Origin of the sequence: Paraconexibacter antarcticus (assembly GCF_024220175.1) — a bacterium.
Taxonomy (GTDB): Bacteria; Actinomycetota; Thermoleophilia; order Solirubrobacterales; family Solirubrobacteraceae; genus Paraconexibacter; species Paraconexibacter antarcticus.
This window is the reverse complement of the sequence record NZ_CP098502.1, coordinates 1,053,386-1,107,485: the sequence shown is the minus strand read 5'-3', so window position 1 is coordinate 1,107,485 and position 54,100 is coordinate 1,053,386. Positions and strand designations below refer to the sequence as shown.

Annotated in this window: 59 protein-coding genes and 2 pseudogenes (2 of these 61 cut by a window edge); 33 read left to right on the top strand and 28 right to left on the bottom strand. The window is 73.3% G+C overall.

Going from position 1 to position 54,100, the window contains the following annotated elements:
* On the top strand, nt 1-869 hold the 3' end of the coding sequence (fusA, locus tag NBH00_RS05580; RefSeq protein ID WP_254572360.1) for an elongation factor G. Its footprint begins 1,162 nt before the window's first position; 869 of the gene's 2,031 nt are visible here — the last part of the coding sequence; the start codon falls outside the window, past its left edge; it ends in the stop codon at nt 867-869.
* A 414-nt stretch (nt 870-1,283) separates the two neighbouring features.
* Here the strand turns inward: fusA and NBH00_RS05575 are convergent, their stop codons facing one another.
* Nucleotides 1,284-1,973 carry a glycosyltransferase gene (locus NBH00_RS05575; RefSeq protein WP_254572359.1) on the bottom strand — a complete coding sequence of 230 codons (690 nt, stop codon included), beginning with the start codon at nt 1,971-1,973 and terminating at the stop codon, nt 1,284-1,286.
* 72 nt (nt 1,974-2,045) lie between these two features.
* Here NBH00_RS05575 and NBH00_RS05570 point away from each other — a divergent pair, with 72 nt between their 5' ends.
* On the top strand, nt 2,046-2,258 hold the full coding sequence (locus NBH00_RS05570; protein ID WP_254572358.1) for an acetyl-CoA carboxylase biotin carboxyl carrier protein subunit: 213 nt from the start codon (nt 2,046-2,048) through the stop codon (nt 2,256-2,258).
* Nucleotides 2,259-2,262: 4 nt separating this feature from the next.
* Here the strand turns inward: NBH00_RS05570 and NBH00_RS05565 are convergent, their stop codons facing one another.
* Nucleotides 2,263-3,054: an enoyl-CoA hydratase/isomerase family protein gene (locus tag NBH00_RS05565; RefSeq protein ID WP_254572357.1), complete on the bottom strand. Its 792-nt coding sequence runs from the start codon at nt 3,052-3,054 to the stop codon at nt 2,263-2,265.
* 54 nt (nt 3,055-3,108) lie between these two features.
* The gene (gene pdxR / locus NBH00_RS05560) at nt 3,109-4,584 is read right to left on the bottom strand and encodes a MocR-like pyridoxine biosynthesis transcription factor PdxR (RefSeq protein ID WP_254572356.1); all 1,476 of its coding nucleotides are present in this window, start codon (nt 4,582-4,584) and stop codon (nt 3,109-3,111) included.
* 47 nt (nt 4,585-4,631) lie between these two features.
* Here pdxR and NBH00_RS05555 point away from each other — a divergent pair, with 47 nt between their 5' ends.
* Complete coding sequence (locus NBH00_RS05555) at nt 4,632-5,033, top strand: hypothetical protein (RefSeq protein ID WP_254572355.1); 402 nt, start codon at nt 4,632-4,634, stop codon at nt 5,031-5,033.
* Nucleotides 5,030-5,971 carry an NAD-dependent epimerase/dehydratase family protein gene (locus NBH00_RS05550; RefSeq protein WP_254572354.1) on the top strand — a complete coding sequence of 314 codons (942 nt, stop codon included), beginning with the start codon at nt 5,030-5,032 and terminating at the stop codon, nt 5,969-5,971. Before NBH00_RS05555 ends, NBH00_RS05550 begins: the two co-directional genes overlap by 4 nt.
* 39 nt (nt 5,972-6,010) lie before the next feature.
* Here the strand turns inward: NBH00_RS05550 and NBH00_RS05545 are convergent, their stop codons facing one another.
* Nucleotides 6,011-6,895: a S49 family peptidase gene (locus NBH00_RS05545; protein WP_254572353.1), complete on the bottom strand. Its 885-nt coding sequence runs from the start codon at nt 6,893-6,895 to the stop codon at nt 6,011-6,013.
* Between the two features lie 39 nt (nt 6,896-6,934).
* Between NBH00_RS05545 and NBH00_RS05540 the strand changes: the two genes are divergently transcribed.
* Complete coding sequence (locus NBH00_RS05540; RefSeq protein ID WP_254572352.1) at nt 6,935-7,711, top strand: exodeoxyribonuclease III; 777 nt, start codon at nt 6,935-6,937, stop codon at nt 7,709-7,711.
* Nucleotides 7,712-7,720: 9 nt separating this feature from the next.
* Here NBH00_RS05540 and NBH00_RS05535 read toward each other — a convergent pair whose 3' ends face one another.
* On the bottom strand, nt 7,721-8,134 hold the full coding sequence (locus NBH00_RS05535) for a response regulator (RefSeq protein WP_254572351.1): 414 nt from the start codon (nt 8,132-8,134) through the stop codon (nt 7,721-7,723).
* A gap of 158 nt (nt 8,135-8,292) precedes the next feature.
* On the opposite strand from NBH00_RS05535, the gene bioB reads away from it, so the two are divergent.
* The 3 genes from bioB to bioD are packed head-to-tail and all read left to right on the top strand — an operon-like array spanning nt 8,293 to nt 11,450.
* Nucleotides 8,293-9,510 carry a biotin synthase BioB gene (gene bioB / locus NBH00_RS05530; RefSeq protein WP_254572350.1) on the top strand — a complete coding sequence of 406 codons (1,218 nt, stop codon included), beginning with the start codon at nt 8,293-8,295 and terminating at the stop codon, nt 9,508-9,510.
* A 13-nt stretch (nt 9,511-9,523) separates the two neighbouring features.
* Nucleotides 9,524-10,762 carry an 8-amino-7-oxononanoate synthase gene (gene bioF, locus NBH00_RS05525; protein ID WP_254572349.1) on the top strand — a complete coding sequence of 413 codons (1,239 nt, stop codon included), beginning with the start codon at nt 9,524-9,526 and terminating at the stop codon, nt 10,760-10,762.
* 7 nt (nt 10,763-10,769) lie between these two features.
* Complete coding sequence (gene bioD, locus NBH00_RS05520) at nt 10,770-11,450, top strand: dethiobiotin synthase (RefSeq protein WP_254572348.1); 681 nt, start codon at nt 10,770-10,772, stop codon at nt 11,448-11,450.
* Here bioD and NBH00_RS05515 read toward each other — a convergent pair.
* Nucleotides 11,389-12,954: a sensor histidine kinase gene (locus tag NBH00_RS05515; RefSeq protein ID WP_254572347.1), complete on the bottom strand. Its 1,566-nt coding sequence runs from the start codon at nt 12,952-12,954 to the stop codon at nt 11,389-11,391. The genes bioD and NBH00_RS05515 overlap by 62 nt on opposite strands.
* 190 nt (nt 12,955-13,144) lie before the next feature.
* Between NBH00_RS05515 and NBH00_RS05510 the strand changes: the two genes are divergently transcribed.
* Entirely contained in the window at nt 13,145-13,765 is a 621-nt protein-coding gene (locus NBH00_RS05510) for a hypothetical protein (protein ID WP_254572346.1), read from the top strand.
* The gene (locus NBH00_RS05505; RefSeq protein WP_254572345.1) at nt 13,765-14,127 is read left to right on the top strand and encodes a response regulator; all 363 of its coding nucleotides are present in this window, start codon (nt 13,765-13,767) and stop codon (nt 14,125-14,127) included. The genes NBH00_RS05510 and NBH00_RS05505 overlap by 1 nt, the downstream gene beginning before the upstream one ends.
* Before the next feature lie 21 nt (nt 14,128-14,148).
* On the opposite strand, the gene NBH00_RS05500 is transcribed toward NBH00_RS05505, so the two are convergent.
* The 3 genes from NBH00_RS05500 to NBH00_RS05490 all read right to left on the bottom strand — a co-directional run bounded on the left by NBH00_RS05500 (nt 14,149) and on the right by NBH00_RS05490 (nt 15,803).
* On the bottom strand, nt 14,149-15,096 hold the full coding sequence (locus NBH00_RS05500) for a glutathione S-transferase family protein (RefSeq protein ID WP_254572344.1): 948 nt from the start codon (nt 15,094-15,096) through the stop codon (nt 14,149-14,151).
* Between the two features lie 106 nt (nt 15,097-15,202).
* Nucleotides 15,203-15,613, bottom strand: coding sequence for a spore germination protein GerW family protein (locus NBH00_RS05495; protein ID WP_254572343.1), 411 nt, complete (start codon nt 15,611-15,613; stop codon nt 15,203-15,205).
* Between the two features lie 10 nt (nt 15,614-15,623).
* Nucleotides 15,624-15,803, bottom strand: coding sequence for a rubredoxin (locus NBH00_RS05490; protein ID WP_254572342.1), 180 nt, complete (start codon nt 15,801-15,803; stop codon nt 15,624-15,626).
* Nucleotides 15,804-15,905: 102 nt separating this feature from the next.
* On the opposite strand from NBH00_RS05490, the gene NBH00_RS05485 reads away from it, so the two are divergent.
* Nucleotides 15,906-16,568, top strand: a complete 663-nt coding sequence (locus tag NBH00_RS05485) for an NUDIX hydrolase (RefSeq protein WP_254572341.1) — start codon at nt 15,906-15,908, stop codon at nt 16,566-16,568.
* A gap of 78 nt (nt 16,569-16,646) precedes the next feature.
* A complete protein-coding gene (locus tag NBH00_RS05480; RefSeq protein WP_254572340.1) occupies nt 16,647-17,201 on the top strand; it encodes an HhH-GPD-type base excision DNA repair protein in 555 nt (184 codons plus the stop codon).
* A gap of 56 nt (nt 17,202-17,257) precedes the next feature.
* Here NBH00_RS05480 and NBH00_RS05475 read toward each other — a convergent pair whose 3' ends face one another.
* Together NBH00_RS05475 and bktB are read right to left on the bottom strand one after the other, a co-directional pair.
* Nucleotides 17,258-18,247: a hypothetical protein gene (locus tag NBH00_RS05475; protein ID WP_254572339.1), complete on the bottom strand. Its 990-nt coding sequence runs from the start codon at nt 18,245-18,247 to the stop codon at nt 17,258-17,260.
* Between the two features lie 4 nt (nt 18,248-18,251).
* On the bottom strand, nt 18,252-19,442 hold the full coding sequence (gene bktB, locus NBH00_RS05470) for a beta-ketothiolase BktB (protein ID WP_254572338.1): 1,191 nt from the start codon (nt 19,440-19,442) through the stop codon (nt 18,252-18,254).
* A gap of 144 nt (nt 19,443-19,586) precedes the next feature.
* Here bktB and NBH00_RS05465 point away from each other — a divergent pair, with 144 nt between their 5' ends.
* A complete protein-coding gene (locus NBH00_RS05465) occupies nt 19,587-21,008 on the top strand; it encodes a gamma-aminobutyraldehyde dehydrogenase (protein WP_254572337.1) in 1,422 nt (473 codons plus the stop codon).
* Nucleotides 21,009-21,035: 27 nt separating this feature from the next.
* On the opposite strand, the gene NBH00_RS05460 is transcribed toward NBH00_RS05465, so the two are convergent.
* On the bottom strand, nt 21,036-21,851 hold the full coding sequence (locus tag NBH00_RS05460) for a hypothetical protein (protein ID WP_254572336.1): 816 nt from the start codon (nt 21,849-21,851) through the stop codon (nt 21,036-21,038).
* Between the two features lie 328 nt (nt 21,852-22,179).
* Here NBH00_RS05460 and NBH00_RS05455 point away from each other — a divergent pair, with 328 nt between their 5' ends.
* From NBH00_RS05455 to NBH00_RS05445, 3 genes are all read left to right on the top strand, one after another.
* Nucleotides 22,180-26,331 carry a choice-of-anchor D domain-containing protein gene (locus NBH00_RS05455; RefSeq protein WP_254572335.1) on the top strand — a complete coding sequence of 1,384 codons (4,152 nt, stop codon included), beginning with the start codon at nt 22,180-22,182 and terminating at the stop codon, nt 26,329-26,331.
* Nucleotides 26,332-26,437: 106 nt separating this feature from the next.
* Nucleotides 26,438-28,078, top strand: coding sequence for an RNA polymerase sigma factor (locus NBH00_RS05450; RefSeq protein ID WP_254572334.1), 1,641 nt, complete (start codon nt 26,438-26,440; stop codon nt 28,076-28,078).
* Nucleotides 28,079-28,134: 56 nt separating this feature from the next.
* Complete coding sequence (locus NBH00_RS05445; protein ID WP_254572333.1) at nt 28,135-29,190, top strand: Glu/Leu/Phe/Val family dehydrogenase; 1,056 nt, start codon at nt 28,135-28,137, stop codon at nt 29,188-29,190.
* A 6-nt stretch (nt 29,191-29,196) separates the two neighbouring features.
* On the opposite strand, the gene NBH00_RS05440 is transcribed toward NBH00_RS05445, so the two are convergent.
* The gene (locus tag NBH00_RS05440) at nt 29,197-29,988 is read right to left on the bottom strand and encodes an MBL fold metallo-hydrolase (RefSeq protein ID WP_254572332.1); all 792 of its coding nucleotides are present in this window, start codon (nt 29,986-29,988) and stop codon (nt 29,197-29,199) included.
* 57 nt (nt 29,989-30,045) lie between these two features.
* On the opposite strand from NBH00_RS05440, the gene NBH00_RS05435 reads away from it, so the two are divergent.
* Nucleotides 30,046-31,506, top strand: coding sequence for a wax ester/triacylglycerol synthase family O-acyltransferase (locus NBH00_RS05435; RefSeq protein WP_254572331.1), 1,461 nt, complete (start codon nt 30,046-30,048; stop codon nt 31,504-31,506).
* Between the two features lie 12 nt (nt 31,507-31,518).
* On the opposite strand, the gene NBH00_RS05430 is transcribed toward NBH00_RS05435, so the two are convergent.
* The 5 genes from NBH00_RS05430 to NBH00_RS05410 form a co-directional block, all read right to left on the bottom strand.
* Complete coding sequence (locus tag NBH00_RS05430) at nt 31,519-32,718, bottom strand: PQQ-dependent sugar dehydrogenase (protein WP_254572330.1); 1,200 nt, start codon at nt 32,716-32,718, stop codon at nt 31,519-31,521.
* On the bottom strand, nt 32,718-33,011 hold the full coding sequence (locus NBH00_RS05425; protein ID WP_254572329.1) for an NIPSNAP family protein: 294 nt from the start codon (nt 33,009-33,011) through the stop codon (nt 32,718-32,720). Before NBH00_RS05425 ends, NBH00_RS05430 begins: the two co-directional genes overlap by 1 nt.
* A 22-nt stretch (nt 33,012-33,033) precedes the next feature.
* Nucleotides 33,034-36,603, bottom strand: a complete 3,570-nt coding sequence (locus tag NBH00_RS05420) for an indolepyruvate ferredoxin oxidoreductase family protein (RefSeq protein ID WP_254572328.1) — start codon at nt 36,601-36,603, stop codon at nt 33,034-33,036.
* 70 nt (nt 36,604-36,673) lie between these two features.
* On the bottom strand, nt 36,674-37,462 hold the full coding sequence (locus tag NBH00_RS05415; protein WP_254572327.1) for a FadR/GntR family transcriptional regulator: 789 nt from the start codon (nt 37,460-37,462) through the stop codon (nt 36,674-36,676).
* 51 nt (nt 37,463-37,513) lie between these two features.
* Complete coding sequence (locus NBH00_RS05410; protein ID WP_254572326.1) at nt 37,514-39,031, bottom strand: phytoene desaturase family protein; 1,518 nt, start codon at nt 39,029-39,031, stop codon at nt 37,514-37,516.
* 62 nt (nt 39,032-39,093) lie between these two features.
* Here NBH00_RS05410 and NBH00_RS05405 point away from each other — a divergent pair, with 62 nt between their 5' ends.
* The 5 genes and pseudogenes from NBH00_RS05405 (at nt 39,094) to NBH00_RS25420 (ending at nt 43,196) form a co-directional block, all read left to right on the top strand.
* Complete coding sequence (locus NBH00_RS05405; protein ID WP_254572325.1) at nt 39,094-39,792, top strand: hypothetical protein; 699 nt, start codon at nt 39,094-39,096, stop codon at nt 39,790-39,792.
* 117 nt (nt 39,793-39,909) lie between these two features.
* Nucleotides 39,910-41,175 carry a DUF445 domain-containing protein gene (locus NBH00_RS05400; RefSeq protein WP_254572324.1) on the top strand — a complete coding sequence of 422 codons (1,266 nt, stop codon included), beginning with the start codon at nt 39,910-39,912 and terminating at the stop codon, nt 41,173-41,175.
* A gap of 2 nt (nt 41,176-41,177) precedes the next feature.
* Complete coding sequence (locus NBH00_RS05395) at nt 41,178-42,086, top strand: Abi-alpha family protein (protein ID WP_254572323.1); 909 nt, start codon at nt 41,178-41,180, stop codon at nt 42,084-42,086.
* Between the two features lie 5 nt (nt 42,087-42,091).
* Nucleotides 42,092-42,751: pseudogene (locus tag NBH00_RS25425) on the top strand (PAS domain S-box protein); the annotation flags it as partial.
* A gap of 178 nt (nt 42,752-42,929) precedes the next feature.
* Nucleotides 42,930-43,196: a sensor histidine kinase gene (locus NBH00_RS25420; protein ID WP_367401302.1), complete on the top strand. Its 267-nt coding sequence runs from the start codon at nt 42,930-42,932 to the stop codon at nt 43,194-43,196.
* Nucleotides 43,197-43,208: 12 nt separating this feature from the next.
* Here NBH00_RS25420 and NBH00_RS05390 read toward each other — a convergent pair whose 3' ends face one another.
* The 5 genes and pseudogenes from NBH00_RS05390 to NBH00_RS05370 form a co-directional block, all read right to left on the bottom strand.
* Nucleotides 43,209-43,928, bottom strand: a complete 720-nt coding sequence (locus tag NBH00_RS05390; RefSeq protein WP_254572322.1) for a lysophospholipid acyltransferase family protein — start codon at nt 43,926-43,928, stop codon at nt 43,209-43,211.
* A 20-nt stretch (nt 43,929-43,948) separates the two neighbouring features.
* A pseudogene (locus NBH00_RS05385) lies at nt 43,949-44,589 on the bottom strand (response regulator transcription factor).
* A gap of 84 nt (nt 44,590-44,673) precedes the next feature.
* Nucleotides 44,674-45,033, bottom strand: a complete 360-nt coding sequence (locus tag NBH00_RS05380) for a hypothetical protein (protein WP_254572321.1) — start codon at nt 45,031-45,033, stop codon at nt 44,674-44,676.
* Nucleotides 45,034-45,086: 53 nt separating this feature from the next.
* Nucleotides 45,087-45,512: a nitroreductase family deazaflavin-dependent oxidoreductase gene (locus tag NBH00_RS05375; protein WP_254572320.1), complete on the bottom strand. Its 426-nt coding sequence runs from the start codon at nt 45,510-45,512 to the stop codon at nt 45,087-45,089.
* A gap of 52 nt (nt 45,513-45,564) precedes the next feature.
* The gene (locus tag NBH00_RS05370) at nt 45,565-46,680 is read right to left on the bottom strand and encodes a putative bifunctional diguanylate cyclase/phosphodiesterase (protein ID WP_302182740.1); all 1,116 of its coding nucleotides are present in this window, start codon (nt 46,678-46,680) and stop codon (nt 45,565-45,567) included.
* Nucleotides 46,681-46,808: 128 nt separating this feature from the next.
* Between NBH00_RS05370 and NBH00_RS05365 the strand changes: the two genes are divergently transcribed.
* The 6 genes from NBH00_RS05365 to NBH00_RS05340 all read left to right on the top strand — a co-directional run bounded on the left by NBH00_RS05365 (nt 46,809) and on the right by NBH00_RS05340 (nt 49,270).
* Nucleotides 46,809-47,432 (top strand): hypothetical protein, encoded by a 624-nt coding sequence (locus NBH00_RS05365; protein ID WP_254572319.1) that lies wholly within the window; start codon nt 46,809-46,811, stop codon nt 47,430-47,432.
* Nucleotides 47,429-47,776, top strand: a complete 348-nt coding sequence (locus NBH00_RS05360) for a hypothetical protein (RefSeq protein ID WP_254572318.1) — start codon at nt 47,429-47,431, stop codon at nt 47,774-47,776. The genes NBH00_RS05365 and NBH00_RS05360 overlap by 4 nt, the downstream gene beginning before the upstream one ends.
* Before the next feature lie 249 nt (nt 47,777-48,025).
* The gene (locus NBH00_RS05355; RefSeq protein WP_254572317.1) at nt 48,026-48,391 is read left to right on the top strand and encodes a hypothetical protein; all 366 of its coding nucleotides are present in this window, start codon (nt 48,026-48,028) and stop codon (nt 48,389-48,391) included.
* A complete protein-coding gene (locus tag NBH00_RS05350) occupies nt 48,388-48,864 on the top strand; it encodes a RusA family crossover junction endodeoxyribonuclease (protein ID WP_254572316.1) in 477 nt (158 codons plus the stop codon). The genes NBH00_RS05355 and NBH00_RS05350 overlap by 4 nt, the downstream gene beginning before the upstream one ends.
* The gene (locus NBH00_RS05345; protein ID WP_254572315.1) at nt 48,848-49,036 is read left to right on the top strand and encodes a hypothetical protein; all 189 of its coding nucleotides are present in this window, start codon (nt 48,848-48,850) and stop codon (nt 49,034-49,036) included. The genes NBH00_RS05350 and NBH00_RS05345 overlap by 17 nt, the downstream gene beginning before the upstream one ends.
* Before the next feature lie 9 nt (nt 49,037-49,045).
* On the top strand, nt 49,046-49,270 hold the full coding sequence (locus NBH00_RS05340; protein ID WP_254572314.1) for a hypothetical protein: 225 nt from the start codon (nt 49,046-49,048) through the stop codon (nt 49,268-49,270).
* On the opposite strand, the gene NBH00_RS05335 is transcribed toward NBH00_RS05340, so the two are convergent.
* From NBH00_RS05335 to NBH00_RS05315, 5 genes are all read right to left on the bottom strand, one after another.
* Nucleotides 49,260-49,928, bottom strand: coding sequence for a recombinase family protein (locus NBH00_RS05335; RefSeq protein ID WP_254572313.1), 669 nt, complete (start codon nt 49,926-49,928; stop codon nt 49,260-49,262). The genes NBH00_RS05340 and NBH00_RS05335 overlap by 11 nt on opposite strands.
* Before the next feature lie 205 nt (nt 49,929-50,133).
* On the bottom strand, nt 50,134-50,460 hold the full coding sequence (locus tag NBH00_RS05330) for a hypothetical protein (protein ID WP_254572312.1): 327 nt from the start codon (nt 50,458-50,460) through the stop codon (nt 50,134-50,136).
* A 173-nt stretch (nt 50,461-50,633) separates the two neighbouring features.
* Entirely contained in the window at nt 50,634-50,861 is a 228-nt protein-coding gene (locus NBH00_RS05325) for a hypothetical protein (protein WP_254572311.1), read from the bottom strand.
* Between the two features lie 167 nt (nt 50,862-51,028).
* Nucleotides 51,029-51,661, bottom strand: a complete 633-nt coding sequence (locus tag NBH00_RS05320; RefSeq protein WP_437126604.1) for a GP88 family protein — start codon at nt 51,659-51,661, stop codon at nt 51,029-51,031.
* 140 nt (nt 51,662-51,801) lie between these two features.
* A complete protein-coding gene (locus NBH00_RS05315) occupies nt 51,802-52,191 on the bottom strand; it encodes a hypothetical protein (RefSeq protein ID WP_254572309.1) in 390 nt (129 codons plus the stop codon).
* Nucleotides 52,192-52,788: 597 nt separating this feature from the next.
* Here NBH00_RS05315 and NBH00_RS05310 point away from each other — a divergent pair.
* The 5 genes from NBH00_RS05310 to NBH00_RS05290 form a co-directional block, all read left to right on the top strand.
* Entirely contained in the window at nt 52,789-53,016 is a 228-nt protein-coding gene (locus NBH00_RS05310; RefSeq protein WP_254572308.1) for a BrnA antitoxin family protein, read from the top strand.
* Nucleotides 53,017-53,218: 202 nt separating this feature from the next.
* Complete coding sequence (locus tag NBH00_RS05305; RefSeq protein WP_254572307.1) at nt 53,219-53,380, top strand: hypothetical protein; 162 nt, start codon at nt 53,219-53,221, stop codon at nt 53,378-53,380.
* The gene (locus NBH00_RS05300) at nt 53,377-53,637 is read left to right on the top strand and encodes a hypothetical protein (protein WP_254572306.1); all 261 of its coding nucleotides are present in this window, start codon (nt 53,377-53,379) and stop codon (nt 53,635-53,637) included. The genes NBH00_RS05305 and NBH00_RS05300 overlap by 4 nt, the downstream gene beginning before the upstream one ends.
* 59 nt (nt 53,638-53,696) lie before the next feature.
* Nucleotides 53,697-53,930, top strand: coding sequence for a hypothetical protein (locus tag NBH00_RS05295; RefSeq protein ID WP_254572305.1), 234 nt, complete (start codon nt 53,697-53,699; stop codon nt 53,928-53,930).
* Nucleotides 53,927-54,100, top strand: the 5' portion of a protein-coding gene (locus NBH00_RS05290) for a hypothetical protein (protein ID WP_254572304.1). 48 nt of this gene lie beyond the right edge of the window; the window shows 174 of its 222 coding nt (coding positions 1-174); its start codon is at nt 53,927-53,929; its stop codon lies beyond the right edge, outside the window. The genes NBH00_RS05295 and NBH00_RS05290 overlap by 4 nt, the downstream gene beginning before the upstream one ends.

Genomic DNA, 54,100 nt, shown 5'->3' with positions numbered 1-54,100 from the left:
CGGTCATGGCCTTCGCGGTCACGCCGCACAACGCGGGCGACGAGGACAAGCTCTTCACGGCCCTGCGGCGCGTGCAGGAGGAGGACCCGACGATCGAGCTGCGGCGCGACCCGCAGACCGGCGAGGAGATCGTCGCCGGGCTCTCGCAGCTCCACGTCGAGCAGATCGTCGACCGGCTGAAGACGCGCTTCGCCGTCGAGGTCGACCTCAAGCCGCCGCGCGTCCCCTACCAGGAGACGATCCGGCGCCCCGCCGAGGGCCACGGCCGCCACAAGAAGCAGTCCGGCGGACGCGGGCAGTTCGGTGACTGCCAGATCACGGTCGAGCCGTGCGCGGACGCCCCGTTCGCGTTCGTCGACGCCATCCGCGGCGGCGCGATCCCCGGCAGCTTCATCCCCGCGGTCGAGAAGGGCTGCCTGGAGGCGCTCGAGCACGGGACGGTCGCGGGCTTCCCGGTCGTCGGGGTGAAGGTGACGCTGCACGACGGCGGCTACCACCGCGTCGACTCCTCCGAGCTCGCCTTCAAGGCCGCCGCCCACCTCGCGATGCGCGAGGCGCTCGCCGCCGCGGACCCCGTGCTGCTCGAGCCCGTGATGCTCCTGACGCTCACCGTGCCCGACGACGCGGTCGGTGACGTCATGGGCGACCTCGCGTCGCGTCGCGGACGCCCGCTCGGCGTCGCCCCGGCCGGCGGCAGCACCGTCGTCAAGGCCGAGGCGCCGATGGCCGAGCTGCTCACCTACGCCCCCGACCTGCGCGCGATGACCGCCGGCGAGGGCGACTTCTCGATGGAGTTCGTCCGCTACGAGGAGGTCCCCCCGAACCTCACGGCCGGCGTCGTGACGGCGGAGGCGGCGGGCGTCGCCTGAGCGTCGAAGGAGCGTCGGACGACCGAAGGCCCTGGGGTCAGCGGGGCCTTCGGCAGATGGTGGGGTCAGCCGGAGCCGGTCTGCCGACGGGGCTGTCCCGTCCCCGCCGGCAGATCCCCTCGGCTCCGGCCGACCTCACCGCATGGCGGTGTCACACGCGGGAGAAACACGCCCGGCCGGAGGCCGGACCGCCATGTCACCGGGGCACTGGGTCAGGGCACCCAGGTGACGGATCCGCACGAACCGAGGAGCCGCGGTGTCGCAGGAGGAGACGGTGCGAGCCCCTCGTCTTGCTGTCGTGCCGGACATGGCCCCAAGGTACGGTCGCGACGCCTGCGGCCCCATCGACACCCGGTCGGAAGTCGGGCCACGGTTTTCGCCCCGCGGTCGAGCCGCAGGTCGGAGGTCCGTCGTTCAGCGCCGGCTGAGCTCGACGAGCACGAAGTCCTTCAGCTGGCGGCCGCGGTGGAGGAACCCCCGCACCGTGCGGCCGGTCGCGCGATGCGTGAGGTCGAGCGCGACCTCACCGACGGTGAAGCCCGCCCGGGCGGCGTCGACGGTCATCCCGATCTCCATCCCGAAGCGGGGCGCGAACGGCACGACGACGGGCAGCACGGCGCCGCGCATCGCCCGCTGACCGCTGATCGGCGCCTGCAGCTCCAGGCCGCAGAGGCGCTTGATGGCGCCGTGCGCGTACCCGACGGCGAGCCCGAAGCCGCCCCCGACCTTGCGCGCGAACGAGGCGACGGCGAGGTCGCAGTCGCCGCGGCGCACCGCCTCGACGAGCGCCGGCAGCTGGTGCGCGGTCGCGGCGAGATCGCCGTCGCAGAGGACGACGACCGGCGGGTCGTCGACGAGCACCGCGGGCAGGACCTGCCGGGCGGCGAGGGTCGCGACGCCACCCTTACCGATGTTCTTCGGCGCCCGGACGAGCTCGACGCCGGCCGCGGCGGCCACGCGCGGCGTGTCGTCCGTCGAGTGGTCGTCGGCGACGAGGATGCGGGCCCCTGCGAACGCGTCGCGGAGGGCGGCGACCGTCGCGGTCAGCCGGTCGCCCTCGTTGTAGGCGGTGACGATGATGATGACGTCGGGGCTCGCGTCCATGAGGGCGGATATGGTCGCAGCCGCGAGCCCCCGGGGTCCGCGTCATGTCAGCCCGAGAAGGAGAACGCGCAGATGTCCGACGTCGAGGCCCACATCACCGGGACCGTCTGGAAGGTCGAGGTGAAGGTCGGCGACACCGTCAGCGAGGGCGACACCGTCGTCATCCTCGAGTCGATGAAGATGGAGATGCCGGTCGAGGCCGAGGAGCCCGGCACGGTGAAGGAGATCCTCTGCGCCGAGGGTCAGGCCGTGAACGAGGGCGACGCCCTCGTCATCCTCGAATAGCGCCTCAGCGGCCCTGCCACCGTGGGGTGCGCTTCTCGGCGAAGGCGGCGACGCCCTCGCGGAAGTCGTCGCTCACGAAGCACGCCTTGCGCAGCGCGATGAGCTCGGCGGCGACGTCCGGAGCGACGTCGCCCTCCGCGGCGAGGAGCGCGCGGATCACCTGCTTGTTGCCGCGCAGGCTGAGCGGGGCGGCCGCGGCGAGCTGGCCCGCCCAGTCGAGTCCGGCGGCTTCGAGGTCGCCCGCGGGGACGACGCGGTTCACGAGCCCCCACGCCTCGGCCTGCGCCGTGTCGATGTAGCGACCGAGGAGGAAGAGCTCACGCGTGTGGGGGACGCCGATCGCGTCGATGAAGCGCCGCAGGCCGGTGTGCGAGTACACGAGGCCGAGCTTCGCCGGCGGCATGCCGAGCTTGATCGTGTCGGCCGCGATCCGCAGGTCGCAGCTCAGCGCGAGCTCGAGCCCGCCGCCGATCGTGTGACCAGGCAGAACCGCGAGCACCGGGATGTCGCAGGCGTCGAGGGCGTCGAGGGCGCTCGTGAACGGGTGCGCGACGAGCTTCTCGGCCTCCTGGGGGAAGACGTCCGCCGGGATGTCCCCGATGTCGTAGCCCGAGGAGAACATGCCGTCCTCGCCGGTGAGGACGAGTGCGCGGACCCCGTCCCCGGGCGCCGCGTTCACCGCGGCGGCGATCGCGTCGAGGATGGGGTGGTCGAGCGCGTTGCGCTTGGACGGGTTCGAGATGGTGAGGCGGCGGACCCCGTCCGCCGGCTCGTCGACCTTCAGCTCGCCGGGCATCGCCCGGGACGGTAGTGATCCGAGACCGACCGGCGACGTGCGGTGCCGCGCCCGTCACCCGAGCGCGTCGACGGCCTCGGCGAGCCGGCGGACGCCCTCGCGGATGGCGGGCGGCGCAAGCGCGCCGTAGCCCATGACCACGGCCGAGGCCTGCGGCGGCGGGTCGGCGCGCCAGCCGGACAGCGGATAGACGCGGACGTCCCGGGCGAGCGCCTCGCGGTCGAGCGCCGCGGCCTCGACCGGCGCGGGCAGCCGCACGACGACGTGCAGCCCGGCGGCGATGCCCTCCGCGCGAGCCCCGGGGAGGAACTCGGCGAGGGCGTCGATGAGCGCCCCGCGGCGGCCGTGCTGGCGGCGGCGGGCGGCGCGGACGTGCCGGTCGTACCCGCCGGAGGCCATGAAGCGGGCGAGCGCGGCCTGCTCGAGCACCGGGGAGCCGCCGTCGAGCAGGCGCCGCGCGTGCACGGCCACCGCGAGGCGGTCCTCGGGGACGACGATCCACGCGAGCCGCAGCGCCGGCGCGAGCGTCTTGCTCACCGACCCGAGATACGCGACGTGGCCGGGCGCGAGCGCCTGCATCGCCCCCACCGGCGCCCGGTCGTAGCGGTACTCGGCGTCGTAGTCGTCCTCGATGAGCAGCCGGCCGTGCTCCTGCGCCCAGCGCGTGAGCGCGGTGCGGCGGCCGGCGGCGAGCGTCACGCCGGTGGGGCTCTGGTGCGCCGGTGTCAGCAGGGCGGCCGCGACGTCGGCATGGGCGACCGCCTCGTCGCGGACGCCGAGCGCGTCGACCGGCACCGGGACGAGCTCGGCCCCCGCCGCGTCGAGGACGAGACGGTGCTCCGGGAGGTACGGGTCCTCGACCGCGACGCGCACGGGCCCGCCCCCCGCCTCGGCGCGCAGGGCGGCGACGAGGACGTGGAGCGCCTGCATGACGCCCTGGCAGACGACGAGCTGCCCGGGGCGGCAGACGACGCCGCGCGTGCGGGGGAGCAGCTCGGCGAGGACGCTGCGCAGCTCCGGCAGACCGCGGGGGTCGGTGTACCCGAAGGCTGCGTCCGGCAGCTCGCGGAGTGCCTCGCGCGTGGCCCGGCCCCACGCCGCGCGCGGGAAGGCCGAGAGATCCGGATGGCCCGGGAAGAAGTCGTAGCGGACGACGGCGCGCGCGGGCGGGCCGGAGCCCCGCACGCCGGGTCGCCCGCCCGCCGGCGGGCGGAGGCGGGTCCGGCGCGCCGGCGCGGCCGGGGGCTCCGGCAGGGCCCGGCGGACCGTCGTCCCCACGCCGACGTGCGCCTGGAGCCAGCCCTCCGCGACGAGCTGCTCGTAGGCGCCGACGACGAGGCGCCGGGAGACCCCGAGGTCCCGCGCGAGCGTGCGCGTGGGCGGGACACGGGCCCCCGGCGCGAGGCGTCCCGTCCGGATCGCGTCGCGCAGCGCCCCCTCGACCTGCGGGCCGAGCGGCCCGCGCCCGCGCTGGGGTGGCCGCAGCAGGAGCTCGGGCCCGGCGTCGGGATTGGCACCCTGAAACTCCATCGGATTGGATCTTCCCAGGGTGCCACTCGGAGGTCTACGGTACGCCGATGAAGGACATGCGCCTCGTCCCGGCCGGCCTGTACGCCTACGGCTCCGAGCAGCTCGCGCAGGGGTTGTGGATGCTCGTCTCCCCCGGCACGTTCTTCACGGCGCTCGGCCCGTTCGGGGCCCGCAACGACCACTACACGCGTGACGTCGCCACCTGGTCGCTCGCGCTCGGCGTCGTCTGCCTGCTCGTCGCCCGCCGCCCCTCGCCCGCGCGCGCCGCGGTCCTGCTGCTCGCCGGGCTGCAGGCGGCGCTCCACACCGTCAACCACGTCGCCGACGCGGATCTCGCGCACCCGGGGTGGGTCGGGGTCTTCGACGCGGTCGCGCTCGGCCTGCTTGCCGCGTCGCTGCTCAGGCTCTGGCGGGTCTCGGCCACGCCCCCTGCGGAGGTGACCTCATGAAGGTGCTCGTCGCCGGTGCCACCGGCGCCATCGGCCGCCCGCTCGTGCCGCTGCTCCAGGACGCGGGCCACGACGTCGCCGCGCTCGTCCGGTCGGCCGCGCGCGCCGACGAGGTCCGCGGCCGGGGTGTCGAGCCGCACGTGTGCGACGTCTTCGACGCCGCGTCGGTGCGGGACGCGGTCGCCGTGGCCGCGCCCGACGTCCTCGTCCACCAGCTCACCGCCCTGCCGGCGCTCCTCGACGTGCGCCGCTACGAGGAGCAGCTGCGCCCGACGAATCGCCTGCGCGCCGAGGCGACGCCGCACCTCATGGCGGCCGCGCAGGCGGCGGGGGTGCGCCGCGTCGTCTGCCAGTCGATCTCGTTCCTCACCGCCCCCGAGGGGCCACCGGTGCAGGACGAGGACGCCCGCGTCTACCTCGACGCGCCGAAGGCGTTCGCGGCCGCCGTCGCCGCGACGCACGCGATGGAGCAGTGCGTCCTGCACACCGACGGCGTCGAGGGCGTCGTCCTCCGCTACGGCTTCTTCTACGGCCCGGGGACGGCGTACGCGACCGACGGAGGCACCGCCGGGGAGATCCGCGCGCGGCGTTTCCCGATCGTCGGCGCCGGCGGCGGGATCTCCTCGTTCGTCCACATCGACGACGCCGCGGCGGCGACGGTCCTCGCCCTCGACGGCGGGGCGCCCGGCGTCTACAACGTCTGCGACGACGAGCCCGCGCCGATGCGCGAGTGGCTGCCGGCGATGGCGGCGGCGCTCGGGGCCAGGAAGCCGCTGCGCGTGCCCGCGATCATCCCGCGCCTGCTCGTGGGTCCGCACGTCGTCCACTTCGCGACGACGCTCCGCGGCAACAGCAACGCCCGCTTCAAGCGGACGTTCGGGTGGACGCCGGCGCATCCGACGTGGCGCACGGCGTTCCCGGAGGTGCTCACAGGCTGAACGGACATCGGTCCGGTCACGGACCGGGTGGAGGTCCGCTCAGCGGCCGTAGCGCGCCCAGGCGGCGCGCTCCTCGGCGACGTCGAGCAGCGCACGGACGGTGTCCGTGGCCCGGCCGCCCCGGGCGGCCGACCCGACGCCGAGCCGCGCGAGCAGCGGCTTGCGCGCGTCGACGGTCGTGATCTCCGCGTCCGGCCAGCGCTCGGCGACGACGCTGCGCAGCGTGCCGAGCCGGTCGGCGAGCCCGAGCTCGACGGCGCGGGCGCCGGTCCACACCTCGCCCTCGAAGAGGTTCGTGTCGCCGGCGGTGAGCCGGTCGCCGCGGCGCTCCTTCACCCACCCGATGAAGAGCTCGTGCAGCTCGCCGTGGAGCCCGCGCAGCCACGCGACGTCGTCGGCCTTCTCGGGGAGGAACGGGTCGAGGCGGGCCTTGCTCTCACCGGCCGTGTAGAGGCGGCGCTCGACCCCGAGCCGCTCGATGAGGCCGTCGAGGCCGAAGCCCTGCGTGACGACGCCGATCGATCCGACGATCGACGTCGCGTGGACGACGATCTCGTCGGCGGCGCAGGCGAGCCAGTAGCCGCCCGAGGCGGCGAGGTCCTCGCAGCAGGCGATGACGGGGACGTCGTGCTCGGCGGCGAGCCCGCGGATGCGGTCGGCGACGAGAGCGGACTGCGTCGGCGAACCGCCGGGGGAGTTGACGAGCAGCACGACCGCCTGCAGCCGTGCCGCGTCGATCGCGAAGGCGCGCTTGAGGGCGTCCTCGGTCGTCGCGAGGCTGACGCCGCCCCGCAGCGGGGGCGGCGTGGCGGTGATGATGCCCTGGAGCTTCACCACCGCGACGACCGGCTTCGCCGCCGGGAGGCGCTCCTTCAGCGCGGGCGGCAGGGGCAGGGACGCGACGACGTCGGCGGCACGGGTCATGGCGCCGAGCGTAGCCATCGATGCGATAGGACTGCGGGCGTGCGCCTCGTCACCTGGAACGTCAACTCCCTGAAGGCCCGTCTGCCGCGCGTCCTCGAGTTCCTCGCGCAGCACGAGCCGGACGTCCTCTGCCTGCAGGAGACGAAGTGCGCGCCGGAGGCGTTCCCGGTCGACGAGCTCCGCGCCGCCGGCTACGAGGCGGCCCATCACTCCGGCGGTCGCTGGGCCGGCGTGGCGGTCCTCGCGCGGGCGGAGCTCGGAGTCGCCGACGCGCGCGCGGGGCTCGACGGCGAGGTGCAGGCCGACCAGGCCCGCTGGATCGAGGCGACGGTCGCCGGCGTCCGGGTCGCGAGCGTCTACGTCGTCAACGGCCAGGAGGTCGGCTCGCCGGTGTTCGACGAGAAGCTGCGCTTCCTCGAGGCGATGGCGGCACGGGCGGCCGCGCTGCGGGACACGGGTGCCGAGGTCGTCATCGCCGGCGACATGAACGTCTGCCCGACCGACGCCGACGTGTACGACCCGGCGGCGTTCGCGGGGGCGACGCACGTGACGGAGGCCGAGCGCCGTGCGCTGGCCGAGGTCGCCCGCGCCGGGGGCCTGAGCGACGCCTACCGCGCCGTCCACCCCGAGCCCGAGCAGCAGTTCACCTGGTGGGACTACCGCGCCGGCCACTTCCACAAGGGGCTCGGGCTGCGGATCGACCTCATCCTCGCGAGCGCGGGGATCGCGGGCGCGCTGACGTCCGTCCACATCGAGCGCGACTACCGCAAGGGCACGAAGCCCTCCGACCACGTGCCGCTCGTCGCGGACTGGTGAGGAGGGGCGTCAGGCGGCGAGCTCGCCGCCCGCCCGAGCGGCGGCCTCGACGACCGTCGAGACGATGATCTCGAGGTCGACGCCCTTCTCGAGGTAGGCGACGGCCCCGGCCTCGAGCAGCTGCTGGGCGACCTCGTCGCGGGCGAAGCCGGAGAGGCCGACGACGCGCGTGCCCGGCGAGGCGTCGAGGATGAGCGGCGTCGCCTGCAGTCCGTCCACGTGGGGCATCGCGAGGTCGAGCAGGACGACGTCGGGCCGGAGGCGCTCCACGACGGCGACGACCTCGCCGCCGTCGCCGGCCTCGCCGACGACCTCGATCCCGGGCTGCTCCTCGAGCACGGCACGCAGCAGCCCCCGCAGCGCGGGTACGTCATCGCAGAGCACGACGGTGATCCGTCGCGGGTTGTCGGTCGGCTGCAGCACGGCTCGGGGAGCGGACTCTAGATCCCTGTCCGACGACCCACCATCCCCACTTCCGGTGATCCACGACAACCTGTCGCGTCCACGATGGCCGTGCCGGGCACCCCCCGAGCGGGCGGTCGCACGACGCGTCATCCGCGTTCACGCCTAATCTGAACGCCATGCCGCCGTTGATCTCCCGTGATGAGGCCCTAGCGCTGGGCGCCCTGACCGACCACGCCGACATCGAGAAGCTCGTGGAGCGGGCGTGGGACGCCCGGGTGGCGACGTTCGGGGACTCGACGGATCTGTGCTCGCTCGTGAACGCGAAGTCCGGCGGGTGCGCCCAGGACTGCGGGTTCTGCGCGCAGTCGCGCTTTGCGGAGTCCGAGACGCCGATGCACGCGATGATGGAGCCCGAGCAGATCCTCGAGCACGCCAAGGCGGCCGAGGCGGCGGGCGCGCACCGCTTCTGCATGGTCACCCAGGGCCAGGGGCTGACCAAGCGCGACTTCCAGAAGATCCTCGACGGCGCCAAGCTCGTGGCCGAGCACACGAACCTCAAGCGCTGCGCGTCGGTCGGGCACATGTCCGTCGACCGCGCCAAGCAGCTGAAGGAGGCCGGGATCCAGCGGGTCCACCACAACGTGGAGACGGCGGAGTCCTACTACCCCGAGGTCTCCACCACCGTCCGCTACGAGGGCCGGCTGCGCACGATCGACGCGGTCCGCGAGGCGGGCCTCGAGACGTGCGTCGGCGGGATCCTGAACCTCGGCGAGTCCGACGAGCAGCGCGTGGAGATGGCCTTCGAGCTCGCGTCGATCAACCCCACGTCGGTGCCGATCAACCTCCTGAACCCGCGGCCGGGCACGAAGTTCGGCGACCGCGACTACCTCGACCCGTGGGAGGCGGTCAAGTGGATCGCGATCTTCCGCCTCATCCTTCCCGAGGCGCTCTTCCGCCTCTGCGGCGGCCGCGTGGAGAACATCGGTGACCTGCAGCCGCTCGCGGTCAAGGCCGGCCTGAACGGCGTGATGATGGGCAACTTCCTCACCACCCTGGGGAACACCCCGGAGCAGGACCGCAAGATGTTCACCGACCTGGGCCTGAACATCGCCCGCCACGAGGACAACGGCGCCTCGCCGCGCCCGGACAACCGCTCGGGCTGGCTCGAGGGCGAGACCCCCGACGTCGTGGAGTCCTACCTGGACACGCGCGACGAGGCCGAGGCCGCCGGCCTGGAGATCAAGCTCTGGGACCCCGCCTCGCAGCTGCGCTTCGCCAAGCGCGAGAAGGTCATCCCGCCGCGCCCGGACGGCGCCGAGAACCGCTGGCCGGGTGGGCGGGACGATCTCATCGATGACGAGCTCGTCACCAGCGGCCTCCCGCACGGCCTGTAAGCCGGGACGCGCGGTGAGCGACCTCGAGCAGCGGCTGGCGGACCTCGAGGACCAGGGGCTGCGCCGGCGCATGCGCCTGGTCTCCGGCCCGCAGGGCTCGCGGGTCGTGCTCGACGGCAGGCCCGTGCTGCTGCTCTGCTCGAACAACTACCTCGGGCTCGCCGAGCACCAGCGGGTCCGCGAGGCCGCCGCCGACGCGGCGATGCGCTACGGCGCCGGGGCCGGCGCGTCCCGCCTCGTGTCGGGCACGATGAGCATCCACCGCCGGCTCGAGCAGCGCCTGGCCTCCTTCAAGGGGACCGAGGCCGCCGTGCTCTTCGGGTCGGGCTACCTCGCCAACACCGGCGTCGTGAGCGCGCTCGCCACGGCCTCGGGGCCGGACACCGTCGTCTACTCCGACGCGCTGAACCACGCGTCGATCGTCGACGGCTGCCGCCTGGCCCGCGCGCAGACCGTCGTCTACGACCACTGCGACACCGACCACCTGCGCTGGTGCCTCGAGCAGCACACCGGGCGCCCGGGCATCATCGTCACCGACTCGGTCTTCTCGATGGACGGCGACGTCGCCCCGCTCGCGGACATCGTCGCGCTCGCGCGCGAGTTCGGCGTCCGGCTCGTCGTCGACGAGGCCCACGGCACCGGCTGCTGCGGCCCCGAGGGCCGCGGCGCGATCGCCGACGCCGGCGTGGACCCCGCCGCGGTCGACGTCATCGTCGGCACGCTCGGCAAGGCGCTCGGGTCCTACGGCGCGTTCGCCGCCTGCAGCGCGACGATGGCCGACTACCTCACGAACACCGCACGCCAGCTCATCTTCTCCACCGCCCCGCCCCCGCCGTCGGTCGCCGCCGCCCTCGCCGCCCTCGACCTCGTCATCGAGGACCCGTCCTACGCCACCCGGCTGCAGGCCAACGCGAACACCCTCCGCGACGCCCTCGCGCGCGAGGGGTTCGAGGTCGCGGGCGCGAGCACCCAGATCATCCCGCTCATCGTCGGCGACGCCGCCCTCGCGATGCGCATCTGCGAGCTCGCGATCGAGGGCGGCGTCTTCGCCCAGGCCATCCGCCCGCCGACCGTCCCCGAGGGCACGAGCCGCCTCCGCCTCGCCGTCATGGCCTCCCACACGAAGGCGGAGCTCCGCGAGGCGGCCGCCGTCCTCGCCCGCGCCGCCATGCAGGCCGGCTTCCGGCCCGCCTCAGGACTCCCCGTCGCCGCCACGCAGGGGCCCGCGTCGCCCCGGCACGCCGCCGCGTAGGACCGCCGTGCCCGGCTGCTTCGTCACCGCCACCGACACCGGCGTCGGGAAGACCGTCGTCGCCGCGACGATCGCCGCCGGCCTGCGCGTGCAGGGGGTGAGGGTCGCCGCGAGCAAGCCGGTCGTCACCGGGATCGACGAGCCCGACCCCGGGGGCATGCCCGCCGACCACGTCCTCCTCGCCGCCTGCACCGGACAGGCCCCGGAGGACGTGACGCCGGTGACCTTCCGGCCCGCCGTGTCCCCCCACCTCGCCGCCGACCAGGCCGGGACCGCACTCGACCCGGAGGCGCTGCTCGCCCACGCGCGGGCGGTCGGCGCCGCGGCCGAGGTCATCGTCGTCGAAGGGGTCGGCGGCCTCCTCGTCCCGCTCACGCGGACGTGGTCGATCCGCGATCACGCCGTCGCGCTCGGCCTGCCGCTCGTCGTCGTCGCGCGGCCGGCCCTCGGGACGCTGAACCACACGCTGCTGACGCTCGAGGCGGCGCGGGGCGCCGGGCTCGAGGTGCGGGCGGTGGTGCTGACGCCGTGGCCGGCGGAGCCGAGCGCGCTCGAGGCCGACAACCTCGCGACGCTGCGCGAGCTCGGCGGCACCCCGGTGTGGACGCTGCCGCGGCTGCCGGTCCTCACGCCGGCGGCGCTGGCGGAGGCGTCGGAGGGCTGGCCGCTGCGGGACTGGACGGCGTAGGCGTAGGCGCCGGTGCGGGGGCGGGGGGCGCCGCGGCCGGGAGGCGCAGGCGCCAGCGCAGGCGGCCGCCGTCGTCGCTGCCGGAGAGGCTCCCGCCGAGCTGCTTCGCCGCCTCGGCGGTGACGAAGAGGTCGACGCCCGTGCCCTGGTTCTCGAGCGTGCCGAGGACGCCGGCCGGAGCGGCGAGCAGGGCCGCGAACCCCTCCTCGGTCTCCGGGGCCGGGCCGGGCTCCCAGACGTCGAAGACGACGCCCTCGTCGTCCGTTCCGAGCGCGACACGGACCGCCGCGGCGTCGCCGTCGGCCGCGGTGACGCCGCGGGCGACGAGCGCGGTGATCAGCTGGTGCACGCGGACGCCGTCGGCGTGGGCGACGGCCGGGCCGGGCGGCGTCGCGGGCGCCGGGACGCGGAGGCGGCCCGTGACCTCCTCCACGACCGGCACAAGGTCGACGTCCCCGAGCCGCAGCGCGAGCGGCTCGCCGTCGACGAGGCGCACGTAGTCGAGCGCCTGCCGGACGACCTGGCGCAGCGCCACCGCGTCCCCCTCCAGCCGCGCCGCCGACTGCTGCACCATCTCGCCGGGCATCGACGCGCCCCGCCGGGCGAGGACGCCGGAGATCGCGACGACCCCCGCGACCGGCGTCTGCAGGCCGTGGGAGACGGCGCCGAGGATCTCCACCCGCGTGCGCGCGGCGGCGAGCTCGGCCTCGAGGACGCGGGCGCGCGACTCGCTGAGGGCGAGGGCGTTGTCGAAGCGCTTGGTTCGTTCCCCGGACAGGACGCCGAGCGCGACGAACAGCGGCGCCGCGAGCAGGAACGCGTAGGGCTCCCGGGCCGTTGCCAGCGCGGCCATCAGACCCACTGGGGCGAGCAGCCCATCGAGCGCGTAGATCTGGACGAAGAGCCGGAGTTGCAGGTCCGGGCGTACGTCCTGGGCGAGCCACTCCCGGGTGACGCCCGACGCCGCGTCGCACAGCATGAACGCCGCGAACGCGAGCAGATACCAACCCGCGTCCGCGAACCGGGGCTGTCCGGGGTCGACCGCGACGGCGAGCACGAAGGCCGGCCCGACAGCATGCCATCCGTTGCCGAGCGCCGCGAGGGCCCCCTCCGGATGGGCGCGGCCGGTGGCGTAGTCAGGCACCCGGGCGAGCACCGCGCTCAGCGCGACGAGGATGGGGACGACTGCGGGAGGCTCGATGAAGAGCGCCGGAACGGTGACGAGCACCGTCGGGGCGGTCCACCCCCGACCGATCTCGAACCGGATGCGCCACGCACCGACGAGTGCGACGAGCAGAACGGCTGCGGCCACGGGATCGAAGTCCTCGCTCCCTCCGACGGCGAGGGTTCCGAGCGTCGCCGCGATGAAGGCCGCGCCGACGATCGCCTGGGCCCGGAACTCGCGGGCGGACATCCGCTCGGAGAGCACCGCGCGCTGCGCCTGCAGAAGGCTCGCGACCTCCGCATTCGTCTCTGGCTCCACACTGGCCGGGGGTGTAGCCACGAAGGTCATTCTCGGGCCTGTGCAAAACCCGTGCAAGCACGCACGTCGTCGTGCGGCTCCGCCTCCCCTCCTGGGTCCCGAATGCGGTTAGTCGCTTTTGGACACATGTCCGATGTCCCGCGCGCTGGACTGAGCCGATGGTCAGGTACGGCAAAAGGCCGACGTTCCACCGCGAAAGGCAGTTCGCACCATGCTCAACTCCCGCCGTCCGCTCCGCCTCCTCCTCGGGGTCATCGCCGGTCTCGCCGTCGTCCCGTCCGCAGCGCACGCCAGCCTGCTCGCGGCCGACGCGACCTCCTGCGACTCCCAGTCCCTGAGCCAGGTCTTCCTGCCGTTCGCGGACGTGGCGAACTACACGCTCGCGCCCGGCGGCAACGCCGAGTCGGCCGACGGCCTCTCGCTCTCGGGCGGCGCATCGATCGTCGCCGGCAACGAGCCCTTCTACGTCGGCAGCGCGAGCGACTCGAGCTCGCTGCGCCTGCCGTCCGGCTCGAGCGCGACGACGGGCACGATGTGCGTCGGCATCGACCACCCGGACATGCGCTTCTTCGCGAAGTCCTCGGGCACGAACCTCTTCTCCGGCCTGCGCGTCGACGTCAACTTCCAGGGTGCCCTTGGACTTCAGCAGCTCACCATCGGTACGGTGCTCCCGAGTGGGTCCTGGACGCTCTCACCCGTCTACCTCGTCGTCGCGAACCTCCTTCCGCTGCTGCCGAACAACATGACGCCGGCCAGCTTCACCTTCACGCCGCAGGGCGCGGGGACCTGGTCCGTCGACGACATCTACGTCGACCCCTATAGCAACCGCTGATGGCCGGCCGCATCCTCGTCGTCGACGACGAGCCCTCGGTCCGGTTCTTCGAGCGCCTCGCGCTGGAGGACCGGGGCCATGAGGTGGAGGAGGCGGCCTCGGGTGCTGAAGCGCTCACGCTCGCGCAGGCGCCGGGGTCGGACTACGCGGCGATCGTGCTCGACTTCCGCATGCCCGGGATGACCGGCCTGGAGGTCGCACGCGCGCTGCGGGACGGCGCGGTCCCGACCCCGATCGTCCTCTACACCGCCTACGCCGATCCGGCGGTCGCGGCGCAGGCCGCGGAGCTCGGCCTCGAGCTCATCGACAAGGCGGACGTCGAGCGGATGGTCGTGCACGTCGACCAGCTCGTCGCCGCCTGAGCGGCTCGACCCCCTCCCCTGCTACGCGCCCGGGGCCTCGCGGCCGTGTGGTGCGTGAAGGTCCTGCAGGGGCCCGAGCGGGACGATCTGCGTGGGGTTGATCGACGTGTGCGTCACGTAGTAGTGACGCTTGATGTGGTCCATGTCGACCGTCTGCGCGACGCCAGGGGTCTGGTAGAGGTCACGGAGGTAGCCCGACAGCGCCGGGTACTCGCTGATCTTCCGCAGGTTGCACTTGAAGTGGCCGTGGTAGACGGCGTCGAAGCGGACGAGCGTCGTGAAGAGCCGCCAGTCGGCGAGCGTCTGCCGGTCGCCGAAGAGGAACCGCGACCGGGTGAGGCGCACGTCGAGCTCGTCGAGCGTCGCGAAGAGCGGCATGACCGCGTCCTCGTACGCCTCCTGGCTCGGCGCGAACCCGGCCCGGTACACGCCGTTGTTCACCGTCTCGTAGACCCGGGCGTTCAGCGCGTCGATGTCGTCGCGGAGCGCCGCCGGGTAGAGGTCGAGGTCCGGGTCACCGGCGACCTCGTCGAACTCCGTGGCGAGCATCTCGATGACGTCCGCCGACTCGTTGTTGACGATGCGCCCGGTCACGGTGTCCCACAGCACGGGGACGCTGACGCGACCGTCGAAGCCGGGGTCGGTCGCCTCGTACGCCTCCTTCAGGAAGGTCCAGCCGTTGAGCGGATCGGGCCGCTCCTCGGCGAAGCGCCACCCCGTCTCGTCGTCACGGATCGGGTCGACGACCGTCAGGCCGATCGCGTCCTCGAGGCCTTTCAGGCGCCGCACGATGACGGCGCGGTGGGCCCATGGGCAGGCGAGGGAGACGTAGAGGTGGTACCGGCCGGCGACGGCGGGCAGGCCCGACGAGCCGTCGGCCGTGACGCGGTCGCGGAAGGTGCTGTCCTGACGGACGAAGGCGCCCGTGTCGTCGGACTCCTTGGGGAAGGCTGCGGTGCGCGGGGTCATCTGTGGGATACGTACCCCGGGCCCCCGGCGGCCATGCGCGGGCGGTGCGTGTGGGCGCAGCGGCCCCCGCGGCGTTCACGACGCCACGGCCACGCCCGGGCGCCGCTCAGCGGCGCGCGAGGAGCCCGGCGGCGCGGCGGCGGCGCACGGTGACGACGGCGCCGATCAGCATCGTGAGCGCGGAGGCCCCGGTCGAGACCGCGCGGGCCGTCGTCACGGGGTCGGGGATCGCCTCGAAGCGGACGCCGGCGGGCGCGATGTCGAGGAAGCCGGCGGGCGTCGCCTCGACGGCCCCGCCGCCGCCTCCACCGTCACCCGTGTCCCCGCCGTCCGGGGCGGTGCCGCGGCCGAAGCCGTAGCCGCCCATCCCGCGCACGCGAGCGATCGGGACGACGATGCGGTCACCCGCCTGGATCGGTTCGCCGAAGCACAGCGAAGCGCCCCCGAGGGCGCTCGCCGCCCGGCTGAGCCCGAAGCGCAGCCGACCGGCATGGACCGGCGGCTGCGGCTGCGTCATCGCGCGGGGCTCAACCCTCGTACGGGACGAAGTCCTTCTTGCGGGCGCCGCAGACCGGGCAGAACCAGCTGTCCGGGATGTCGGCGAACGGCGTTCCGGGCGGGATGCCGCCGTCGGGGTCGCCCTCTTCCTGCTCGTAGATGAAGCCGCAGGACTCGCAGATCCAGCGCTCGGACTCGGTGGTGCTCATACGCCGCGAACCCTACCCGGTGACTGCCCGTCGCGACCGCCCGGAGGGGCGCGTCTCCCCCGGTCGAGGCCCCCGACCTTCCCGCCGGTTAGGGTGGGGCCGATGCAGGAGATCGATCGTCCCGCCCCCGGCGAAGAGCTCAACACCAGCGGCGGGGTGAGCACCCCGCGCCAAGCGGCGTCGGTGATCCTCCTGCGCGGTGGCGGTGAGACCCTCGAGCTGCTGCTCGTCAAGCGGACGGAGAAGGCCCGCTTCATGGGTGGCGTGTGGGTCTTCCCCGGCGGCGGCGTCGATGCGCACGAGGGCGAGGGCGACGCCGCGCACCGGCGCGCAGCCGTGCGCGAACTCGTCGAGGAGGCCGGCGTCACCCTTCCCGACCCGACCGGCGCGGACCTCGTGAAGTTCTCCCAGTGGATCACCCCGGCCGAGGTGAAGATCCGCTTCGACACGCACTTCTTCCTCGCACGCTGTCCCGACGGCGCCGAGGTCGTCATCGACGGCGAGGAGTGCGTCGACAGCGGCTGGTTCACGCCGCGCGGCGCGCTCGACGCGCACGTCGCGGGCGACATCCTCCTCGTCTTCCCGACGATCAAGCATCTCGAGCAGTTCGAGCAGTTCGCGACCGCCGAGGAGCTCATCGCCCACTCGGCCGGGCGCGCCGTCCAGCCGGTCGAGCCCCGCGTCGTCATGAGCGGCGAGACCGCCCGCGTCCTGCTTCCCGGCGAGCCAGGCTACGACGACCCGCCGGCGCTGGCCGGCGCGTAGGGTCGCCGAGGTCCGCCGCCCCACCGGGGTCCCGCCGGGCCACCGGGCTGCGCCCCGGGCGCGGGGTACGATCGCCGCATGCCCGACCGCCTGTACTTCACCGAGTCCGACGAGGCCAACGCGCTCAACGCCGCGGATCCGATGGCGCTCCTCGTCGGCTTCGTCCTCGATCAGCAGGTGACGGTGCAGAAGGCGTTCGCGGGGCCGCTCGCGCTGCGCGAGCGCCTCGGGTCGCTCGACGCCACCGCGATCGCCGGCGCCGACCTCGAGCCCCTCTTCCGGGAGAAGCCGGCCATCCACCGCTTCCCCGGGTCGATGGCCCAGCGCGTCCACGATCTCGCGGTCCACATCCGCGACGAGTACGACGGCGACGCCGCGCGCGTGTGGACGGACGCCACCGACGCCGCGGGGCTCCGTGCGAACCTGTCTGCCCTCGCCGGTGTCGGCGAGATCAAGATCAAGGCCATCGCCGCGGTCCTCGCGAAGCGCTACGACGTCGCCGTCGCCGAGCCCCTCGTCCCGGCCCACCCGACCCTCGGGGACGTCGACACCGCCGAGGCCCTCACCGAGTACCAGGCCCTCAAGAAGGTCCACAAGAAGGAGTGGAGCAGCGTGCCACTCCCCTCCGTCTGACCCTCGGTGGTGAATCGCGGTTGCTCAGCAACCGCGATCTTCCACCCACCGGCACTTCAGGCGCCGGCGGGCGCCTCGTCCTCGGGGGCCGGGTCGACCGCGGGGGCCTCCTCGGCCGCAGGCGCCGCAGGCTCCCCGGCGGGCGCAGGCTCCTCGGCGGGCGCCGGGGCCTCCTCGGCAGCCGCAGGCTCCTCGGCGGGCGCCGGGGCCTCCTCGGCAGCCGCAGGCTCCTCGGTGGGTGCCGGGGCCTCCTCGGCAGCCGCAGGCTCCTCGGCCGGCGCCGAGGCCTCCTCGGCAGGCGCAGGCTCCTCGCTCGCCGTCTCCGCCGCCGGAGACTCCTCGGCCGCAGCAGGCGCCTCGGCCTCAGCCGCGGGCTCGGGGTCCGGCGCGGGCTCCTCAGCCGCCGGAGCCGCCTCCTCAGCCGGAGCGGCCTCCTCGACCGCCGAGTCCCCCTCCTCTGACTCCGCCGCCGGAGACTCCTCGGCCGCAGCCGGCGCCTCGGCGTCAGCCGCCGGCGCCTCCGCCGCGCCCTCCGCCGGAGCGTCGCCCTCGGCCGCAACCGGCGCCTCGCCCTCTGCGGGCGCCTCGGCAGCCGCAGGCTCCGCCTTCGGCTCCGGCGGCTCCGGCGGTGCCAGCGGCGGCGGCAGCTCGCCGTCGTGCGCCTCGATGATCGCCTTGTACGTCGGGACGAGGACCTTCGCCCACGCGAGCACCGAGAGGATCTGGCCGGAGGGGCCGCGACCCTTGATGCGGTTGTCGCCGAACGCGACGGTCGGGTTGATCTCGCCGAGGAACCAGCCATGGGCGGTCTCGGCGTCCATCTGGAGGAAGACCTCCGGACGGCGGGTCGTCTGCCCGAAGTAGATGAGCGGCTCCTGGCCCTGGCGCACCGCGACGGTCACGGTGGACCGGGGCTCGCGCAGCTGGAGCTGGAGGATCGTGTTCGTCCGGACGAGCACGCCGACGGACTTCTCGTCCGCGATGACGTCCGAGAACAGCTTGCCGAAGGCGCCGTAGACGGCGCGCTCGTCGGTGAAGAGGGCCATTGGTCTAGTTCTCCCGTCCGAGCAGCAGGGCGATGCCCTGGCCGCCGCCGATGCACAACGTCACGAGACCGAGCTCGTGGTCGCCGCGCTCCATCTCGTCGAGCGCCTTCGCGGTGATGATCGCGCCGGAAGCGCCGATCGGGTGCCCGAGGGCGATCGCGCCGCCGTTCGGGTTCACGCGCGGATCGTCGTCCTCGAGGCCCAGCTCCTGGAGGACCGCGAGCGCCTGCGCCGCGAACGCCTCGTTGAGCTCGATGACGCCGACCTCGTCGAGCGTCCGGCCCGCGCGGTCGAGCGCCTTCTTGATCGCCGGGACCGGCCCGATGCCCATGATGAGCGGGTCGACGCCGACCGAGGCGTAGCTCAGGATCCGGGCGCGGACCGGAGCGCCGAGCTCCTTCGCGCGGTCGGCGTCCATGAGGACGACCGCGGCGCCGGCGTCGTTCATGCCGGAGGCGTTGCCCGCGGTGACGGTGCCGCCGTCCTTCTTGAACGCGGGGCGGAGCTTCGCCATCGAGGCGAGGTCCGCGCCGGGGCGGATGTGCTCGTCGCGGAGGAAGTCGACAGTGTCGCGCTTGACCTTCACGGGCACGCCGACGATCTGGTCGTCGAAGCGGCCGTCGGCCTGCGCGGCGGCGGCGCGGCGGTGGGACTCGACCGCGTACGCGTCCTGGCGCTCGCGCGAGATGCCGTACTTGTCGACGAGGTTCTCGGCGGTGACGCCCATGAGGATCGTGTTGAACGGGTCGGTGAGGCCGCCCATGACCGGGTCGACCATCTTCGTCTCGCCCATGCGCGCGCCCCAGCGGGCGTCCGGCAGCCAGTACGGGCCGCGGCTCATCGACTCGGCCCCGCCGGCGAGCGCGACCTTCGCGTCCTCCGACTGGATCGCCTGCGTCGCGGAGACGATGGCCTGCACGCCGGTGCCGCAGAGGCGGTTGACGGTGAAGGCCGGGACCTCCTGCGGGATGCCGGACTGGATCCCCACCACGCGCGCCATGTACATGTCGCGCGCCTCGGTGTGGATGACGTTGCCGAAGACGACGTGCTCGACCTGACCGCCCTCGACGCCGGAGCGCGAGAGCGCCTCGGTCGCGGCGATCGTGCCGAGCTCGGTCGGGGGCACGTCCTTGAGCGACTTCCCGTAGGACCCGATGGCCGTGCGGGCCGCGGAGGTGATGACGACGTTGGTCATGGTGCGGGAGGGTATCGGCGGGCCTCGCCTGCCGCCGCGCGCCCTCGGCGAGGGCGGTGGGCCGATGGGCCGGTGGACGATCCCGCGCGCTCCGGCGGGCCCTTTGTGCCCGATCGGCGCGGGGTCCGCTGGTAGCGTCGGGCCATGCTCCAGAACTTCATCGGCGGCAGGCACTCGGCGCCCGGGGGCGACGGTTCCCACGAGGTCTGCAACGCGGCCACGGGTGAGGTCATCGACACGATGGCGGTGTCGAGCGCGGACGACGTCGACGGCGCCGTCGAGGCGGCGCGCGCCGGGTTCGCCGAGTGGGGCCAGGCGACCCCGTCCGAGCGGTCGCTCGCGCTCCTGAGGATCGCGGACGCGATCGAGGCGCGCGCCGACGAGCTCGCCCGCCTGGAGACCGACAACACCGGCAAGCCGCTCGCGCTCGTGCTCAGCGAGGAGGTCCCGCCGGCGGTCGACCAGATCCGCTTCTTCGCCGGCGCCGCACGCCACCTCCAAGGGCTCGCCTCGGGCGAGTACATGGCGGGCCACACCTCGCAGATCCGCCGCGAGCCGATCGGCGTCACCGCGGGCATCACGCCGTGGAACTACCCCTTCATGATGGCCGTGTGGAAGTTCGGGCCGGCGCTCGCCGCGGGCAACTCGATCATCCTCAAGCCGTCGGAGAACACCCCCGCCTCGACGTTGTGGATGGCGGAGCTCATGCAGGAGCACCTGCCCGCCGGCGTCTTCAACGTCCTCCTCGGGAAGGGCGAGACGGGCGAGGCGCTCGTCCGCCACGAGGGCGTCGACATGGTCTCCATCACCGGCAGCGTCCGGGCCGGCAGGGCGGTCGCCGCCGCGGCGTCCGCGTCGCTCAAGCGCGTCCACCTCGAGCTCGGCGGCAAGGCGCCGGTCATCGTCTTCGACGACGCCGACGTCGAGGCGGCCGCCGAGATGATCGCCGGGACCGGCTACTTCAACGCCGGTCAGGACTGCACGGCCGCCACCCGCGTCATCGCCGGGCCCGGGATCCACGACGCGTTCGTCGAGGCGCTCACGGCGCAGGCGAAGGGGACGGTGTACGGCGACCCGCTCGACGAGGACACGTACATGGGGCCGGTCATCACCCAGACCCAGCGCGAGCGCGTCGCCGGGTTCATCGAGCGCGCGCCGTCACACGCGACCGTCACGACCGGCGGCAACGCGGCCGGCGACCGCGGGTACTTCTTCGAGCCGACGGTCGTGGCCGGGCTCCGGCAGGACGACGAGATGGTCCAGGACGAGATCTTCGGGCCGGTCATCACCGTCCAGCAGTTCGCCGACGAGGCACAGGCGCTCGCCTGGGCCAACGGCGTGCGGTACGGCCTCGCCTCGAGCGTGTGGACGAAGGACCACGGGCGCGCGATGCGCATGGCGAAGCACCTGGACTTCGGGTGCGTGTGGATCAACACCCACATCCCGCTCGTCGCCGAGATGCCGCACGGTGGCTTCAAGCAGTCCGGCTACGGCAAGGACCTCTCGATGTACGGCTTCGAGGACTACACGCGCGTGAAGCACGTCATGTCGAACATCGAGGGCTGAACGCGCGGTCGCGGGCCGACGCCGGCGTCAGCGGCAGACGAGCCCCGCCACCGCGACCGCCGGGGCGAGCGCGAGCCGGCTCGTGCGCGTGCGGAAGAAGCCGACACCGGTGACGTCGGCGATGCCCCGCCGGGTGACCGTCCCGCTGCGGCCGCTCAGCCGGCAGGCGCGGACGAGCCCGCGCCGGGCGGCCGCGGCCTCGGTGCGGACGGCGGCGGGCGTCGCGGCGAGGCACGCGGACGGGGGGAACGCCGCCGTGATCGTCGCGCTCGAGCGCGGGTCGGCGACCGTGAGGGTCCAGGTCCCGCCCGCGAGCCGCACCGACCGGATCCGGCCGAGGACGCGGTAGCGGCGGCGCTCGGCGCCCACCCGGGGCGCTCCGAGCGACGCGGGCGCGCGGACGCCGTGGAGGTGTGCGATCGACGTCGCGGTCGCCGTCGCGGCGACCCGGGCGGCCCCCGGGTCCGACAGGGTGGCGACCGCCGCGCGCGGTCCGCCGCAGCCCGCCCCTCCTGAGCCCGAACCCGACGTCCCCGCCGACGGCGTGGCCGGCGTCGTCTGCGCGGGCGTCGTGCCCGTCGTCGTCCCCGGGGGCGTCATGCCCTGGTCGACGACCGTGTGGCAGTAGTAGTGGACCCCGCCCTCGTCGACAGGGGCCTGGTCCTCCGGCAGGCGCTGAGCCGGGTCGGAGGTGCACGACATGCCCTGCCACACGTAGGAGTGGTCGTCGGACGGGCACGAGTGGTCGGTGTGGCAGGGGTCGCTGTGCCCCCCGGCGGAGCCGGCCCCACAGGCCGCGATCACCACCGCGGCGAGCACCACGATCCGTCCTCTGCGCACCATCGTCACCTCTTTTCGCGGGACGCCACGACGGCTCCGACCTTACGCCCGCCCACGGCGCCCGGCAACGCCCGATCCGTCACATTTCCCTCCGGCGGGCAACTCCGAAGAATTTCGTGATTCATGCACGTGAACGACTTGTCGATTTGTCACATTTTGGTTGACAACGCACCGCGTGGAGGTGGAGGCTGCGACGAGGCTGACCACTGGCACCGGATGCCCGGCCGGCCGCGCGTTCCACGGACCCGACGACCGTCGCGGTGTGCTGGTCGACGTCCTCGGACGGCCCGTGTTCACCTGAAGTCCGACACATTCTTGGGGGGATGGTCACATGAGGTTCTGGAAGCTGCTCACCGGTCTCGGCGTGCTCGCCGTGCTGGCCTTCGGCACCGCCGCGCTCGTCCACGGCGGCGCCGGCCACGAGGGGACGCGCCCGCTCAGCGAGCAGGAGCGCGAGGCCAAGGGCGGCGAGCCCAAGGCCGAGGAACACGAGAAGCAGGACCAGCGCGAGATCGCGAAGAAGCTCCACGCCGACAAGAGCGGCAAGCTCCGAGCCGACCTCTACCTCAAGGCGAGCAAGCAGTGGGCCACGCAGAAGGTCGACGCGAGCGTGACGATCCCCAAGGGCTCGACGTCGACGGCCCCCGGCGTCTCCCCCAGCATCGCGTCGGGCGGCGGCGTCGTCGGCGTCCAGTGGACGCAGATCGGCCCGGCGCCGCTCGTCGTCGACAAGGAGCAGAACTACCAGGGCGCCGGCCCGGACGCCGGGCAGGCGGTCTCGATCGCGATCGACCCGCGCAACGCGACGGACAAGACGGTCTACGCCGGGTTCAACGACGGCGGCGTCTGGAAGACGACCGACGGCGGCGACAACTGGGCGCCGCTCACCGACCAGATGCCGAGCCTCTCGACCGGCGCGGTCGCACTCGACCCGGCCGACCCGTCGACCGTCTACGTCGGCACGGGCAACATCTACAACAACGGCTTCTTCAAGGGCGTCGGCGTGTACCGCTCGAGCGACGGCGGCGCCACGTGGGCCCTCACCGGCGACAGCGCGAAGCTCAACGGCATCGGCATCAACCAGATCGTCATGCCCGCGGCCAACACGCTGCTCGTCGCGACGAACCAGGGCCTCTGGCGCTCGTCCAACCAGGGCGACACGTTCACCCAGGTCTCCGTCGGCGGCACGACCGGCCAGTTCATCACCGACATCGACCTCGACACCCAGAACCCGAGCACCGTGTACGCCTCGGTCTCCGGCAAGGGCATCTTCGCCTCGACGGACGGCGGCGCGACGTTCCCGGCGTCCGGCAACCTGTGGTCGAACCCCGGCGCGCCCGCCACGGGCACCTACCGCTTCGTCTCGTTCGCCCAGAGCACGACCGACAGCGGCAACACGATGTACGCCGACGCGCAGTCGACCGGCGGCACCTCGCGGTTCGGCGGCATGTGGAAGTCGACCGACGGCGGGGCCAACTGGTCGAGCATCACGAGCCAGGCCGACGCCGGCGGGCAGCTCGACAAGTGCCAGTGCGGCTACGACCAGACGATCGGCGTCGACCCCGTCGACGAGAACAAGGTCTACATCGGCTTCCAGGAACTCTGGTACTCGAGCGACGGTGGCGCGAGCAACTTCACGAACATCAGCGACTCGAAGGCCCACTGGGACCACCACGCGCTCGTCTTCAGCCCGCCGTCGCACCGCACGAGCGGCGACACGACGACCCGCGTGTGGCTCGGGACCGACGGCGGCGTGCACTACACCGACGACGCCGGCGGCTCCTACACGCAGCGCAACGGCAAGATCGCCACGAACCTCTTCCGCGCGATGGACATCGGCCGCGGCTCGGCGGCGAACAACGGCTACAGCTATGGCGGCGCTCAGGACACCGGCACGATGGCGCGCCGGCCGGGGGACACCGACACGCAGTGGCACGAGGCCGTCGACGCCGACGGTGGACCCGTCGCGGTCGACTGGCAGCAGCCGAAGAACGCCTTCGGCATCTCCAACAGCCAGTTCATCCGGACGAGTGACGGCGGCGACAACTGGACTCGCCCGGGCTCGTCCGACCTGAGCTGCACCCCGACGACGGGCGCGGCCGCGGTCGATCCGAACGACGGCCAGAAGGTCTTCGTCCCCGTGAACAACGGCACGCTGAAGACCGATGCCTCCGGCAACCCGGTGCCCTGCCCGGAGACCCAGGGCAACGGCATCTTCCGCAGCACCGACGGCGGCGCGAACTTCCCGGCGAGCGGCTTCGTCGGCACGTCCGGCACGCCGACGTTCCTCGCCACGACCCCGACGGACTCGAACGTCATGTATGTGGCGCTGTCCAGCGGCAAGGTCGCGGTGAGCACGAACATCGAGTCGGCGTCGCCGACGTTCACCGACCACACCGTCCCGGGGGCGCCCGGCGCACCGATCCAGATCGCGATCGACCCCTCGAACACGAACACCGCGGTCGTCGTCTTCGCCGGCTACTCGAGCACCGCGGCCGGCGCGCTCTCCAGGCACGTCTTCCGCACGACCGACGGCGGCAGCAGCTGGACGGACATCGGCGGGACCGCCGGCGTGGCGAACCAGATGGTGCCCGACACCCCGCTGTACTCCGTCGTCATCGACCCGCAGGTCTCCCCGCACGCGGTCATCGTCTCGACCGACTTCGGGATCCTGCGCACGAGCGACGGCGGCGGGACGTGGCAGATCCTCGGTGTCGGCATGCCGAACGTGAACGTCACGTCGCTGCAGCTCGACTCGTCGGTCACGCCGTCGCTGCTGCGTGCCGGGACCTACGGCCGCAGCGCGTTCGAGCTCACGACGGCGTCCGGGCCGCAGCTGCAGGTCAACTGCGACCTCGGGTTCGGCTTCACCGACGTCGGCTCGACGGCAACGAAGCAGTGCACGCTGTTCAACGTCGGCTCGGCCGACCTGCACGTGAACTCGTTCACCCGGTCGGCGGGCAGCGCCGAGTTCTCGATCCTCTCCGGGCCGTCGACGCCCGTGACGATCGCGCCCGGCTCGCACATCGACTACACGATCCAGTTCGCCCCGAGCTCCGCCGGTGACAAGTCGGCGACGTTCTCGGTCAACAGCGACGACCCGTCCAACCCGGTGCTCCAGCTGCCGGCGAGCGGCACCGGCGTCGTCGGGCAGATCGCGCTCAGCGGCTCGCTGAACTTCGGCGTGGTCGCCCGCGGCCAGACGAAGGACAAGGACGTCATCGTCCAGAACGTCGGCAAGGGGACGCTGAAGCTCTCGAGCGTCACGATCACCGGCGACCCGATGTTCAGCATCGTCACCGGGCCGACGCCGCCGGTGTCGGTCGCCCCCGGGTCGCAGGTGACCTACACGGTGCGGTTCGCCCCGCCCGCGGACGCCGGGCCGGGGACGCACACGGCGACGTTCTCCATCGCGAGCAACGACCCGTCGTCCCCGACGACGCTCGGGGCGACCGGTGACGTGGGCGTGCCGACGTTCTCGCTCAGCACGACGCATCTCGCCTTCGGCGGGGTGCCGGTGGACAACCGCACGACGCCGTCCTCGAAGACGCTGACGACGACGATCTCCAACCAGTCCTCGTGCCCGGGCTGCGACCTGACGGTCACGGGCCTGGCGATCAGCGGGCCGGACGCGGGCGACTTCGCGCTCGTCTCGCCGCCGTCGACGCCGTACACCGTCAGCGCGGGCAACTCGCTGGACCTCCAGGTCCGGTTCAACCCGCCGATCGCCGGCGGGCGGACGGCGACGCTGACGATCACGACGGACGACCCGAGCCACCCGTCGTTCGACGTCGCCCTCGACGGCACCGGCCTCATCCCGGCGATCGACGCGGCCACGGCCCCGCTGATCTTCGGGCCGACGGTGTTCACGCCCGCGTGCGGGACGCTGTGCGGCAGCACGCTGACGGAGAAGCTGACGAACAGCGGAGCGGCCGAGCTCATCGTCGACCAGGTGACGTTCCCGAGCTCGCCGGAGTTCAGCGGGCCCGGGGCGACGACGCCGCCGACGCGCGTGCAGGTCGGCTCCTCGTTCGACGAGCCGGTGACGTTCACGCCGACGGCGGCCGGCAAGCGGACCGGCACGCTGCACGTCGAGGACAGCTTCCTCGACCCGGGTGACACCCAGCCCGCGGTGACAAAGGACGTCGCGCTCTGCGGCGAGGCGGTGGGCCGCGGCATCCGGGTGCTCGTCGTGAACAAGGCCGGCACGCCGGTCCCCAAGGTGGACATGCTGAAGCTGCAGGCGAACGGCGTCTCCTCGCCGCCGAACGTCAACCTCAAGAACCTGCCGCTGAAGGCCGTGACCACCAGCTGCAACCCGAGCCAGGAGCACTACGAGAACCAGAACCTCTCGTCGACCGACCAGACGGCGCCGAAGTCCTCGTACTACACGCTCAACGTGGCGGTCGGGAACAAGAAGACGACGGTGACCTTCGGCCTGAAGGTCAACGAGTTCAAGCTCATCGTCCTGACGGTGGGCTGAGCCCGGTCGGCGGTGGCGGGCGCCCGGCGAGGCGCCCGCCGCCGGCCGGACCGGCCGTGCTGCCGGAACTTCCGCCCTCGGTCCCCGTTACTGTTGGCGAACGGGAATGGAAGCCTCGGCCCTCAGAGCTCCCGCAGCACTCGCGCCCCGGCGCCCCGCCGGTGTGCTGCTGCGGCTGAGGAGCGACGAGCAGCTCGTCGCCCTCTTCCGCCAGGGCAACGAGGACGCCTTCCGCCTCATCCACGACCGCTACCGCCAGCGGCTCAGCGCCTACGCCCGCCAGATGCTCGGCGGCTCCGCGACCGACGCGGACGACGCGATGCAGGACGTCTTCCTCCGTGCGTACGCCGCGCTCCGGGCCGACGACCGGCCGGTGACGCTTCGCGCCTGGCTCTACCGCGTCGCGCACAACCGGTGCATCGACCACCTCCGGCGCCCGGCCTCGCAGCCGACGGTCGAGCTCTCGGAGTCGGCGCGGCCGCTCCCGGCGACGACGGGCGACCCGATCCTCGCCGCCGAGCGCCGCGAGGACCTCCGCCGCCTCGTGCTCGACGTCCGCGCCCTCCCCGAGCAGCAGCGTTCCGCGCTGCTCATGCGCGAGATGGAGGGCCTGAGCTACCAGGAGCTCGCCGCTGCGCTCGACGTCACGATCCCCGCCGTCAAGTCGCTGCTCGTCCGCGCGCGGATGGGCCTCGTCGAGTCCCAGCAGGCCCGCGACACGCCGTGCCAGTCGATCCGCGAGGACATCGTGTCCGCGCACGACCGCGGCGTCCGCGCGAGCGGCCGTGCGCGCCGCCACGTCCGCGAGTGCCCGGGCTGCGCCGGCTACCGGGCGACGCTCCGCGGCATCAGCGGCGGCCTGAGCGCGCTGAACCCCTCGCCCGGCCCGTGGGCCGCGATCGCGAAGCTCGTCGGCATCGGGGCCGGCGGCTCCGGCGCCGCCGGGGGCGCCGCGGCCGCGGGCGTCGGCGGCGCCGCCGCCGGGGTGACCGCCGGCAGCACCGGGGGCGCCGTCGTCGCGGGTGCCGCGGCGACGAAGCTCGCGGCCGTCGTCGCCGCCGCCGCGCTCGTCGGCGGTTCCGTCGAGGTCGCCCGCGAGCAGGCCGCGCCGCATCCGCGCGAGGCACCCGCAGCCGCCGCGCACGCCGCCGGCCCGCGGGCCGCGGCGGGCCTGCCCGCGCACACCGCGGCGGCCGCCGCCGCCGCATCGGCCCTCGTCCGCCCGGGCGATCGGCTGCGCCCGCCGGCGGGCCCCGCCGTGAGGCACCGGCGCCACGTCGCCCGCACGGCGACCGCACCGGGGCCCGCCCTGCCGGCCGCCCCCGACGCCGTCCCGGCGGTGAGGCCCGCGCACGACGGCGGCGCCGAGGCGCCCGCCGAGGACCCGGCCGGCGCCGGGACCGACGCGGGCACCGGGCTCGGCGGGCTGCTCGGCGCGCTCGGCGGCAGCGACCCGGCGTCCGCGTCAGGGCCGGGCTCGGCCTCCGCCTCGGGCGGAACGACGGGCAGCGGCGAGACCCCGTCGACGAGCGGGACCGGGCCCGCCTCGGGCAGCGGGTCCTCGTCCGGACCGGGGTCGGGAAGCGGCAGCGGCTCGGGCTCCAGCACCGGCTCCGGGAGCACCACCGGGACCTCGAGCGGCGGGACAACCGCGTCGGGAGCCCAGGTCACTGCGCCGGCGACGGGCAGCGGCGGCAGCGGCGGCGGGGCGGGCGCCCCGTCCGGCGCGACGCCGTCCGGGTCCTGAGCCGCCGCCGTCGGACACCCGCCGACCCCGTCGCATCGGCGCACTAGGGTCAGCACATGGATCCGTACGCCGCCCCCCTCGAGCACGAGCAGGTCCTCGTCCGGCGCGGTGAGCGGTCCGGGCTCTTCACGATCGTCGCCGTCCACTCCACGGTGCGCGGGCCGTCGCTCGGCGGCTGCCGCATGTGGCGCTACGACGACGCCCGCGCCGCCCTCCGCGACGCCCTCCGCCTCTCCCGCGCGATGACGTACAAGTCGGCGGTCGCCGGCCTCCCGCTCGGCGGTGGCAAGGGCGTCATCATGCTGCGCCCCGAGACCGTCCTGGGGCCGAAGCTCCGCCGGGCCGCGCTCGAGGACTTCGGCGACACGGTCGACGCGCTCGGCGGGGCGTACGTCACCGCCGAGGACGTCGGGACGTCCGCCACGGCCATGGACGTCATCGCCACCCGTACCCGCCACGTGACCGGCCGCGCCCCGAAGCACGGCGGTTCCGGCGACCCGAGCCCGTTCACGGCGCTCGGGGTCGAGGCGGCGATCCTCGCGAGCGTCGAGCGCTCCTTCGGCGGCACCTCGCTCAAGGGTCGCTCGGTCGCCGTCGTCGGGCTTGGCCACGTCGGACTGCGCGTCGCCCGGCTGCTCGCCAGGCGCGGCGCGAAGCTCGTCGTCAACGACATCGACCCCGCGCGCAAGGCGGACGCGGCGAAGCTCGGCGCGCGCTGGGTCAGCGCCGCGAAGGCGCTCTCCGCGCCGGTCGACGTCTACTGTCCGTGCGCGCTCGGCGGCGTCCTCGACCACGAGACGGTCGGCCTCGTCCAGGCGCCGATCGTCGCCGGCGCCGCGAACAACCAGCTCGCCTCCGATGACGTCGCCGAGCTCCTGCGCCGGCGCGGCGTCCTCTGGGCGCCCGACTTCGTCGCGAACGCCGGCGGCATCATCAACATCGCGCAGGAGCTCGCACCCGGCGGCTACGACAAGCGCGCGGCGACGGTGCAGGTCCGCGCGATCGCCGACACGCTCGCCACGATCTACGCCGGCGCGCAGGACGCCCGCATCACGCCGCTGGAGGCCGCGCTGGCGCTCGCGGAGGAGCGGCTCGCGGAGGGGCGCGGGTAGCGCCCCTCAGACCTGGGAGGACATCCCCGGGATCGGCCACTGCGGGCGCTCGACCCCGGCCGGGAGCTGGCCCTCGTCCTCGAGCTTGTCGAGGTGGGAGGCGAGCGTCACCGCCGCCGCGGGCCGCAGCTGGTCGGGCACGTCCGCCCAGGCGGCGTCGAGCAACTCGTCGATCGACCGGCGGCCGGCCTCGAGGCCGGCGAGCAGCCGGCGCTCGCGCTCCAGGCGGTGGGCGATGTACTCGTCGATCTTCGCGACCGGATCGTCGACGACCGGGCCGTGGCCGGGCCAGATGCGGCGGGGGCGCAGGGCCTTGAGGAGCTCGAGCCCCGCGAGGTAGCCCCGCAGCGCCCCGGGGTCCGGCGCGACGAAGACGCTCCCCTCGCCGAGGACCGCGTCGCCCGAGAAGACCGTATCGTAGATGACGAAGGCGACGTGGTCGGGCGCGTGGCCGGGGGTCGCAGCGACGGAGACCGAGCCGAACATGTCCCCGTTGGCGATCCGGTGGTCCGCCCGCCGATACCGGGACGCGTAGACCGGGACGTCGCCGCCGAGCATCTTCAGGAGCGTCGGGACCCCGTCGACGTGATCGTGGTGGTCGTGGGTGAGGAGGATGCCCTTGGCGCCCCCGCGCGCCTCGATGCCCGCGACGAGCGCGTCGAGGTGGTCGTCGAGGTCGGGGCCGGGATCGATGACCCAGCATCCGCCGCGTCCGACGAGGTAGCTGTTGGTCCCGGTGAGCGTGAAGGGACCGGGGTTGTTGGCGCGGATACGGGTGACATCGACGGCCGGCGACATGTCAGCGGGACGATAGAACCTCCCGGGCGTCGTCCGGATGCGCCAGAATGGGTGACCTTGCCGCCCGCGCCCTCGCCCGATCGCCTCAGCGCGCTCGATTACGGATTCATCGCCCTCGACTCCGCCGAGGCCCCGCTCCACGTCGGCTGGACGATGCGCTTCGACGGTGACGCGCCCTCGCTGGCGGGGCTCCGGCGCCACCTCGAGGCGCGGCTCGGCTTCGTCCCGCGCTTCCGCCGCTGCGTGAGCATCCCGGCCCTCGGCCTCGGGGACCCGCGCTGGGTCGACGACCCCGGGTTCGACATCGCGCACCACGTGCACGACGTGACGCTCGCGGCCCCCGGCGGCCCCGCCGAGCTGCGGACGCTCGCCGGGACGCTCCTCTCCCGGCCGCTCGACCCCGGCCGCCCGCTGTGGCAGCTGTACCTCGTCCGGGGCGTCGGAAGCGGCTTCGCGCTCGTCGGCCAGGCGCACCACGCGCTCGTGGACGGCATCGCCGCGATCGAGGTCGCGATGCTCCTCTTCACCCCCGAGCCGCCCCAGCGCGACGGCGCGGACACCGGCGACTGGCGGCCCGCGCGCCGCCCCGCGCCCGCCCGGGCCGCCGCGGCCGCGGTCGGCGCCCGCGCGAAGACCGCCGTCCGCCTCGCGAAGCAGACCACGCCGGCCCCGTCGGTCCGCGGCGCCGCCCGCCGCGCCGCCGGCCTGCCCGGCGACCTGAAGGGCGCCGCCGGCGGCCTGGAGCGCCTCACCTCGCCCGTCCCCTCGACCGCGCTCGACCGCGCCGTCGGCGGGCGCCGTGCCGTCGCCTACGCCCAGGCGCCGCTCGACGGCCTCAAGGCCGCCGGCCGCCGCCACTCGGCGACGCTGAACGACGTCCTGCTCACGGCGTGCGCGCTCGCGTTCGGCCGGGCGCTCGCGCTGCACGGGCAGCAGGCCGAGGAGCTCCGCGTCCTCGTCCCGGTGAACACCCGCGCGGACGATCCGGCGGGCCTCGGCAACCAGATCTCGTTCATGGCCGTCGAGCTGCCAGCCGCCAACCCGAACCCGGTCACCGTCCTGCGCACCGTCCGCGACCGCACCCGCGCCGCGAAGGCCGCGGCCGCCGCGGGCAGCGACGGCCTCGGGATGGCCCAGCTCCTGAAGGCGGCCGACCTGCTCCCGGCGCAGGCCGCCGGGGCCGTGGCCCGGCTCGCGTACCGCGCGGCCGCGTTCAACGCGATCGTCTCGAACGTCCCTGGCCCCGAGGTCGAGCTCTCGCTCCTCGGGCGGCCGCTCCGCAGCGTCTACCCGGCGGTGCCGGTCGCGCCGGGCCACGCGCTGTCGATCGGCGCGCTCTCCTACATGGGGCGGCTGCACGTCGGCCTCTACGCGGACGCCGACGCGCTGCCCGACCTCCCGTCGATCGCGCACGACCTCGAGCGTGCCCTCGACACCCTCCGCGTCGACGCGCCGGTCGCCCCCACCCCGTGGCGCGCTCGTGCGCGTGCCCGTCGCGGCACGCGCACGAGCGGCTGACCGGCCCCGCGGCTAGCGCGCGACGAGCCGGTAGACCGCCCCGCTGAGCGACACGACGTAGATCCGCCCGCGGTTGTCCTGCCCGAACGAGGAGAGGCTCTGGACGGTCTTCAGCGGGAGCCCGCGGTCGCCGCTCGCCCCGGACGGGCTGACCTTCGCCGCCCGGATGTCGCCCTTGCAGAAGTCGCTGTAGAGGTACCGGCCACGCAGCGACGCGGGCAGCGACGGGTCGCGGACGACGTAGCCGCCGGTGATCGAGCAGTACCCGTCGGAGTGCCTGAGCTGGATGACCGGCGCAATCGCTCCCGGAGCCGCCTCGCCGGGGCTGTGAACGTCCGTCCCCTCGAACGGGCGCCAGCCGAAGTTCGCGCCGCGGCCCTTGCCCTTCGCGACGACGTCGACCTCCTCGATCGTGTTCTGGCCGACGTCGCCGATGACGAGCTCGCCCGTCGCGCGGTCGAAGGCGTAGCGCCACGGGTTGCGCAGGCCGTAGCTGTAGATCTCGCCGCGCACCCCGCCGCCCCGGCCGGCGAACGGGTTCGACGCGGGGATCGAGTACGGGCGGCCGCCGGCGGCCCGCGGGTCGATCCGCAGGAGCTTGCCGAGCGGCGAGGTGAGGTCCTGCGCGTTGCCGCGCGAGCCGTGCTGGTCGTCGGCGCCGCCGCCGTCCCCCGTGCCGATGTACAGGAGCCCGTCCGGCCCGAAGGTCAGCAGCCCGCCGTTGTGGTTGGACTCGCGGTCGGCCATCTTCAGCACCAGTCGCGCGCTGCCGGCGGCCGCGCGGTCCGCGGTGGCGCGGCGGTACTCGACGACGCGCTGCTGCTGCTCCTTGTCGGTGTAGTAGACGTAGAAGCGGCCGCTGCGGGCGTAGTCGGGCGCGAAGGCGACGGAGAGCAGCCCCTGCTCCCCACCGCTCGTCACGCGCCTCGTGATGTCGAGGAAGGGGCGCGCGAGCGTGCGGCCACCGCGGATGATCCGGATGCGGCCGGGCTGCTCGACGACGAAGAGGCGCCGGTCGTCGCCCGGCCCCGCCGTGACGTAGAGCGGGCTGTCGAAGGTGCCGATGCCGAGCAGGGCGAGGTGCTTCGCGCCCGTCGCACCCCCCGCGGCCGGGTAGCCGTCCGCCGGGACGCCCGACCCGCAGGCGAGGATGCCGATCGCCACGACGGCGGCGCCGAGCGCCGCGACCGACCGTCCCGCACGGCCCCGCATCAGGCGACCGGCTCCATGAGCCGCAGCTCCATGTGCTCGATGTACTCGGCCGGGCTCGTCGGCAGGGCCGCCCGCTCCGGGCTGTCGTAGTAGCGCTTGTCCGCCTCCTCGAACGTCCCCGGGCCCTCGTGGCGGACGACCCAGGCGAACTCCGCGCCGCCGGCCGTCACCCACGCGTTGACGACGCTGAAGCCGTAGGCCTCGCGGGCGGCGAGCAGGTGGTCCCGCCAGAGCGCCAGGTAGGCGTCCATCGTGCCGGGCTTGATGCGGTAGATGCGCAGCTGATCGGTCATGGGCCGATCGTAGTGGCGCACCTCACCGCATCGGCGTGAACGGCGCCGGCGTGATGACCGGCAGCACCGGCGCGGCCTCGTCGCCGGCCGCGAGGCGGGTCTGCAGCCGGGCGACGGCATCGCGCCAGCGGACGACCGAGGCGAGCTTGATGTCCTCGTAGCCGCGGACGAGGTCGGGGGAGTCGCACAGCTCGGCCATGACGTCGCGCGTCTCGGGGGTGAGGAGCGGCAGCGCCGTGCGCACGGCGGTCTCGTACTCCCCGACGAGGGCGCGCTCGACCTTCCGCACCTCCGCGTGGCCGAACGGGTCGGCCGCGGTCCCCCGCAGGTGCTTCATCGCCCGCAGCGTCCTGAACCCGCCGTCGAACCAGCGGCCGAGGCGGAGCTTGCGGTCCATCCCCATCGCCCGCAGCATCGGCGGGTGCAGGTGGTACTCGACCTTCGCGCCCGGCCCGAACTCGGCGGTGATCTTCGCCCGCTCGACCGGGTCGAGGTGCAGACGCGCGACCTCGTACTCGTCCTTGTAGGCCATGAGCTTGTGCAGGCCGCGCGCGGCGGCCTCGCTCACCGGCCCGGCGTCACCGCAGGCGGCCCGCTCGGCTCCGGCGACCTCGGCGACGAACCGTGCGTAGCGGCGCGCGTAGGCGGCCGACTGGTAGGCGATGAGCTCGTCGGCCCGGCGCACGAGGAGGCGCTCGAGCTCGCTGCCGGGCTCGGCGCCGACGGTCGCGGCGATCGCGCGGGCGGCGGCGCCCAGGGCGGGCGCGGGCGGCCCGGCGACGGCGGCCTGCGCGTCGAGCGCCGCCACGGCGTCGGGCGCGGCGACGCAGGCGCGCCCCCAGGCGAGCGCGGCGAGGTTCTTCTCGACGCCGGCGCGGTTCAGGCGGATCGCGGCCTCGAGCGCCTCGGGCGAGACCGGGAGCAGCCCGCGCTGGAGCGCCGCGCCGACGACGATGAGGTTTGCCGGCAGGTGGTCCCCGAAGAGCCGCTGCGAGAGGGCCTGCGCGTCGAGGAAGATCGCCTCGCGCATCTGCCCGCCGATCGCGCCGAGCGGCTGCTCGAGGTCCGGGAACTCGACCTCCGGGTCGACGACCATGCGCCCGGTCGCGACCTCGCTCGTCGAGACGACCGCGACCGTCCGGCGGGGGTCGGCGGTCTGGAGGTTCTTGGGGTTCGCGGCGCCGAGGAGGTCGAAGCCGAGGTAGACGTCGACGCGGCCGGCGGAGGCCTTGTTCGAGCCGGTGACCGGCGTGCGCGAGAGCCGGACGTCGCTGATGACCGGGCCGCCCTTCTGCGACAGCCCGGTCTGGTCGAGCGCCCACGAGTACCCGTCCTCGAGGTGCATCGCCATCGCGAGGATCTGGCTCACGGTGACGACGCCGGTCCCGCCGATGCCGATCATGCGGACGGTCGTGTCCGCTGCCGTCGCGGCAGCCCCCTCGGGCGGCGCCGGGAGCGGGGGCGGCGGCGGGAACGCGGCGCGCGCCGGGGCGGTCCCGTCCGGCCCGGTGGCCCGGACGACCGTGAGGAACGACGGGCAGTCGCCCTCCAGGCAGGAATAGTCCGCGTTGCACGAGGCCTGGTGGATCCGTGTCTTGCGCCCGAACTCGGTGTCGACCGGCTGCACGCTGAGGCAGGAGGACTTCTTCCCGCAGTCGCCGCAGCCCTCGCACACCCGCTCGTTGATGACGACCTTCTCGGCCGCCTCGGGCAGCTTGCCCCGCTTGCGCAGGCGGCGCCGCTCGGCCGCGCACATCTGGTCGTGGATGAGGACGGTGACGCCCTTCACGTGGGAGAGCTCCTCCTGGACCGCGAGCATGTCCTCGCGGGGCCGCACGCGGGCGATCGGGTCGAGCGTCACGCCGTCGTAGCGCGAGGTGTCCTCGGCGGTGACGACGACCTGCTTCACGCCCTCGAGCGCGAGCCAGCGCGTGAGCTCCGGCACCGTCATGCCGCCGACGATCGCCTGGCTGCCGGTCATCGCGACCGAGCCGTTCGCGAAGAGCTTGTACGTCACGTTCACGCCCGCCGCGCAGGCGGCGCGGACGGCGAGCGAGCCCGAGTGGTGGAAGGTGCCGTCGCCGAGGTTCTGGACGAAGTGCTCGCCCTCCACGAACGGCGACATGCCGATCCACTGCGCGCCCTCGCCGCCCATCTGGGTGATGCCCGTGATGTGCCCGCGCCCCTCGCGGTTGAGCAGGATCATCGTGTGGCAGCCGATCCCCGCGCCGACGAGCGCGTCGTCCGCCGCCGGGGTCGACGAGTTGTGCGGGCAGCCGGAGCAGAAGAACGGCGTGCGGACGACCGGGAGCGGCACGAGCTTCGCGCGCTGGACCTCCTCGAGCTCGCGGATCCGCGCGGTCACCGACTCGATGGCGATGTCCGCCGCGCGCAGGCGGCGGGCGACGGCGCGGGCGACGAGGTCGGCGTCGAGCTCGCCCTCGGCGGGCAGGAGCTGGCGGCCGGACTCGTCGCGCTTGCCGAGGATTCGCGGCGCGTCCGTCACCCCGTAGAGGAGGTCGCGGAACTGCGACTCGAGGAAGGGCAGCTTGTCCTCGATGACGAGGATCTCCTCGAGGCCCTCGGCGAAGTCGCGCACGTCGTCGCGATCCAGGGGCCACGGCATCTGGATCTGCATGACGCGCACGCCCGCGGCGCGCAGCCGGCCGAGGTCGAGGCCGAGGTCCTGGAGGGCCTGCACGAGGTCGCGGTACGTCTTGCCCGCCGCGACGAGCCCGATGCGCGCGGCACCGCCGCCGTCGACGGTCACGCGGTTGAGGCGGTTCTCGCGGGCGTACATCCGCGCCAGCGGCAGGCGGACGTCGAAGAGCCCGCGCTCGGAGATGAGCGAGTCGGGCGCGAGCATCGTCGGGTTCGGCCGGTGCACGTACGGCTTGCCGGCGACGAGGAGCTCCGGCATCACCGGGACGACGCGGCCCGGGGCGACCTCGGCGGTCCCCGCCGCGTCGGCGACGTTCGTGACGATCTTCAGCGCCGACCACAGGCCGCTCGCCCGCGAGAGCGCGATCGCATGACGACCGAGGTCGAGGACCTCCTGGACGGTGCCCGGCCACAGGACGGGGACGTGGAGCGCCGCGAGCATCGGCTCGGCCGCGCTCGGGAGCGTCGAGGACTTGCACGACGGGTCGTCGCCGACGATCGCGACCGCGCCGCCGTGGCGAGGGACCCCGCAGAAGTTCGCGTGGCGGATCGCGTCCGCCGCCCGGTCCAGGCCGGGGTTCTTGCCGTACCAGAGCCCGACCACGCCGTCGCGCGCGGCGCCCGGCAGGTCGGGCGCGAGCTGGCTCCCCCACACCGCCGTGGCCCCGAGCTCCTCGTTGACGCCGGGCTGCAGGTGGATGTCGTGCTCGGCGCAGAGCTTCGGGTTGCGCAGGAGCTCCTGGTCGAAGACGCCGAGCGGCGACCCCTGGTAGCCGGAGATGAACGTGCCGGTCCTCAGGCCCGCCCGCACGTCGGCGCGGTGCTGGTCGACCGGCACGCGCACGAGCGCCTGGATCCCGGAGAGGAAGATCCGTCCCTCCTCCAGCAGGTACTTGTCGTCCAGCGAGACGGACAGCGGGGGACGCAGCATGGTAAAATGAACATACCAAGGCGCCGGGGTGCCGCAACGGCGCCTCGGCAGAGGTCCGACCGCGGGCCCGTCAGGGGGCGCCGGCGGCGGGGCGCAGCGCGTGCGGCAGATCCCGGATGCCGGGGCGCATGGGGTCGAGGTCCCGCTCCCACGCCCGCTCGAGCTCGGCGAGGTGCTCGTCCATGACGACCTCGATCCGGGCCATGTCGCCGCTGCGGATCGCGTCGACCGTCTGGCGGTGGATGTCGAGCGACCACTCGACGGTCGGCGGCTCGTGCATCGCCATGTCGCGGGCGATGTCGAGCCGGCGCAGCAGCGTGCGCATGAGGCCGACGATCGTCGAGTTGCCCGTCGCGCGGGCGATCGCAAGGTGGAAGCGCTGGTCGAGCCCGAGGAAGCGGTCCTCGTGCGCGATGAGCTCCGAGCCCGCGCTCTCGGCGAGCTTCACCTGCAGGGCGATCGTCCGCTCCATCGCCTCGAAGTCGGGCTCGGTGCCGTGGACCGCCGCGAGCTGCGCGACCCGCGGCTCGAGCAGGCGGCGGGCCTCGAGGACGCCGCCGACCTCGTGCAGGCGCAGGTCGCTGCGGCGCTGGATGACCTCGCGCGGGACGAACTCGGACCGCACGAAGGCGCCGCCGGTCGGGCCGGGCCGGACCTCGATGACGCCCGAGTCGGCGAGGATCTTCAGCGCCTCGCGGACCGTCGGGCGGCTGATCTGCATCTGGGCGGCCAGCGCGCGCTCCGGAGGCAGCTGATCCCCCACCCGCAGCTCACCGAGCTGGATGCGCTCCGCGATCTGCTCGACCGCCTCCTCGAAGGTGCGGCGCGTCTGCACGGGGGAGAAGATCAGCGCGGACACGGGGCGGCGAGTATAGGCCGGGAAGCTGGGATCTCGGTATCGCCGAAGCGGTCAGCCGGTGCGGCCGAGAACCGCCATCGCGGCGTTGTGCCCGGGGATCCCGCTCACGCCGCCGCCGCGCCGGGCGCCCGCCCCGCAGAGGAGGATCCGCGGGTCGTCCGTCTCCACACCCCAGGTGCCGACCTCCGCCTCCGTCTCCGCGAAGGGCCACTGCAGGTCGCGGTGGAAGATGTGCCCGCCGGGCAGCCCCAGATCCCGCTCGAGGTCGACCGGGCTGCGCGCCTCGACGCACGGCGCGCCGTCGGGCCCGCGCAACACGCAGTCCGTGATCGGCTCGGCGAGGACCGAGTCCAGGGAGGCGAGGGTCGCGGCGAGCGTCGCCTCCCGCGCGCCCTCCGGGTCGGCCGTGAACAGCCGCGCGGGCAGGTGCAGCGCGAAGCACGTGAGGGTGTGGGCGCCGGCGGCACGCAGATCGGGCCCGAGGATCGTGGGGTCGCTCAGCGAGTGGCAGTAGATCTCGCAGGGGACGACGTCGGGGATCCGCCCGGCCGCGGCCTGCGCGTAGGCCGCGTCGAGCTGCGACGCGGACTCGTTGACGTGGAAGGTGCCCGCGAAGGCGTCGGCGGGGTCGACCGCCGGATCGCGCAGCCGCGGCAGGCGCGCGAGCAGCAGGTTGACCTTCAGCTGGGCGCCCTCCGGGGCGGGCGCCGCCGCCGGCCGGCCCCGGAGCCGGTCGAGCACGTGCGGCGCGAGGTTCGCGAGCAACCGGTCTGCCGCGACGCTGCGCGCCGCCCCGGTCGCCGGGTCGGTCACCGTCACCGCCACCCCGTCCGCGTCGCTCGCCACCGCGGTGACGCGGGCGCCGGTCACAAGCCGCGCCCCCGCCGCGCGCGCGGCCCCCGCGAGCGCGCCCGTCACGGCGCCCATGCCGCCGACGGGGACGTCCCAGTCGCCGGTCCCGCCGCCGATGACGTGGTAAAGGAAGCACCGGTTCGCGAGGCGCGCGGGGTCGTCGATCGACGTGAAGGTCCCGATGAGCGCGTCGGTCGCGACGATGCCGAGCCCGACGTCGTCCCCCGCGTGCGCGGCCCGCAGCGTCGCGCCCAGCGGGCGGCGCACGAGCGCGTCCCACGTGGCGTCGTCCCCCGCGAGCGCGCGCAGGTCCGCCTCACTGCGCAGCGGCTCGGTGAGCGACGCGAACACCGCAGGGGCGAGCCGCGCGACGGCGTCCGCGAACGGCGAGCCGGGGACGCCGAAGACGCCGCCGTCCCCCACGGGCGTGTAGGCCGGGACGCGGCGGCGGACGAGCTCGAGCTCGACGCCGAGGTCGGCCGCGATCCACCGCGGGAAGAGGCTGACGAGATAGCTGTAGCGGCTCAGGCGCACGTCCACGCCCGGCCACGGCGACGACGAGACCGCCGCCCCGCCGAGGGCGCCGGACGCCTCGAGCAGGAGGACGTCGCGGCCTGCCCGGGCGAGGTACGCCGCCGCCACGAGGCCGTTGTGGCCGCCGCCGGCGATGACGATCCCGGCGCGGTCGGGGAGGGGCGCGGCCGCCTCGGTGGACACGGGCAGACCGTAACCCACCGCGGAATTCCCACAGGCCGGCGGCGGGTGGTGATGATCTGCACATGACCTCCACGCTCCTGCCCCAGGTCCCGCCGACGCTCATCACGACGCGGGAATCGCTCCACCTGCTCGCCGAGCAGGTCATCGCCCCCGTCCGCACCCAGGCCACCGGCAACGAGATCGCGCTGGAGGCCGCCCACGGCGGGTTCGGCACGCCGCCGCTCCCGGACGGGGCCCGCGTCTCGGTCGACGGCGACCTGCTCTGCCGGACCGAGGCGGACGGCACGGTCCACGAGCACCGCCTCTCGACGCTCCACGCGGCCGGCGAGCACGCCGGGCTCACGACCCCGCTCCCCGACGCGACGCTCCACGTCGACCCGGCGGCCGCCGAGCTCATCGGGACGCTGTACGCCTTCGGGCAGGAGGCGCTGAGCACGCTGCGCGCCGAGGCGGCGGACGGGAGCGAGCCGTCGCCGATCCGCCTGTGGCCCGAGCACTTCGACATCGCCTATGAGGAGGGCGACGAGGCCGCCGGCACCCGCGCGGGCTTCGGCGTCTCCCCCGGCGACGAGGAGCACCCCGAGCCGTACGCCTACGTCACCCCGTGGGCGAAGCAGCCCGGCGGGCCGCTGTGGAACGCGACCGCGTTCGCCGGGGCCGAGCTCGGCTACGAGGCCCTGCGCACCGCCGAGGACCCGCAGGCCGCCGTCCTGTCCTTCTTCCGCGAGCGGCGCGACGCGCTGCAGCGCGCCGGCCGCTGACCCGCGAATGATCGGCGCCGTCGCTTCGCTCGCCGGTGGTCGTGTTTCACACTAGGATTGCGGCCCGGCCGGCGGGGGTCCCCGTTCGGCGGGCCTGAGCAGTGGGGACACGCACCTGTGGAGAAGTTCCAGTTCATCATCATCCCGCTCTTCACCGGTGCGATCGGCTACGTGACGAACCTCACCGGTGTCTGGATGCTGTTCAACCCGATCCAGTTCGTCGGGTTCCGCGTCCCCGGGCTGCGGACGGTCGCCGACCTGCTGCCGCGCCGCTTCCAGGAGATCCCGGGCCTCATCCGCGGCAGGTTCGGCTGGCAGGGGATCGTCCCGTCGCGCGCCGCGAAGATGGGCTCGATCGCCGTCGACAAGGGCATCTCGAAGCTCGGCAGCCCCGGCGAGTTCTACCACCGGCTCGAGCCCGAGAAGATCGCCGAGCACATCCTCCAGACCTCCGAGCGCGACATCCACGAGCTCGTCGAGCAGATCATGCTGCGCGAGCACCCGCAGCTGTGGCAGGACGTGCCGCCGCGGGTGAAGGACGCCGTCCACGCCCGCGTGCGCGCGCAGCTCCCGCAGATCGTCCACGCCGTCACCGACCAGATCGGCGAGAACATCGACCAGCTCCTCGACGTGAAGCTCATGGTCATCAAGCACCTCGAGGCGCACCCCGAGCTCGCGAACCGGATCTTCCTCGACATCGGCGACCGCGAGCTGAAGCTCATGGTGAACTTCGGCTTCTACTTCGGGTTCCTGCTCGGCATCCCGGTCTTCCTCATCACGCACAACTTCGCGTACTGGTGGCTGCTGCCGATCCTCGGCACGTTCGTGGGGTACCTCACGAACCTCCTCGCGATGTCGCTCATCTTCGTCCCGGTCGAGCCGAAGTACATCCTCGGCGTCAAGTTCCACGGGCTCTTCCTGCGCCGGCAGCCCGAGGTGGCGGGCATCTACGCGAAGCTCATCGCGGACGAGATCGTCACGCTGAACAACATCGGCAACGAGCTGCTCACCGGCGTCCGCGCCGACCGCACGCGCGCGATGATCGAGACGGCGATGCGCCCCGCGGTCGACCGCGCGACCGGCCCGGCGCGCGCCGCCGTCCGCGTCGCGATGGGCGGCAAGGAGTACGACGCGATCCGCGACTCGGTCGCGACGGACGCCGTCGACTACACGATGACCCCGCTCGGCGACCCGGAGTTCAACGCCCGCCAGAGCGCCCTCATCCGCGACCTCATCACGACGCGCATGCAGGAGATGCCGTCGGTCGACTTCCAGGAGATGCTCCGGTCGGCGATCAAGGAGGACGAGTGGATGCTGTACGTCCACGGCGCCGTCCTCGGGTTCGCGGGCGGCCTCATCCACCTGGGCATCTTCGGGGTATAGGCATGAGCGATCGTGACGTGAACGGCGGCGAGCCCGCCTACTCGCCGGTGCCGACCGTCGGCTCGGTGTCCAAGGCGCTGCCCGGCCTCGTGCGCATCGGCTTCGGCGCCGGGGTCCGCACCGCCGGCTGGACGGCGAACGCCTACGTGCGGGCCGGCAACCGTGTCGTGCGGGCGGCGGTGAGCGGCGAGTCCGCGGCCGAGCTGCTCCGCGACGTCGAGCACTCGGTGAAGGGCTACGCCCGCGAGGTCCTCGGCATCACGGCGCTCGACGAGCGACTCCCCGAGGCGCTCCGCGAGCGCCGCGCGGCCGCCGCCTCCTCGTCCGCTCCGCAGGACCCGGCCGCCACCGCCCGGGCGAGCGCCGCGCGGGACCTCCGCTCGCTGCAGGACAAGGGCGCCGACCTCCTGCAGAAGTCCAACGACGTGAGCTACGAGGAGGCCGCGCACCCCGCCTACGAGCGCATCATCGGGGACATCGCGCCGGACGAGGCGCGCATCCTGCGCTACCTCGCGATCGAGGGCCCGCAGCCGTCGGTCGACGTGCGCACCGGCAAGACGCCGCTCATCAACTCGCCGCTCATCGGCACGTCGATGGTGGCGCCGGGCCTCTCGATGATCGGGCAGAACGCGGGCTGTCGCTACCTCGAGCGCGTGCCCGCCTACCTGAACAACCTCTTCCGCCTCGGGCTCATCTGGTTCTCCCGCGAGCCGCTCGCAGACCCGCTGCGCTACCAGGTCCTGGAGGCCCAGCCCGACGTCCTCGCCGCCCTGCACTCAGGGGGGCGCGGCAGCAAGGCGAAGACCGTCCGTCGCCAGATCCTCCTCACGCCGTTCGGCGAGGACTTCTGCCGCATCGCGCTCCCCGGGGTTGCCGCTCGTGCGAACCCGGCCGCGACCGAGCCTGGCTGAGGGCGGTGGAGCGCGCGCCCGAACCCAGCGCGAAGGTCGTCAGCCGGCTCATCGCCTCGGCGCCGCGCGAGCTGCTCGAGGCGCTGCTCGACACGGTCGCCGACGCGATCTACCTCGTCGACCCGGACGGGCGCGTCGAGTTCCTCAACCCGGCGGCGCTGCGCGTCCTCGGCTACGACCACCCGTCGGAGCTGCTCGGGAGGATCACCCACCCGACGATCCACTACAAGCACCCGGACGGCTCGCCGTTCCCGGCCGAGGACTGCCCGATGCTGCGCCCGCGGGGCACCGGCGAGACCGTGCGCGTCGACGAGGACTGGTTCGTCCGCCGCGACGGGTCGATGGTCCCCGTCGCCTACTCGAGCGCGCCGCTGCCGATGCGCGGGGCGCGCGGCGCCGTCGTCGCCTTCCGCGACATCTCCGACCAGCTCGAGGCCGAGGCGCACCGGCGGCGCGAGGCGATCGACCGCACGCGCCTGCAGTCCCTGCAGGCGTCGCGCGCCCGCATCGTGGCGGCGGCGGATGCCGAGCGCCACCGCATCGGGCGCGACCTCCACGACGGCGCGCAGCAGCGGCTCGTCCACCTGCTCATGACGCTCCAGCGGGCGGGAGCCCAACTCGGCACCGACCGCGAGGCGGCGGCCGCGACGCTCGAGGAGGCGGCCCGGGACGCCCGCGCGGCGATCGGCGAGCTGCGCGACCTCGTCGCCGGCATCCACCCCGAGATCCTCACGAACCGCGGCCTGGCGGCGGCCGTCGCCGCCCTCACGGTCCGGGCGCCGCTCCCGGTCGAGATCGACGTGCCGCCGACCCGCTGGCCGGCGTCGCTCGAGGCGACCGCCTATTTTCGTCGTCGCCGAGGCGCTGACGAACGTCGCGAAGCACGCGCCGACCGCCGCCCGCATCACCGTCTGCGCGGGCGAGCACGACGGCGACCTCGTCGTCCAGGTCGTCGACGACGGGCCCGGCGGCGCGGACGTCGAGGCGGGCTCCGGCCTCCGGGGCCTCGAGGACCGCGTCGCCGCGGCGGACGGCCACCTCGTCCTCGTCAGCCCGGCCGGGGGCGGGACGACGGTGCGGGCGCGGCTGCCCCTCGCGCCGGCGGCCTGACCGGGCCGCGGCTCAGCGCGTCGCGAGCGCCGCCGCGATGCGGTCGCGCGCGGCGTCCCGCAGCGCCTCGACGGACGGGTAGTCGGCGGGGTCCATCGGCTCGAGGATCTCGACCCACGCATCGACGTGCTCCTGCAGGACCACGCCGTGCTTCGGCAGCGCCGCCCCGGTCCCGTGGACGGCGATCGGGACGAGCGGCACGTCGTGCCGGCGCGCGAGCTGGAAGGCGCCGTCCTTGAACGGGCGCAGCGTCCCGTCCCGCGACCGTGTCCCCTCCGGGAAGAAGAGCACCGGGCTCCCCTGCTTCAGGAGCTTCGAGCAGCGCTCGAGCATCTCCATGACCGAGGTGCGGTCCCCTCGGAGCAGCGGCACGTAGCCGTTCAGGCGCATGTTCCAGCCGATGAACGGGAGCTTGAAGTTCTCGATCTTCGACACCCATTTGAACGGGCGGAAGAGCTGGAACAGGACGAGGATGTCGATGAGCGACGCGTGGTTCGCCGCGAGCACCGCCGGCCCCCGCCAGTGCAGGTGCTCCCGGCCCGTCACCCGCACCTTCCACAGCGGGTTGATGACGATGAAGAACACCGCCCACGCACACGAGTACTGGTGCAGGATGACCTTGCGCCGGTCGAACGGGAGCGTCACGAGCCAGATGAGCACCGCGCCCGCGAAGAAGAACGGGCAGGTGATCACGATGAGCGCCCAGTAGGCGTAGGAGAGGACCCGCAGCATCCGGCCACCCTAGTGCGGGTCTAGCCGGCGCGCAGTCGCGCCAGCACCGCCATGACCCGGCGGTGCTCGGACTGCTCGTAGCCGAGGCCGAGCTTCTGGAAGATGCCGGTGACGTGCTTCTCGACCGCGGCGGGGTGACGCCGAGCGCGGCGCCGATGCCGGGGTTGGACTTCCCCTCCGCCATGAGCGCCAGCACCTCCCGCTCGCGGGTCGTGAGCGCGTCGAGCTGGCTGTCGCGGCGCTTGCGGGAGACCATGCGCCCGACGACCTCCGGGTCGAGCGCCGAGCCGCCCGCGGCGACCCGGCGGATCGCGTCCGCCAGCGCCTCCGCGTCCGCCACCCGGTCCTTCAGCAGGTAGCCGACTCCGCTCGCGTCCTCCCCGATGAGGTCGAGGGCGTAGTGCTCCTCGAGGAACTGCGAGAGGACGAGGATCCCGGTCCCGGGCAGCTCGCGCCGGATGCGCAGCGCCGCCCGGATGCCGTCGTCGGTGAGGTCCGGCGGCATCTGGACGTCGACGACGACGACGTCGGGCGTGTGCTCGTGGACGGCGACGAGCAGCTCGTCCGCGTCCGCGACCTCCGCGACGACGACGAAGCCGAGGTCCCCGAGCAGCCGTACGAGCCCCTGGCGCAGGAGCGCCTGGTCCTCGGCCACGAGCACGCGGAGCGGAGCGGAGCGTCGTCGGTCACCCCGCCGAGCGTATCCGCGCGCCCGGGCGCCGTGTCGCCCCGCCGGCCCGGACGCTCAGGACTGGCGGGTCGTGACCCCGCCGCCGCCACCCTGCTGCACGGCGCCGCCGCCGTCGTCGTAGCCGGGGCCGCCCCCGTACTGGTCGTTCGGCGCCACGTAGCCACCGCCGGGGTCGACGTAGCCCTCGCCCGGGTCCACGTAGGCGGGCGCGCCGGCGGGGGCGCTCGTCGTCGCGGCGGCGTTCGTGACGCCGGTCCCGAGGGCCGGGTCCTTCCCGTCGCGCATCTGGACGTAGATGACACCCCACACCGCGGCGAACGCGACGACGGTCCACGTCACGGCGAGCCGGCGGATGCGCCGGGTGCGCTCGCGACGCGAGGGCCTGGGCGGGGTGGGGCCTGCGGGGGTCGTCATGGCCCCCACAGGATGGCGCCGGTTCCTGAGCGGACCCTGAGCGTTCCTCCCGCTCAGCGTGGCTCGAGGACGACGACGGGGATCTCGCGGTCGGTCTTCGCCCGGTAGTCCTCGTAGGCGGGCCAGGCCTCGACCATCGCGTCCCACAGACGCGCCCGCTCGGTCCCCTCGGCCACGGTCATCCGCAAGGGGATCTTCTCGCCGAGCACCTGGACCTCGGCCTCCGGCGTCTGCTGCATGTTCGTGAACCACGCGGGATGCTCGGGCGCGCCGCCCTGGGAGGCGACGACGACGTAGCGGTCGCCGTCGGTCCGGTGGATGAGCGGCGTCGTGCGCGGCTCGCCGCTCTTGGCGCCGGTCGTCGTCAGCAGCAGGATCGTCGTGCCTCGCCAGTGGTAGCCGCGGGCACCGTCCGTCTCCTGGTAGGCGCGGACGTGCTCGTCCCCGAAGAGGTCGTCGTCCTTGATGGTGGTCGTCATGGTCGCGTTCTACCCAGCCCGGGCGCCCGCGAAGCCGCTAGGGCGCGGCCGCTCAGCGCCCCGCGCCGAGCTCCTCGGCCGGGAACGGCCGGCCGATGTGGAAGCCCTGCGCGAAGTCGACGCCCCATTCCCGCAGCGCGCGCACGGTCTCCTCGTCCCCGACGTACTCGGCGACGGTCTGCTTGCCGAGCTCGCGGGCGATCCGCACGATCGACTGGATGACGAGCTCGTCGACGTGGCTGCGCGGCCCGGCGATGAAGTCCCCGTCGATCTTCAGGAGGTCGGCCGGGACGTGCTTGAGGTAGTAGAACGAGCCGAAGCCCGCCCCGAAGTCGTCGAGCGCGAAGCTGCACCCGAGGGCGCTGAGCGCGTCCGCGAAGCGCCGCGCGTCGTCCATGTTCGCGATCGCGGCCGTCTCGGTGATCTCGAGGATGAGGCGCGCGGGGTCGACGTCGCGCGCCCGGACCTCCTGCTCGATGAAGCGGGGGATCGCGAGATCGCCGACCGAGCGGCCGGAGACGTTGACCTCCAGGACGAGGTCCGGGTGCTCGGCGAGCAGCTCGACGGAGCGGCGCAGGACCCACTCGTCGATCGCCCCGATGAGCCCGAGTCGCTCGGCCACCCCGATGAACGCGTCCGGCGGGACGAGCCCGCCGTCGTCGTCGACCATGCGGACGAGCGCCTCGTGCCGCGCGATCCGGCCCGTCGCGAGCTCGAGGATCGGCTGCAGGTGGAGGCAGAAGCGACCATGTTCGATCGCCTCGCGGATCTGGAACCCCCGCCCGCGCAGCACGGCGCCGCCCTGCGCCGGGTCGGCGACGACGACGCAGTTGCGGCCGGCGTCCTTCGCCGTGTGCATCGTCTGGTCGGCCACCGCCAGGACGTCCTCCGCGCTCGTCGCCGCCGCGTCGAACGTGGCCACGCCGATGCTCGCGGTGAGGCGGATGACGCGCCCGCCGACGACGATGCTCAGCGACCGCACCGCCTCGAGCAGCTCCCCCGCGACGCGGCGTGCCTCGTCGGCGGCGGAGTGGGCGAGGATGACCGCGAACTCGTCGCCGCCGAGGCGCGCGAGGTCGTCGCTGTCGCGCAGTCGCTCGCGGAGCGCATGGCTGACGGACCGCAGGACCGAGTCCCCGGCCGCGTGGCCGTGGCTGTCGTTTAGCAGCTATCGGTTAGGACAGAGGACGGATAATGGAGCAGATGACGCTTGCGGACTCGGGCCAGGATCTGTCCGCTGCCACCATGCCGCACCCGTCCGGTGTGTGCAGCCGCTGCACACGGACCAAGGCGCAGATGACCTCGATGATGGTCGACCTCGAGAACGTCGAGGTCGCGCTCCGCGTCGAGCGCCGCAAGGTGAAGGCGCTGCAGAAGGAGCTCGAGCAGCGCCAGCTCCAGCACGTCAAGGCCGCCGACATCGAGGAGGTCTTCCTCTACTGGCGCCAGGTGCTGCGCGGTGACAGCGGCCGGGTGAAGCTCGGCACCAAGCGCCGCAAGGTCATCTCGGCCCGCCTGGACGACGGCCACACCGTGCAGGACATCAAGGACGCCATCGACGGCGCGACCATCGACGCCTTCGTCGGCGCCAACGGCGTGCGCCACGACGACATCGAGCTGATCTGCCGTGACGAGGTGAAGCTCGAGGGCTTCATCGCCCGGGGCAAGGCAGCACGCGAGCGCAAGGCGCAGGAGAGCCTGCCCTCCCGCGTTGCCACCCTCCGCGTCGCCCTCGAGGTGCTCTCGGGCGGCGCCCGCATCGACGACCACGGCAACGCGCGCTTCAAGTGCCCGTGCTGCCGCGCGTACTGGGACGACCCCATGTACCGCCCCCTCTTGTTCACCGACGACGACGTGTCCTGCAAGGAGTGCGGCGCGGAGGTTGAGCAGATCTACACCACCACCAAGGAGTTGGCATGACTACCCCGTTCGCCAAGATCTACTACGACCACGACCCGCGCTTCGTCATCGGCCCCATGGGCTACTGGGCGGTGGGCGACGAGGTGGTGCTGCACGGCGGTGACTGCGTCATCGTCACCAGCCTCGACCTCGACGGCTGCGCGGTGGCTCACCGCCGCGAGCACCTGGACCAGGTCGCCTTCGAGAAGGACTGCTCCTTCGACGAGGTGATGCAGTCGGTCTCTCACGTCCGCACCGGCTGGCACCCGGACAACCTGAACGAGCGCCAGCAGCAGCAGTGCCGCGACATCGCGGCGGCCGGCGCGCGCCAGCGCATCGAGGACGAGAAGCGGGCCGCCGCATGAAGGGCGCGATCTTCCTGGCGGTCGGCCTGATCGTCGGGATCACGATCTCCCTCTACGACGTGAGGGAGATCCGCCGCGCGCGCGCCGAGGGCATCGACGTATGACCACCCCGTCCAGTGACGTATCTGGGGATGCCCTCTGGGTCGTGAGTCGCGGCACGGACGGGCACTCGGCCATCGAACTGAACGCCGGGACGTTCGTGCCGTCGCCTGTCGTGTCGCCCCTCGGCGGCACGCTCGGGAGCAAGCCATGACCGGACCGACGCCTTCGGGCAGCACTCCGCCGCCGCTGGGCAACGAGTACCTGGACGCCGACCGCACGTGCATGCGGCTCATGGGCGTGTTCGAGGGCCGCGAGAGCCTGTGCGGCAAGCCTGCCGTCAAGCACGTCGACTGGGGTACCGCGTGCGGGTTCGTGTGCGCGGATCACGTCGCCGACCTCGACCGCTGGACATACAAGGCCGTCCATGATCTCGGGTCCGCGTGCGGCATGCCCGGCGCGCTGTGGTGGGACGGCGAGTGGGACGGTGTGCCGTTCTCCTGGTGCGCCTACGACGGCGAAGGGCTGCCCACCGCCGAGCCCGTCCGCGCCATTGCGAAGGAGATCCCAGCATGACCGGCCTACCGCCAGTTTCGGGCAGCATCGCCGTCGTGATTCCCGGCAAGCCGGTGGGCAAGGGCAGGCCGAAGTTCGGCAACGGCCGCACGTACACGCCGGCCGACACCGTGAAGGCCGAGCGCGAGGTCCGCGCCGCATGGCAGGCCGCCGGCGCCGGACGGCTGCCGCTCGGGCCGGTGCGGCTCTACCTCGAAGCTGTCGTCGAGCGGCCGGCGAGTCACTGGAAGCGCGACGGCACGCTCAGCGCCGCCGGCGAGCGCCTGCCGTACCCGCTGACGCGCCCAGACCTGGACAACGTCGTCAAGCTCGTCAGCGACGCCCTCAACGACTGCGCGTTCAAGGACGACGCGCACATCGTCGACTCACGCCAGGTCAGGCGCTGGGCAAACCCCGGTGAGGAGGCGCACGTCCGCGTCGAGCTGTGGGACGTGTTGGCGCAGAATGGGAAGTCGGGTGCGCAAGCCGCCTGACTGCCCAGCCTGCGGCAAGGAGTCCTTCCGCAAGCGTCAGCACGCCGAGAGCCAGGCGTCGCTGCGCATGAAGTCGCTCAGGGATGGCACGGTGCTGCGCGTGTACCGCTGCACGCTCTGCGGCGCGTGGCACCTCACGCACCAGGGGCGGATCCGCCGCGAGCCTGCCTAGTCTGCGCTCATGCCCAAGTCCGCCGCCCAGACCGTGACCGACGTGGGGTCGCTGCCCACCCAGACGAGCACGGGTCCCCTCAACATCCACATCGTGCTGATGTTCGACCAGGGGAAGCCGTTCGTCCCCTCGACGCTGTTGTCCGCGCTCACCACCGCCTACGGCGCCGGCAAGGTCTACAGCGACAAGGACACGACGAACCAGAACAACTTCGTCTTCCGCATCACCCCCTAGAGATCACCGCGCGGACGGTGGAGATCGACCACGCGCCGCCCCTGGGCGGCCGGTAGCCCTCGATCTCCAGCGCCCGCGCGATCTTCACGTAGCTCATCCCGCGCCCGCGCATCCGCAGGATCTCGCGTGCCACGCCCTCGTCGACCCGGCGCCGCTCGCTGCCGTTGGAGTAGATGCCCTTCGCCTTGCGGATGGCGGCGCTATCGCGCTGGCGCTGGGAGATGAGCTCGCGCTCGAGCTGCGCGAAGACGGCGGCCATGCCGGCCATGGCCCGCCCGAACGGCGAGGACATGTCGACGGCCGGCTCGAGGCAGACGAGCGACCAGCCCTCCTTGGCGGCGCGGTCCATCAGCATGTAGAAGTCCGCCGTCGACCGCGAGAGGCGGTCCAGGCGCGACACGATGAGCGCGCCGGCGGCGCCCGAGGACAGATCCTCGAGCGCCGAGGCGAGCACGGGCCGGTGCGCGGTGCTCTTGCCGGACGCGCGCTCGCGCAGCGTGCGGCGCACATCCCAGCCGCGGCCATGTGCAGCGGCTGCACATACGTCGGCCTGGTGCTCGAGCGAGAAGCCGGACATGCCCTGCTCCTCGGTCGACACGCGGCAGTAGATCAGCGCGCTGATCGTCATGCCCGATCGTGGGGCTCCGGAGGAGGTCATTTCCACCAGCTTTCGAGTCGAGGGCTGAGGCCGAGCACACGCTCCGCTCCGCACTGCGGGCAGGAGTCGACGTGGACACGCGACTCCGGAGTCGACGGCGCGGGCGCAGGACGGAACCATCCGCGCCGGTACCCGACCCACCCGCAGTCCGCGCAGCGGCACCGGTAGACGCACGGCTTCACGCTCGACGTGCCCGGGAGCGGGGTCATGCCGTCGCCCCATCACGCCCGTAGTGCAGGTCCATGAGCGTCGGCCTCGCAAGGATTGCGGTCGCGTCGCTGGCGGCGACGTGGAACGTCCACGCGCCGGGGTAGTAGACGCCCGGCTCGGACCCGCGCCGCCGAGCGAACACGGGCTTCTTGCCCTCCTCGCCGAGTCCGATCTGCACAGAGTTCAGGCCGGTGATCCAGCCGACGTACTCCGCGAACGCGACGCGCCCGTAGGTCGTGCGGTCGCCCACGCGCAGCTTGTCCGCAGGCACCCGGACCGTAGCCACCCTCTCGTCACTGCGTGGGTTGTCGATGTTGCTCATCCGTCCACTCCCTCCAAGTCGTGTTGAGATCCTGCCATTAGCCACGGAGCGTAGCCCCGTGTGGTCATCCTGCCCATAGAGACAACAGACAGAAGGCCGTCCACCAGAAGGCGACCATGCCGGCCGCCGTCAGCGCGACGATCAGCGCCAGGACGGCGACGAACTCGAGCTCGTCACGCATGACGCGCCTCGTCCCACGCCTTGACCTCATCGAGCAGCCACAGCTTGTCGGCCTCGCCGTTCAGCTCGAGGCCCTGCGGGAAGTCCTCACGGCCAGCGAGCTGGGACATGCGCTGGCGCGACAGCCCGAGCTCGCCGGCCAGGCCGGTCAGGTTGTAGAGCCCACCGGCCGCCTCAATGGCGGACACGGCTCGCGTTGCGTTGCGCTGCACGGGGGTCATGCCTGCTCCAGTCGTCGCGTTGATTTGCGCAGCTGCTCGAGGGTCTCGGATGGTGAGGCGGGCATAGCGTGGCTCCAATCGGGTGGTGACTTGGCTCATCAGCGGGCGGGTAGTCATCCCGTCCCGGACCCTGCTGGGCAGGGTTTCGCCAGTAGCAGCGGACAGAACTAGTGCAGCGGGTAGACGACGAGCGGGACATCCGGCGACCAGCATGCGCGGCAGTCGCCGCACTCGCCATCCTGGGTGTATGCCGGGCACTGCCACGCGCCGGCGGGCAGCTCACCGCCCGTCGACACCGCGGAGAACGTGCGCCCGTTACCGGCGCGGTCGGGGTTCGGGTAGTGGTCGACGAGCGCGGCCGACTGGCGCACGTTCAGGTTCGCGGGCAGTGGCCCGTTGGCACGGATCCACGATGCGAGCACGCCAGCCTCGCGGGAGGGCATCCAGAACCGAACCCATGGCAGCGCGTCGGCAACGTCCACGATCAACGCGAGATGCTCGAGCGACTGCAGGTCCCCTGAGTCGTGCCAGCGGAAGACGCCGGACTCCCGGCACTGCCATCCGATGAGCGTGACCATCGCCCGGATCCACTCGGCGCGCGGCGCCGGACCGGACAGCGCCAGGCGCACGGATGCCAGTCGCCGGTACTGCGCCGGGATGACCTCCGGGTACATCCGATAGGACCCCTTCAGCGCGTAACAGTCGCCGCACACCGTCGGGCGGGCATCGGTCGACGCTGCCCGCAGGCGGGATCCGACGTTGCACTCAGCAGCGGGCAGGCCGTAGGACGGGCACGGCATCTTCCCCGGTGAGGACAGCCCGGCGACGACACGGGAATGCGGCGGCCTGGGTGATACCCATCGTCCGTCCCCACTCCCGCACATCGGTCGGGGCGGACAGCGTCGCGAGAGGCGAGAGAGCATCGATACGGAGCATCGGACTAGCCCTCCAGCGCGCGACGCATAGCGGCGGACAGCAGGACGTACGCGTCGACCGCGTCGCCATCGACCATGGCGTCGGAGAGCTGCAGCACGACGTACAGCGCGGCATCGCGGGCGGTGAGAGCCGATGCGTGCGTCGTCCAGTCGCACCCGCTCATCAGCTCTTCGTCGGGTGTCGCGACCACGTAGCGGATGAATGAGTCGTCGTCGTCGTAGTAGTCCGACGCGGTCTCGTCGTCCTGCAGGTAGAGGACCCGCTCGTCGTCGATGGCGACGGACAGCGCGTTGAAGCCTCCACCAAGGTCTTCCATTCCGAAGGCCACGTCGTGCGACTGCAGCTCTGCAGCGAGCGGGCGGAGCGCACGGGGGAAGAAGTCAAAGTCAGACATTGGGATCTCCAGTGAAGAGAGGGGGCTGAGGTTGTCGGGGTCAACCGACGACCAGAACCCTCGCACACCCCCTAGCGTGCTGTCAAGGCCGGAGAGGAAAAGATTGTGCGGACAGAGGATGCGGCCCGGGAACTAGGGACGGATGAGGGTTGATAGGAGCTGCGACGGATGCCCCTTCAGCTCTGGGGGATGGGGTGCCCGTCAATGCTGCGCGCGCTGCTCGTCGTCGCCCGCCCGTGACTATGTGTACTCGTGGGGTACAGCAGCCATGCGCCGTCGGATCCGCCATCGGATGCAGGCCTGCGTGCGCTCATACACCTAGTCCGTTGTCCACCCCTCCCCCTCTGCGCACGCACACTGGCGCTGGCGCTGACGCGCGGGCAGGGATCGAATCGGATGTGACCTGATCCCGGGCAGCGGCCGGCAACCCTGCAATCGCCCGCACTCGCACGACGTGGGCGGGCATGCCCCCGGGGGGGGAGGGCGCGAGCTCGCGAGCGTGCAATGCAGTCACTGGCCCCTCCTGCACTAGCCCCCCACCTTCAGCCTGTACCGCAACGTACCGCTCTGTCCCGCACTAGCACTACGGTCTGGCCCATGCTCGCCTCGACCTCGTTCCGCCTGCCTGAAGACCTGCTGGAGCGGATGCATGCCGCCCGTGGCGACGTGCCGCTCACGCGCTGGATGATCAGGGCCTGCGAGGAGCGCCTGGAGCGCGAGACCGCCCCCTTGCCGGTGGAGGCGGTGCGCGAAGCCAGGCAGCGGGTCGCGCCGTCCAGGCCGGCGCATGCCCCGACGTGCCGCTGCGGGGTGTGTCAGGCCTAGCGGCCGACGGTCATCCAGATGCTGAAGGCGATGCCGGCCAGGAGGAAGAGGCCCCAGCCGTTGTCTTCGAGCCACATAACCAGGCGTTCGATGGGTCCCATGGGGCAAGTGTGTCACCGGGGGTCTGTTTGCACAAGGACGCCCACCCGTGGTCTGTCCGCTGGACGTGCGAGGGTTCTGTCCCCTCAACGACTGGAGAGAGATGCCCCGCATCCACGTCATGCTCTCGGAGGAGCACCTGGAGAAGCTCGAGCGACTGGCGGATGGCCGGCCGCGCTCGCTCGTGCTGCAGCGCCTGATCGACGAAGCGACCGACCACCGTCGCGCCGCCGAGGATCCGCCCACCGAGCCGGTGGCGCAGTGAGCTCGCTGCCTACCGACGCGGCGGACGAGGAGATCGCAAGGCTCCGCGCGGCCCTCCACGACATCGCCACGCGCCCGAAGGTCGAGCTGAACCCGGACGGCGTGGATCAGGCGGCGTGGACGATGGCGCTCATCGCGGAGGTTGCGCTGGCAGAGCCGGGGCGAGTGCAGCCGCTGCACATGTCCCAGGTGCTCTCGTGGGCTCGGGACCCCGACTGGACCCACCGCCCGTCCGATCCTCCGGGGTGCGTGGAGTGAGCTGCTTCCTCGCGCCGTTCGTCGACACGCCCTGTGATGGCCCCATGGATAAAGCCCACTTGATCCCTAAGCAGCGGATCAAGCGGCAGTTCACCGGCGAGCGCAAGGACCTGCTCGACGAGGTGATCTGGCACCCGTCCTGCTGGGTGCCGGCGTGCCGCAAGCACCACGGCGACTTCGACAACCACGTCTTCCGCATCCCGCGCTCGGCCCTGCCGCAGGGCGTGGAGATCTTCGCGGAGGCGTTGGGGATGGCGTGGTCGCTCGAGGCCGACTTCGGGGTGCGGGCATGAAGCCACCCTGGGTCCCGCCGCTCGGCTCGCTGGTGCAGGTCCACAACCCGCAGCCGTTGTCGAAGGGCACGGTGATCGGCGCACCCTTCCTGAAGAACGGCACCTGGCGCGTGTCGGTGCAGTACCACCCCTACGGCTACCTGCCGCTCGTCGGCGGCGAGCGCCCGCGC

Excerpts from the sequence above, each read along its gene's own strand:
- NBH00_RS05575 (WP_254572359.1), bottom strand. The coding sequence starts at position 1,973 with ATGGACGCGAGCCCCGACGTCATCATCATCGTCACCGCCTACAACGAG.
- NBH00_RS05570 (WP_254572358.1), top strand. The coding sequence starts at position 2,046 with ATGTCCGACGTCGAGGCCCACATCACCGGGACCGTCTGGAAGGTCGAG.
- NBH00_RS05565 (WP_254572357.1), bottom strand. The coding sequence starts at position 3,054 with ATGCCCGGCGAGCTGAAGGTCGACGAGCCGGCGGACGGGGTCCGCCGC.
- pdxR (WP_254572356.1), bottom strand. The coding sequence starts at position 4,584 with ATGGAGTTTCAGGGTGCCAATCCCGACGCCGGGCCCGAGCTCCTGCTG.
- NBH00_RS05555 (WP_254572355.1), top strand. The coding sequence starts at position 4,632 with ATGAAGGACATGCGCCTCGTCCCGGCCGGCCTGTACGCCTACGGCTCC.
- NBH00_RS05550 (WP_254572354.1), top strand. The coding sequence starts at position 5,030 with ATGAAGGTGCTCGTCGCCGGTGCCACCGGCGCCATCGGCCGCCCGCTC.
- NBH00_RS05545 (WP_254572353.1), bottom strand. The coding sequence starts at position 6,895 with ATGACCCGTGCCGCCGACGTCGTCGCGTCCCTGCCCCTGCCGCCCGCG.
- bioB (WP_254572350.1), top strand. The coding sequence starts at position 8,293 with ATGCCGCCGTTGATCTCCCGTGATGAGGCCCTAGCGCTGGGCGCCCTG.
- NBH00_RS05510 (WP_254572346.1), top strand. The coding sequence starts at position 13,145 with ATGCTCAACTCCCGCCGTCCGCTCCGCCTCCTCCTCGGGGTCATCGCC.
- NBH00_RS05505 (WP_254572345.1), top strand. The coding sequence starts at position 13,765 with ATGGCCGGCCGCATCCTCGTCGTCGACGACGAGCCCTCGGTCCGGTTC.
- NBH00_RS05500 (WP_254572344.1), bottom strand. The coding sequence starts at position 15,096 with ATGACCCCGCGCACCGCAGCCTTCCCCAAGGAGTCCGACGACACGGGC.
- NBH00_RS05495 (WP_254572343.1), bottom strand. The coding sequence starts at position 15,613 with ATGACGCAGCCGCAGCCGCCGGTCCATGCCGGTCGGCTGCGCTTCGGG.
- NBH00_RS05490 (WP_254572342.1), bottom strand. The coding sequence starts at position 15,803 with ATGAGCACCACCGAGTCCGAGCGCTGGATCTGCGAGTCCTGCGGCTTC.
- NBH00_RS05485 (WP_254572341.1), top strand. The coding sequence starts at position 15,906 with ATGCAGGAGATCGATCGTCCCGCCCCCGGCGAAGAGCTCAACACCAGC.
- NBH00_RS05480 (WP_254572340.1), top strand. The coding sequence starts at position 16,647 with ATGCCCGACCGCCTGTACTTCACCGAGTCCGACGAGGCCAACGCGCTC.
- NBH00_RS05475 (WP_254572339.1), bottom strand. The coding sequence starts at position 18,247 with ATGGCCCTCTTCACCGACGAGCGCGCCGTCTACGGCGCCTTCGGCAAG.
- bktB (WP_254572338.1), bottom strand. The coding sequence starts at position 19,442 with ATGACCAACGTCGTCATCACCTCCGCGGCCCGCACGGCCATCGGGTCC.
- NBH00_RS05465 (WP_254572337.1), top strand. The coding sequence starts at position 19,587 with ATGCTCCAGAACTTCATCGGCGGCAGGCACTCGGCGCCCGGGGGCGAC.
- NBH00_RS05460 (WP_254572336.1), bottom strand. The coding sequence starts at position 21,851 with ATGGTGCGCAGAGGACGGATCGTGGTGCTCGCCGCGGTGGTGATCGCG.
- NBH00_RS05455 (WP_254572335.1), top strand. The coding sequence starts at position 22,180 with ATGAGGTTCTGGAAGCTGCTCACCGGTCTCGGCGTGCTCGCCGTGCTG.
- NBH00_RS05450 (WP_254572334.1), top strand. The coding sequence starts at position 26,438 with ATGGAAGCCTCGGCCCTCAGAGCTCCCGCAGCACTCGCGCCCCGGCGC.
- NBH00_RS05445 (WP_254572333.1), top strand. The coding sequence starts at position 28,135 with ATGGATCCGTACGCCGCCCCCCTCGAGCACGAGCAGGTCCTCGTCCGG.
- NBH00_RS05440 (WP_254572332.1), bottom strand. The coding sequence starts at position 29,988 with ATGTCGCCGGCCGTCGATGTCACCCGTATCCGCGCCAACAACCCCGGT.
- NBH00_RS05430 (WP_254572330.1), bottom strand. The coding sequence starts at position 32,718 with ATGCGGGGCCGTGCGGGACGGTCGGTCGCGGCGCTCGGCGCCGCCGTC.
- NBH00_RS05425 (WP_254572329.1), bottom strand. The coding sequence starts at position 33,011 with ATGACCGATCAGCTGCGCATCTACCGCATCAAGCCCGGCACGATGGAC.
- NBH00_RS05420 (WP_254572328.1), bottom strand. The coding sequence starts at position 36,603 with ATGCTGCGTCCCCCGCTGTCCGTCTCGCTGGACGACAAGTACCTGCTG.
- NBH00_RS05405 (WP_254572325.1), top strand. The coding sequence starts at position 39,094 with ATGACCTCCACGCTCCTGCCCCAGGTCCCGCCGACGCTCATCACGACG.
- NBH00_RS05395 (WP_254572323.1), top strand. The coding sequence starts at position 41,178 with ATGAGCGATCGTGACGTGAACGGCGGCGAGCCCGCCTACTCGCCGGTG.
- NBH00_RS05390 (WP_254572322.1), bottom strand. The coding sequence starts at position 43,928 with ATGCTGCGGGTCCTCTCCTACGCCTACTGGGCGCTCATCGTGATCACC.
- NBH00_RS05380 (WP_254572321.1), bottom strand. The coding sequence starts at position 45,033 with ATGACGACCCCCGCAGGCCCCACCCCGCCCAGGCCCTCGCGTCGCGAG.
- NBH00_RS05375 (WP_254572320.1), bottom strand. The coding sequence starts at position 45,512 with ATGACGACCACCATCAAGGACGACGACCTCTTCGGGGACGAGCACGTC.
- NBH00_RS05365 (WP_254572319.1), top strand. The coding sequence starts at position 46,809 with ATGACCTCGATGATGGTCGACCTCGAGAACGTCGAGGTCGCGCTCCGC.
- NBH00_RS05360 (WP_254572318.1), top strand. The coding sequence starts at position 47,429 with ATGACTACCCCGTTCGCCAAGATCTACTACGACCACGACCCGCGCTTC.
- NBH00_RS05355 (WP_254572317.1), top strand. The coding sequence starts at position 48,026 with ATGACCGGACCGACGCCTTCGGGCAGCACTCCGCCGCCGCTGGGCAAC.
- NBH00_RS05350 (WP_254572316.1), top strand. The coding sequence starts at position 48,388 with ATGACCGGCCTACCGCCAGTTTCGGGCAGCATCGCCGTCGTGATTCCC.
- NBH00_RS05340 (WP_254572314.1), top strand. The coding sequence starts at position 49,046 with ATGCCCAAGTCCGCCGCCCAGACCGTGACCGACGTGGGGTCGCTGCCC.
- NBH00_RS05335 (WP_254572313.1), bottom strand. The coding sequence starts at position 49,928 with ATGACCTCCTCCGGAGCCCCACGATCGGGCATGACGATCAGCGCGCTG.
- NBH00_RS05330 (WP_254572312.1), bottom strand. The coding sequence starts at position 50,460 with ATGAGCAACATCGACAACCCACGCAGTGACGAGAGGGTGGCTACGGTC.
- NBH00_RS05325 (WP_254572311.1), bottom strand. The coding sequence starts at position 50,861 with ATGACCCCCGTGCAGCGCAACGCAACGCGAGCCGTGTCCGCCATTGAG.
- NBH00_RS05320 (WP_437126604.1), bottom strand. The coding sequence starts at position 51,661 with ATGCCGTGCCCGTCCTACGGCCTGCCCGCTGCTGAGTGCAACGTCGGA.
- NBH00_RS05315 (WP_254572309.1), bottom strand. The coding sequence starts at position 52,191 with ATGTCTGACTTTGACTTCTTCCCCCGTGCGCTCCGCCCGCTCGCTGCA.
- NBH00_RS05310 (WP_254572308.1), top strand. The coding sequence starts at position 52,789 with ATGCTCGCCTCGACCTCGTTCCGCCTGCCTGAAGACCTGCTGGAGCGG.
- NBH00_RS05305 (WP_254572307.1), top strand. The coding sequence starts at position 53,219 with ATGCCCCGCATCCACGTCATGCTCTCGGAGGAGCACCTGGAGAAGCTC.